The organism is Microcoleus sp. AR_TQ3_B6, assembly GCF_036702785.1.
Classification (GTDB): domain Bacteria; phylum Cyanobacteriota; class Cyanobacteriia; order Cyanobacteriales; family Microcoleaceae; genus Microcoleus.
The window spans coordinates 1-57,671 of record NZ_JAUBVJ010000035.1 but is presented as its reverse complement, the minus strand read 5'-3'; the positions used below and the strand labels follow the sequence as shown (position 1 = coordinate 57,671).

Here is a 57,671-nt window from a genome sequence, read left to right as displayed (position 1 = left end):
CGAGTTAATTAAGTGGATAGAACCGCGAGTTCCCGTGTATCCAGCCAGCGAGAATGATTTGCCGGATGGGTTGTGGATGCAGGTGGATAATTTGCTGATTTTCGACCAGGTGAAGCGGAAAATTTGGGCTGTAGCCTATGCGGATTTGCGCGAGGTTGGCGTTGATTTGGCCGAGGCTTATCAGCAAGCGTGCGCTCGGGTTTCTCGGTTAGTTGATAAGCTGAAGTCGCCACTTTCCCAGCAATCTACTCTCATAGAATGGACACCTCCCAATAACGGGCAAGATGCCCGTTCCACAACCGGAAATACAGAATTGGCTTACACTAGCAATATTACCCGTGAAAAGTATTGTGCCAATGTCTTAAAGGCTAAGGATTATATCAAAGCCGGAGATATTTTTCAAGTAGTTATTTCCCAGCGTTTGGAATCTGAATACAGCGGCGATCCTTTTGCACTTTACCGCTCTTTGCGTCTGATTAATCCTTCTCCGTACATGGCTTATTTTCATTTCGGAGATTGGCAGATTATCGGTTCTAGTCCCGAGATTATGGTGAAGGCGGAAAACACTGCTGATGGCAAAAAGATTGCAACTTTGCGACCGATTGCCGGCACTCGCCGCCGGGGTAAAACTCCCGAACAAGATGAGGCTTTGGCTGCTGAATTGCTGCAAGATCCGAAGGAAATTGCCGAACACGTCATGTTAGTTGATTTGGGTAGGAACGATTTAGGCAGAGTTTGCCGAAACGGTACTGTAAAAGTTGACGAATTAATGGGGATTGAGCGTTATTCTCACGTGATGCACATTGTGAGCAATGTGGTGGGAGAATTGGCCCAGGATAAGACAGCTTGGGATTTGTTGAAAGCTGGTTTTCCTGCGGGTACGGTTAGCGGTGCTCCGAAGATTCGGGCGATGGAGATTGTGCACGAGTTGGAAGGTTGCCGCCGGGGGCCGTATTCTGGGGTTTACGGGTATTATGATTTTGAGGGGCAATTGAATAGTGCGATCGCAATTCGGACTATGGTTGTTCGTTCTCAAGGAGGCGATAAACATTCGGTTTCTGTGCAAGCAGGCGCTGGTTTGGTGGCTGATTCTAACCCGGATATGGAGTACGAAGAAACGCTCAATAAAGCCAGAGGAATGTTGGAGGCAATTCGCTGTTTGAAGTAGGGAGGCAGAGCCTCTGGATCTCTGTTACCAGGCAGAGCCTGGTAACAAGAAATAATCGGCTGTTGAAACCGCTGCTACACAAACTACTGTTGAACGAGGGAAATGTGAATTTTTATATAGTTGACGTGTTTGCAGAGTCAAAATATGCTGGCAATCAACTCGCTGTATTTTGCGGTGCGGGAGTTGCCGAACTATCTGAGACCAAAATGCTGCAGATAGCGAGGGAAATCAATTATTCAGAAACTACATTTATTAGATCGCCCGATCCGCGAGATGGCGGCTATGACGTGCGGATATTCACGCCCAAGAAGGAATTGCCCTTTGCCGGTCATCCGACTTTGGGCACTGCGTTTGTGTTGCAGCAAGAGATTATTCGCGAAAAGGTCGATCGAGTAATTCTCAATCTAGCCGTCGGTCAAATTCCAGTTACTTTTAATTATCACAATGAATCGGCAGATATTTTGTGGATGCGACAAAACCCGCCTAGTTTTGGTCAAGTTTTATCAGCCGCAAGTCTGGCAAATGTCCTGAATTTAGAACCTGATGAAATTGATGCCAACTTCCCAATTCAAGAAGTTTCTACGGGAGTGCCGTTTATAATTGTCCCATTAAAAACTCTCGCCTCGCTCAAAAAAGCTCAAGTCAACTTAGATAAATATTTTGAGCTAGTTGATACAATGGAAGCGAAAGAAATTTTGATATTTTGCCCAGAAACCTACAGCAACCTTAATGATTTAAGCGTGCGAGTTTTTGCCCATTCATTAGGAATTCCAGAAGATCCGGCAACGGGAAGTGCTAACGGTTGTTTGGCTGGATATTTGGTAGAATATGCTTATTATGGGTCAGCAAAGATTGATGTCAGAGTTGAGCAGGGTTATGAAATCGAGCGACCTTCTTTGCTGTTGTTACAAGCAGCCCAAAATGAAGGGGAAATAGCAGTTTTGGTGGGCGGTAAGGTGGTGATGGTAGCTAAGGGAGAATTTGTGTAGAATTTTTAACCGCAGATGCACGCAGATATACGCAGATATTTACAGCTAGATTTAGATGCTTGTTTGGCGATCGAGATGTTACAATTTTGCTAAGAGCGATCGCAGCACTTTGTCTGCTTATGGGAGTCGCAGCGCGGGAAAACCAGCCATCTGCCGCTTAAAGCAATTCTGTCTGAGTTTAAACAAAGCGCTTTTTTCGGAAAATTTGCAATTGAGTGCGATCGATCTGAACGACTACTGGCCGGCGCTTGTTGAGGACGATCGCATTGTGTCTGTTTAGCAAAAGCCACTGAGCCAATATAGCCAAAATCGCGCGCCTTTTGAGAAACCTGCCTTCAAAACGCGCCATTCCGACGATCGCCTCTTCGATTTTATAACAACAGTTGTTGCCTTTGGGGGAAATCACAAAAATCGTTCCCGGTATGTAATCGCCTCCATTTGCCCAGAAAGCATACCTTTCGCCTAAAGTAAAGTAGTGAAAAACATTATTAGCAGTAGAAGTTTTAGCTAACTTTTCCGAAACTCCCAAAGAATTAAAAATTACAGTCGATCGAATATAATCCGGGTATTTTGCTGCTATTTGCTGAGCAACTTTGCCGCCCAAACTTTCTCCGATGACATCCGGCGGATTTCCGCTGTAAAATTGCTGCTTTATCCAATCCATAGCACCCGCAGTTTGCGCCGATTTTAACTGGCGTTCTAGTTTTGCCACAAATACATCGGGCGTATCTTCCAAAACGCGATCGAAAGGATACCAAGAACCGTAGCCGCGAATCACGAGCACAGGCGGATTATTGCCAGAAATGGGGACGCGACTTTCAGCATAAAAACCAGTGCGAGAGTCTTCAAACACTTTTGTTATGATATAATTTCCATCAATAACTTGCCCTGACTCGTGCCGAATGTAAATTGAAGGATTATTGGGTTTAAAAGTATCGTGCAGTTGGGGTTTTGCAAACTTTTCGTAGAGAGAATCTAGCAAGTGCCTTCCCGTCTGGCGATCGACAAAATCCAATTCTGTTCCTTTCATTATCTGGTAGCCGCCGGTTTTACCAACAATATTTAATAAATACAAAAAATCTACATAAACCCGCCACCGCACAACGAATAATCTAAATTAACTTTTACTTGTATCAAAAGGCAAAAATCTACATGACATTTACCGTTTCGCCGAAAACTCAACAATCACGGACTGTGCAACAGAAATCGATCTAATTAATCTGCGTTAATCTGTGTTAATCTGCCTGTATCTGCGGTTAAAAAAAGAGAAAGTATTAACCGCAGATGACAAGGTATTAACGCCGATGCAGGCAGAGGAAGAGAATAGAGTGAGAGGACGGGTTTGAGAGATTGTCAATTATTAGCAAACATTGTAGATAAAACCCGCCCCTACCCAATCACTTTTACAAAACTCGCAACGTGCTAGCAATACTATCGACTCCTTCCATCGCGCGAATTTCATCAAGTGCTAGTTGAAAATTACCTTCTCTAACATCGTGAGTCACGACGACAATTTCTGCTAAATCGCCGTGAATTCCCGTCTGCACAACTGATTCCAAACTAACTTCGTGGTTGCCGAAACAAGTACCGAGTTTGCCAATTACCCCCGGAGTATCGCGCGTCAGAAAACGAGCGTAAAAGCGAGTAACAAGTTCCTGCATCGGAGCAATTTTGCAGTAGTGTTGGTGACTGCAACTCAGCAAAGGATGGGGAATCGGAACAGTTTCGGTTTTCAGGATAGCCGCCACATTCATAATGTCAGATACTACGGCGCTAGCTGTGGGACCGGCACCGGCGCCGCGCCCGTACAGCATCAATTGCCCGATCGGCTCTCCTTCGACTAAAATTGCATTGTAAACCCCGTTGACACTTGCCAGCGGATGAGTTTTCGGCACAAAAGTAGGATGCACTCGAATTGACAGCAGTTCGCTTTCTCCCTCCGCTTGCTTGCCATTGTAGCGGGAGGTTTCTTGAGCAATAGCCAACAATTTAATCACAAATCCCAGCTTGTCGGCGTAGTCAATATCAGCCGCACTAACTTTTCTGATACCTTCGCAATGAACATCTGCTAATTTGATGCGTCCGCCAAAAGCTAGCGAGGCTAAAATAGCAATTTTATCGGCCGCATCTAATCCATCTACATCTGCTGTGGGGTCAGCTTCAGCATAACCTAACTGCTGGGCGTCGGCGAGCACTTCGGCAAAGTCTGCGCCTTCTGTTTGCATCCGCGTCAGGATGTAATTAGTTGTGCCGTTGACGATGCCGGTGACAGTTTGAATGCGGTTTGCACCTAAGGATTGTTTCAGGCTTTGAATGACTGGAATGCCGCCGCCGACAGCAGCTTCTAGCATTACGTAAACGCCTTTTTTGTTGGCGGCCTCGAAGATTTCATTACCGTAGCGGGCGATAACTGCTTTGTTGGCAGTGACGACGTGCTTGCCGCTGGCAATAGCTTGCAGAATGAGCGATCGCGCCGGTTCCAATCCGCCAATCAGTTCTACTACGATATCAATTTCCGGGTCAGTTGCGATCGCTTCTAGGTCAGTTGTCAGCACATTTTCTGGCAATTGTAAAGACCGAGTTCGAGAAATATCGCGCACTCCCACCCGATAGATTTCCAATTCCTGCAACAGCGGATGGCGACCGTCTGGGGAGAGCAAAATCTCTGCTGTTCCCGCGCCAACTGTACCCAAACCTAACAAACCAATTTTGAAAGCCACGACTTTGACCCGTAGAAACTCAATTAAGCCACAACCATTGTAGGCTATTGGCGTACCGGAGCAATCAAAATAGTATTGTAGGGTACGCATTCCCTACCTTATATCAAATCCGTTAGCATCGGAATAGTAAATTTGAGTTCACGGTTGACTATTGACCGCGAACAGTCAACAGCGAACAGTCAACAGTCAACATCATTCCGGTGTAACCGGAAATGATATTACAAGCCGGATACAATTGCCCTACAAACAATTGTAGGGCGAGCCAAGCCCACCCTACAAATCAGATTAAATCAGGTAACACATTAATAAGTTTCAACGTGCCAACGGTGGTCTTTCTTCAACTGTTTCTGATAGGCAGCCCAGTCAACGCCGTACTTGCTAGACGCGGCCGACATTCCCTCATCAATTCCGCCTTCCATACCCTTCAAACCGCAGATATAAGTGTGAGTATTCGGCTTTTGAACCAATTCCCACAATTGGTCTGCGTTCTCTTGAATCCGGTTTTGAATGTACATCTTGCCGCCCTGAGCATTCTTTTGCTCGCGGCTGATGGCATAAGTCAAGCGGAAATTATCGGGGAACTCGCGCTGCAATTGCTCCAACTCTTCCTTATAGAGAATGTTGGGAGTGTAAGCAACTCCAAAGAACAGCCAAGCTAAACCTTTGAACTTGTAATCTGGATTGTTTTCTTTAAACATCCGCCACAAATAAGCCCGGAAAGGAGCAATACCCGTACCGGTAGCCATCATAATCACGGTGGCTTCCTCGTCGTCGGGTAACAACATTTCCTTGCCTACGGGGCCGGTGATTTTGACATCATCTCCAGGTTGCAAACCAGTGAGAAAAGTCGAACAAACACCAAAGACTTTTTCACCGGTTTCTGGGCTTTTGTACTCTAGGCGGCGGACGCACAGAGAGACTGTTTTGTCGTCTAGATCGTCTCCGTGACGGGTGGAGGCGATCGAGTAAAGCCGAATTTTGTGAGGTTTGCCGTTTTTATCCGTCCCATCGGGAATAATCCCGATACTTTGACCTTCGAGATAGTGCAAATTGCCTCCAGAAATGTCAAATTTGACGTGACGGACTGTACCCTCGCCGCCTTCTCTGACCAATTCTTCTGTAGAAATGCACTTACCAATATAGGGATTGGCCGGCTTGTAGAGGTTAACAGGAACCTGAACTTTTTCCTTGGCTTGAGTCATGGGCTTAGTTTCTTCTCCAGATTTCTGACTCTGTAGCCCTGCTTCTGGTGCGGCTTTGCCATTTGTTTCGGGAGCGCTGTTTGAGGGGCGGATGCTGACAATTCTTCCACCCATGCGAGCAATCCTGCGCATTTCCTGATTCATGCGATCGTAGGGCACGGAGATAAATACGCTGCCGCTACGGCGAATCGGGTTACTTGTTTGGTCAGTTGCTTGGCTCTGACGCATACCCTCCACTTCGTAAACAAAGATGCGGCTGCCTGATTCTGAGTTGGCCGCCACACCAGATATGCTTGGGCTGTACATTTGTTGATTTTCCTTCACGATACAGAGTTATAAAGAAAGAGAATGTGACGTTAGACTCAATTTACTTTTTTCTTAAGGCCATCGGGACTAATTGGTCACGCCAATTTTTGGGCCTCGCCACGCCGGCGGGAGTCTTGAAGTTGCGATCGCTCGCGTCTCCACTTCCCTACTAGCCGAACGCCGCGCTCACCGAGCCCGCTTTGCGTTCGGCTGTTGACCTATAGCTATTGTTGTCTGCGTACTGCCAATATTTTACCCGATCGGGGGATCTGCCCCGATAAGTCCTTCTGATTTGGGGATTCGGGGAGAGGGTTCCAGGGGGAAGGGGATTCGCCAGAGGGTTCGAGGATTTGACTCTTTGGGCAATGTTGGATTGAAATATACAATTTAAATGCAGTACAGCCTATAAGGACGATTTGACCAGTTAATGAGGTTGAGCTTGTAGGGGGCGGACGCATTCTGGTAAGATTAACCGCTAAAGTTAGTATTAATTACTTGCGTTGAAGATTGCTTGGGTCTTCCCGGGCAGGCAGTCAACATACTGCTGTATGCTGGTGAGAACTCGATCCTCTCGGGGTAGCAAAGCCGCACAAAGCCTGCTTGTCGCTATCGGGGGGCTGAAATTTTGTGGAATCTAGACTTGAGTTAGTTAGTAAACAGTGATTTTGTTAGAGGGAAACTATGACCAGTAAGCCGGATCGCGTGGTTTTAATTGGCGTTGCCGGAGACTCCGGATGCGGAAAATCTACTTTTTTGCGCCGATTGACAGATTTGTTCGGGGAAGATTTCGTTACTGTAATCTGCCTTGACGACTATCACAGTCTCGATCGCAAGCAGCGCAAGGAAACAGGGATTACAGCCCTTGACCCGAGAGCGAACAATTTTGACCTGATGGCCGAGCAAATGAAGGCGCTCAAAGAAGGTCACGCGATCGACAAGCCGATCTACAACCACGAAACCGGTATGATCGACCCGCCCGAAAGGGTAGAGCCGAATCACGTGATTGTGATTGAGGGGCTGCATCCACTGTACGACGAGCGAGTTCGATCGCTCCTCGACTTCAGCGTCTACCTCGACATCAGCGACGAGGTAAAAATTGCTTGGAAAATCCAGCGCGACATGGCGGAACGGGGCCACCGTTACGAAGACGTGCTGTTTGCGATCAATGCTCGCAAACCGGATTTTACCGCCTACATTGACCCGCAAAAGCAATATGCTGATGTGGTAATTCAAGTGTTGCCCACCAACTTGATCAAAGATGACAAAGAGCGGAAGGTTCTGCGCGTGCAGATGATCCAGCGCGAAGGCATCGCCAATTTTGAGCCTGCGTATTTGTTTGACGAAGGTTCAACAATTAACTGGGTTCCTTGCGGTCGCAAGCTGACTTGTTCCTATCCCGGAATTAAGATGTACTACGGCCCCGACGCTTTCTACGGTCACGAAGTCTCGATTTTAGAAGTAGATGGTCAGTTCGAGAATCTCGAAGAAGTTATTTACATCGAAAGCCATTTGAGCAAAACTTCTGCGAAGTATGAAGGCGAGTTAACTCACCTGTTGCTCCAGCACCGCGAATATCCTGGTTCCAACAATGGAACTGGTTTGTTCCAAGTGTTAGTCGGATTGAAGATGCGGGCGACTTACGAGAAGTTGACTGCAAAAGAAGCGAAAGTGGCTGTTAGTGTTTAGAACCCTGACATGAAAGATTTGAGAGGCGCAATTGCGCCTCTTTTTTTGTGGAGAAATGAACCGCAGAGGGCGCAGAGTAGAGTTAGGAGAAGGTGTTGGGAAGTAGAGAGGCTAAGAAGGTTTTTCCGGCTTCATTCAAGTCCCTATCTAGGGAAAAAGTTAGACTGCAAACTCGGATATCACCATGTTTTATTTCTAGTGGCTGTTTGAGGTTTTGCGGGTAGACGAGAATTGCATTTTGGCAATTTAATGCATTTGCGTAAGCAACTATTTGATGAATGTCATTACTGGCTACTTTATCGGTAGCTTTGTATTTTGTATCGAGGACATACTGGACTTTACTTGTTACAATATCGCACAGCAGTAAGTCAATCCGATCGAAATAGTTTTGGTCATGTGTGACTCGGTGTTGTTGTTTGACAAAAAATCCTTTTGGTGTATTTGCTTTGAGCCATTCAGCGACAAATTGTTCATATAAATTAGCCATGTCTATGAGAAAAGGGAGCATTTCGCGATCGCCTTTTTCGTGACTGGGCCCTGTGTTATCTAAAAAGAATCGACATAAGGCGTGTAAAAGTTGATAATCTTCATTCAAACGGTGATAATTTCTATCAATACAAGCTTTTGATTTAAAAGGTTTTAATGTAACAAATCCTTGGAGTGCGTGAAAGGCTTTTCGCACAGTGGATGAAACAGATTCACGGCACAAACCGCTGCGGCCAATGATGAAAAGTGTCCAAGCGAGTATTTGATTTTCTTCGATATCGCCTGTTTGTTCGTTATAGTGGCATTTTAGTTTAACATCCCAAGGTTTTTGCAGGGCTGACCGCAAATCGACGCGACCGCGAATGTAGGCGAGTCTTTCGGCTTTGAATAAGTAATCGCGATATAATCCTTTGCGACAGCGTTCTAGAATTTTGTGGGCAAGAATGTTAGCTAATTTCTCGTAACTTTGTTGTAAAGATTGGCACTGAATCGATCCTTGGGGAAATTTTATATTAAGGTTGTAGGCATAGTCAATCATTCCGAAGAGATTGTTTATGGGAACCTGTGGGCTGATGGCGATGTGAAATTCTGGAGAGATGGGAATGTTGCCCGCTCTGCCTTTAGATTTTAAGTGCCATTGATATTTTGTTTTAAAGGTGGGAAACTCTATATCGATTTCCTTGTCATAATTATTGTGTATTTTTTGTCCTACTGATTCGGGGATTGAGTCTTGTTCAAAGCTGGCGGATTTATATTCTGTGAGTTCGATGATTTGGGGTGATTCTCGTTTCATAGATGCTGTAACGCCGTGTTTGTGGTAATAATGGTAGTGTTAGATTATCAATTGCTGAAGTGATATTTAATTTTATCCCAGAGAAATCCATCCATTTTTGCCTGATTATCAAAGAAGTATTCTTCAAGGTATGGCTCGATTTCCATTTGCCAAATATCTTGGATATCTTCAGCTAAGGTTTTTGTCAAAAAGAAGGATATGCCTAATTCATAATGTTTGTTGTTAATGGCGCGATTGACATCTTCTAGAATGCTAGTTAATTTATCAACTGGAAAACCTGTTTCCTCTCTGTGGTGATACTGTCGCAGGACTTCATAGTTTGGATAGACGGGAATGAATGCGAAACGGCGGCGGAGTGCATTGTCAACTAAGGCAATAGAACGGTCTGCGGTGTTCATCGTGCCAATAATGCGGACATTTGTAGGGATTCTAAATAGTTTACCGCTGGCTAGTATAATAGAGCGTGCTGTGTCTTGTCGGTCATCTAGGAGATACATTAACTCGCCAAAGACTTGAGAGAGGTTTGCGCGATTAATTTCATCAATAATGAGAACGCAAGTATCTTCACAGGCTTCGGCTTTTTCGCAGAATGCTAGGAATCTACCGGGAACTATTGAGTAGGTTAATTGTGCGTTTTGAGTTGTGGGGCGGATGCCTTCGATAAAGTCTTCGTAGGTATAGGCGGGGTGAAATTGGATTATGTCTGAGAAACCGTCACCGCCCCCGATTAAATGTTTGGCTAGTTTTTCGGCTATGAAGGTTTTTCCGGTTCCGGGTGGACCTTGGATGATGGTTTGGCCTTTGCGGTTAATGGCGTGTATCCATTGAGTTAGTTGGGTTGTTTGAAAACCTGTAATTTTTGAAATTTTTTCGACTTGATACTCTGGGTTAAATTCTTTTTCATAGACTGAAAAATATTGACTGATAAGAAGCTCTGGGTTATTATTTGCTCCGGTCAAGTTAAAAATCAATAATAAGGGAAATAGTTTTTTAAAGGTTTGTGCTATTTTTTTAATTAAGTGTTTGGCCGAATATCTTAGTATTTCCTCTGACTCAAGTGATATCGTGACTTGAACATCAAAACCTCTAAGCTGTTCCAATTCGGTTTTGGGATAGCTATTTATTTCTGATAACATATTTTCTAGTAGTTTATGAATACTTTTTTCAGGCTTCCTTCTGCGGTTTAATCTTTCCTCCCAATCATTGGTTGCTAAACCACTATAAGAAAAATAATGTCGGTGTGGAAGGTGATAACGTTTAAGAATTTCGATTAAATTAACGTTGTTTTCATAATCTTTGTAGCAACTTACCATTGCCGTAAATAAATGGTTTTGTCCAGAAAAACCAAAAGTTAATGTCTGGTTTTCAACTTTTAACATTAACTTATCAGATTGCCTACTATGAGAACTACCGTTAAAACAGTAGTCTACACTGTAGACTACTGTGGATTTCAAAGATTGTGTTTGAATGCTGCCAAAGCTCTCCTGCGTGATATCTATATATTTTTTAATAAAATCAGGCAACTGCTCTTCTACCTGGCTTAAAATATACTTGACTGGCTCTTCTACATATTTTAAGAAATCTTTTTTGTGTTCCCGGTAAAAATCCGAACTGGGATTTTCATTAAATTGTGCCAATAGGTTAAATGTCTTTACTGAAAAAGGACATTCAGGATGTACAAAAATTTTTTCCATTTTGTCTGTATGTTTAAGGTGACTCAATTGTTGTTCTTAAATTATTGTAGCCGATCGCCCTTCCCGACACCAGATATCTGAGATACGATCGCACCCCCCATCCTTACCCTCATCAATAGCCCTCCCAAACCAGTAACACTGGCAAAACCGCTAACAACAGTTCCCGAAAAAGTTAAATTTTTGTCGAAATTACCTAAACGTGCTATATTCAACTCCGTAAACCCTGCACAGCACTTTCAAGTATTGCAAATTGATCCACAAATCAACTTCAATTGCAGAGTGACTCACATTTACCAAATTGTGTCTATACTAGATAATTGAATCCGGCGAGCGCGACTAATAACGGGTACATTAAGATACAAAGCAGGAGCAGCAATAATGCGATCGGGCAAATCGGGAATTTGCGATCGGTAAACTTGCCTTAAAGTCAAAGCTATATTGCGATCGAAAGGAATTTCAACCCATAAGCCATCATCGCTCTCAACTACTCTCAATAATAGATCGAGAGTAGTTGAATTAATGCGCCCTTTCTCGCTCAGATAGACAATTTATGCTAATGTAATTGATAAAAAAACACCTGATTTCCCTCGGCAGATATCTCTTCTATTGTGGTTCTAGCAGTCACCGAAAGTCGCTTTATCGGCAAATATATACCAGATCGCAGCATGAGTATCAGTTACAGCACGCAGCATTAGAACTCCTCCCTTGGGAAATTCGCCCATTCTTCGCTGCGAGCTTCATCTATATCAGCGGCAGAAGGTGCAATTCCCAACTCAGCACATAAACCCCACAATGATTTGCGGGGAACGGGCCGAACAACTAATTCTAGTTCTATTTTAGAAACTATCCACTTAATCAATCGTAACTTTTTGGCTATAGACAAGTGCTTGACAAGATTTAAAACCACCTCAAAAGCCATGTTTTTTATGTTTAAATTGGTGATTCATGTAATTGTAGCATTTTGGCTGCCAAGGACAGCATCACCCGGTTTGGGTTGAGAAGATTCGTCGATCGCAGTTTCCGGAAAAGTTAAAATTGTGTCGAAATTATCTAAACGTGCTATATTCAACTCCGTAAACCCTGAAGTGCGCTTTCAGGTAGTGCAAATTTATCCACGAGTCAACTGAATGCTCTCTACTTTCAAGAAATTAGCTTCAATTGCAATCTTCTTTGCCGCCCTAAAACTTTTACTTAACTCTCCCCCTTTCAGAGAAATAGAAAATTATATCGCAAATAGAAACCCAGCAAGTGCCACCTTAGACAATGAAACTCTGCACCAAAAATCCAGCAGCTCGCCTCCGGTACCTGGCAAAAAATCACTGGAGCAAAAGTTCGATGTAGTAGTGTATGGCGATGAAGTACCGGGGATATGTGCGGCGATATGGGCTAAGAAAACTTTAGGCGCAAAGGGCAAAGTTGCGATCGTGCGATCGAACTACGCAAGTGCTCCTTTGGGTGGCTTGCTCACCCGCGGCGGTTTAGCTTACATCGATTTAGATAAAATCCCCGATTGGTACCGTCAACCCTACGCCCAATGTTTTCAGGAATTCTTAGATAAAGCGAATGCGCCGGAATCTTGCTTAGATCCAAAACTGGCAGATCGAGCTCTCAAACAGATGCTTTCATCAGCCCAAGTCAAAGTTATTTCCAACTCAACTCTTACTCCCTACGTGGTAGATAAAAAAATTGAATATGCCGAAGCAACAGGCAGCAATATAATAATTAAAGCCCACTCTTTTATTGACGTAACTCAAGACGCAGAATTGGCAAGAAAAGCAGGGTTGTCTTATTATACAGGGTATGAATCTCAAAATATCAAATCAAAAAATGAAACTTTAGCTGTATCTGTAGTTCCGATAATTACGGGTCTAACGATGTCGGAATTGCGCCGAATAGAAGATGAAATTCTCTACAACACCCCATTGGTAAAAAAGATTAAAGAAACCATTACAAAATCTAAAGATCCTGCCAGTACAAAATTCTGGATGAGGAATTTCTGGAGTACGATTTATCAGTCATATACAGACGGCTACGACATCAGAAGCGCAGCTATAGGAGCAGCGTATCACATAGACAGAAATCTGCCCTTCAGTCAAAATAAAGGATTCTTTTTTGATAAAGGCAATGTCTGCGTTTATAACAAAAATATGCTGTCCTGGAACGGGTTTCTGTTTAAATACCAAGTTGACCAAATAATGGAGATGGAAGCTAACGGCCGAAAACCGACTCCTGAGATGATTAGAGAAATGTCATATCTCCAAGACTGGCTACAAAAGAAGTCTGGTAAAGATGTGAGAGTATTTATTCCGGACGAGATTTATATCAGGCAAACTTTGAACGTCCGCGATGTGGTAGATCCGCTGACAGGGCAGGAGATTATCAAAGGGGGAACAGCAGCGTCCAAGTCGATCGGCAGTTTTTCCTACGATTTCGACGTGCGGGGCGGAGTCAAGAATTTATCTGCAAGAGTTCCGCCGCTGCCAGTGTATAATTTCGGGATAGAAAGCGCTTTGGCTAGCAAGGTGAATAATTTAGCCATTGTCGGGCGATCGTCCGGTTATGTCGGTATGGCGGTATCTGTCGGGCGAATTGCGACGGTGAATATTTATCAAGGACAAGGTGTGGGCGTGGCGGCTGGTTTAGCTAGCAAGTTCGGCGTGCCGCTGAATACGATTACTTCGAGTCAAACGAAAAAAACTCTGGAGACTTTAACGGGGAAAACGACGTATTTGTCGGGGAGAGATACGAGTGAGGGAGTGGATTATAAGGAGGTGAAATAATTAGAGATATTAAGAGGATTTAACCGCAGAGGGCGCAGAGAGGGGAGGATGAGAGAGTTTGTTAGGAGAGGATGAGGCGGCGGATTCCTTCTTTTAAAAAGCGGACATTGAAGTTGATGAGAAGAACTAGAGGATAATCCAAAACCCTCCCAACACTCTTCCCTCTGCGCCCTCTGCGCCCTCTGCGCCCTCTGCGGTTTAAACCTCTTCTCTTCCCCCCGCTGTGGCACAATCTTAATTTGACACTCCCGGACCTAAAGGCGTGGGGATTCTTAATTCATCGACTGACCTTTAAGCACCATGTCCTTGCGGCAGTCCTTAAACCTTTCAACCGTACAATAGTACAAATTGACTAGTCTAATTCACAGTAACCCCAGAGGGTCTATCTCCAAAAGCGTACTAGGATACAAGCCTAGAGTTTGGGTATGCCCTACCCTACTTAACAAATCAAGAAATTGTTTGTTTTTACTGGTTTAAGGATGCCTTGATCCTTTAGCTGTTTTAAGAGTTTTCGCCGCTCTCGGTCCCCCGGTTTATACCTAAAAGTGTGTCTTAACTGTTTCACGATGGTAAAGGAGTTTAACCTTGACTATTTTAGTATACTATAAATACCAGCAATTCCTGATTTTTAGGAATGGATTTAAGAAATTAAAGCCGCCCTAGAAGGAGGGGGTTTTAAACCCAATTTCCTGATAAGATCAAACTCTCAAGCCACCATGACCGCAAACCTACCCCCCCAATACGACCCCCAAGCCACCGAAGCCAAATGGCAAAAATACTGGGAAGACAACCAAACCTTCAAAGCTGACCCCGAAAAAGGCGGCGAACCTTACTGCGTAGTCATCCCGCCGCCCAACGTGACCGGCAGCCTCCACATGGGACACGCTTTTGAAGAGACGCTGATTGATGTCCTCGTCCGCTATCACCGCATGACTGGACGCAATACCCTGTGGTTGCCGGGAACGGATCATGCTAGCATCGCAGTTCAAACTATTCTCGAAAAGCAACTCAAAGCAGAAGGCAAAACTCGCCACGATTTAGGCCGAGAAAAATTCTTGGAACGGGCCTGGGAGTGGAAAGCTGAATCGGGCAATACTATTACTAATCAATTGCGCAGTTTGGGCGTGTCTGTCGATTGGTCGCGCGAACGCTTTACGATGGATGAAGGCTTATCCGCTGCGGTTTTAGAAGCGTTTGTCCGCCTGTACGATGAGGGGCTGATTTATCGCGGCAATTACCTGGTGAATTGGTGTCCGGCGAGTCAGTCTGCTGTGTCGGATTTGGAGGTAGACCAGCAGGAAGTTGACGGGCATTTGTGGCATTTCCGCTATCCTTTGACAGACGGTTCTGGTTATTTGGAGGTGGCGACGACTCGACCGGAAACGATGTTGGGGGATACTGGGGTGGCGGTGAATCCACAGGACGATCGCTACAAACATCTTATCGGTAAAACTGTGACTTTGCCGATCGTCAATCGCGAAATCCCAATCATTGCTGATGAGTTTGTCGATCCGACTTTCGGAACTGGTTGTGTCAAGGTGACTCCCGCCCACGATCCGAATGACTTCGAGATGGGTAAGCGTCACAATTTGCCGTTTATTAATATTATGAATAAGGACGGCACTTTAAATGAAAATGCCGGAGAGTTCCAGGGACAAGACCGATTTGTTGCCCGTAAAAATGTGGTGCAGCGCTTAGAAATTGACGGGGTTTTGGTTAAAATAGAAGATTATAAGCATACAGTTCCCTACAGCGAACGCGGCAAGGTTCCGGTGGAACCTTTGATATCTACGCAATGGTTTGTGAAGATAGATCCTCTTTCTCAACGCGCTTTAGAAGCATTAGATAAAAGTAACTCGCCAGTGTTTGTTCCTGACAGATGGACAAAAGTTTATCGGGATTGGTTGGTGAAGCTGAAGGATTGGTGTATCTCCCGACAATTGTGGTGGGGACACCAAATCCCGGCTTGGTATGCTGTTAGCGAAACCCAAGGAGAAATTACTGACACGACGCCGTTTGTGGTGGCGAAAACTGAAGCTGAGGCTAGGGAAAAAGCAACGGCTAAATTTGGTAAGGACGTGCAGTTAGCAAGAGATCCAGATGTACTGGACACTTGGTTTTCGTCTGGGTTGTGGCCTTTCTCAACTCTGGGATGGCCTGACGAAACTAAAGATTTGGAGTTTTACTATCCGACAACTACTTTGGTTACAGGTTTTGATATCATCTTTTTCTGGGTTGCTAGAATGACGATGATGGCCGGACATTTTACTGGAAAGATGCCTTTTGATACTGTTTACATTCACGGTTTGGTGTTGGATGAAAACGGTCAAAAAATGTCTAAGAGTAAAAATAACGGTATCGACCCGCTGCTGTTGATTGGCAAGTACGGTACTGATGCTTTGCGCTACACTTTGGTTAAGGAAGTGGTTGGGGCCGGTCAAAATATTCGCATGGAGTACGATCGCAAAACTGATGAATCGAAATCGGTGGAAGCTTCGCGGAATTTCACGAATAAGTTGTGGAATGCGGCTAGGTTTGTGATGATGAATTTGGAGGGACAGACTCCGCAGCAGTTGGGAATTCCTTACCCCCCCCAACCCGCCCTGACTGAGGGAGGGAGAGGAGAAGGGTTGGAATTGTGCGATCGTTGGATTCTTTCTCGCTATTATCAAGTTGTGCAACAAAGCCGCAATTGTTTGGAAAGTTACGGTTTGGGGGAAGCGGCAAAGGGACTTTATGAGTTTATTTGGGGGGATTTCTGTGACTGGTATATTGAGTTAGTCAAGTCTCGCTTGCAACAGGATGCTGAACCAAATTCTAAGAAAGTGGCACAGCAAACTTTTGCTTTTGTGTTGGAAGGGATTCTAAAACTACTGCATCCTTTTATGCCACACATTACTGAGGAGATTTGGCACACTCTGACTCAAACAGGCGATGGTGAATGTTTGGCTTTGCAAGCTTATCCTGAAGCTGAGATCTCGCTAATTGATGCTGAGTTGGAACAGCAGTTTGAGTTGTTGTTCGGTACAATTCGCACTATTCGCAATTTGCGGGCAGATTCGGATATCAAACCCAGTGTGAAGGTGACGGCGATTTTGCAAAGCGAAAGCGAGAAAGAACGCCAAATAATCTCAGATGGAGGTGTTTACATTCAGAATTTGGCAAAAGTCGAAAATCTGACTGTTACTGCTAGTTTGGATGCAGATTTGGGACAGACAATTGCTGGGGTTGTCGGTACTGTGCAAGTATTGATTCCTCTGGCTGGGGTGGTCGATTTGGCGGCTTTGCGTGCTAAATTAGAAAAAAAGTTGAGTAAGGTGGAAGCTGAAATTAAGCATACTGCGGCGCGTTTGACTAATCAGAAGTTTGTGGATAAGGCTACTCCTGATGTGGTTCAGGGGGCGAGGGATGCTTTGGCGGAAGCCGAAAAACAGGCGGAGATTTTGCGCGATCGGCTAAAGGTGTTTTAATAGTTGACTGGTGACTGTTGGCTGTTGACGGTTTTTAGTCAAGTTGTAGGGTGTGTGAGGGCGAAAAATCTTGGAATCCCAATGAAAATATTGACTCTCACCCACCGCAGGCGCGGCTAAATTGGCCGGGGCGGGTTTACTAGATTGTTAGTTTCAGGCATAGATTGTTGGTAAAACCCGCCCCTACGAGCTCGCAAATCCTACCACTAATAACAAATAACCAATCACCCATTACTAATTACCAATTACTAATTACCCTCATGTTATATTTAGCAGAAGTACAAAATCAGGAAATTTTAGGCGAGATAAGTCTGCAATTGCTGGCTTGCCAAACTTCTGATGATACTTGGGCTATTCTTACTGAAAAAAGTTTCTTGACATTACCGAAAGATTTTGCTCAAAATCCAATTAACTCTGCAACTAATGTTTTAAATAAAGGGATGCTAGTATTAGCAGATATTGGGGAAAATAGCAAGGTTTTGCATATTCAAGCAGCTACAAACTGGGTGCTAGAATTAGTTGAGAAATATTTAACAACAGGCTTTACTCCCGATTTTTTGCAGCAAGAAGCCCAGAAAGCAGAGGGGTGGAGGCAATCTCTCACTTTGCAGAGTCAAGAATTGTCTCGCCGCTTGATTGAAGTTGAAGCCCGCCGGGAACAAATTCAAAACTTAGAAGCAAAACTCCAGCAGGAAAAGCAATTGCTTGAAAGTTCGATCGCCCAATCGAAAATTGGGCCCGCTACTCCACAAATTTGACTTAAATTAACACAACACACCTAGGGACACGGCACTGCCGTGTCCCTACAAATCTAATATGCACTTTCCTGGACATCATATAATATCGTTTCCGGCTGCATCGGAATGATAAATTAGAGGGCAATTCATGAATGATTTTTACAAGTCGCCACCTATCTCGGCGCAATTTTCAGTTGTTTGATTCACAGTCAACAGTCAACAGTCAACAGTCAACATCATTCCGGTGCAACCGGAATTGATATAATTTGTAACTTGACAAATACCCCTTACCCCTTGCCGAATCGCCAGCAATACGGGTTGCGACTAAAGCACTTTTGACTTCAGCCAAGCGGCGGGGAGACACAGCAGTTTCTGAGAATTGCTAACATAAGCCCGCTTCTGGAAAACATCGTACTGATTGCGTTCGATCGCATTTAAGATTCTGCTGTACAGCATTGTAGCAGCCCAAACAGTCCAGCGGATATCGGGACTGAGCACTTTAATTCCGGGTTCGGCGCTGGCGTATAATTTGCGAGCTCGCTGAATTTGAAACCGCATCAATTCCCGCCAGCGGTTGTCAATTACACCGTTGAATAAATCTTCTTCGGTGTAGTTAAACAAGGCTAAGTCTTCTAAGGGAATATAAATGCGGCCGCGGCGGGCGTCTTCTCCGACATCGCGCAGAATATTAGTCAACTGCTTGGCAATACCGAGGGAGATGGCTTCTTCTTTGGGAATTCTATTCCCCCAGTGCCAATTCCAGTTAGCAGCGGAGTTCGATTCGCCTACACCCATGACAGACATCGACATCAGCCCTACGGTACCTGCTACTCGATAACAGTAAAGATTGAGCTCTTCAAAAGTTTCGTAGCGGCTGCGGTACAAGTCCATTTGCTGGCCCGCAATCATCTCTCGAAACGGCTGAATGTCGATCGGGAAACGAGACAGCGTATCCACCAAAGCTACGTCGTAGTCGTCGTGAGGATGGCCGGCAAACACAGATTCTAGGCGTTTTTCCCACAGATTGAGGGTTTCAGGGGTCGTTGCATCAGAACCCGGTCCGTCTACGAGTTCGTCGGTGCGGCGGCACCAGACGTAAATCGCCCAAATCGCCCGACGCTTGGCTTCGGGCATGAGTTGAGTGCCTAAATAAAAATTTTTGGCATAACTCGCCGTGACTTGGCGGCACAGTTCGTAAGAGTCATCCACAGAAGCCAGAGTTCTCATGCACTGGAGTTTTGACAGTTGCAGCATCCGAGAATAAGAAATTTAAAGATTAGAACTGATTTTCCCCCGTTTAGAAAACGGGAGATTTTTTTACGTCTTTATGAAAAATTCTTAATTTTTCATTGGTTATTGGCCGTTGAAATAGCCTGCGCTGTCAGCTTACCAGAAAGCACGGCACCTTCCATACTCGCAAGATAACGCTGCATCGTATAATCCCCCGTTAGATAGAAATTGCTAATAGGAGTTTTTTGTGTGGGACGGCACTGCTGGCGTCCGGGAGTGGCTTTGTAGACGGAACGAGGGGTTTTGACTACGTGATATTTGAGCAGTTTGGCTGGTTCTGGGATTTGATCGGGAAAGAGTTTTTCTAACTCGACCATTGTGGCTGCGACGATATCTTCGTCAGATTTGCCTATCCAGTCTTTGGCCGGTGCTAAAACCAGTTCCAGCATTGATTTGTCTGGGTTGGCATATTCGCGGCAGGTGTTGCTCATGTCGGCGTAGACGCTTAGCAAGGGCGATCGCGAGAACAGCAAATGGTCGATTTCAGTTAGCTTGCGATCGAACCACAAGTGTACATTAATCACCGGTACTCCCTCCAAGCCTTCGAGCTGTTTGAAATAATCCATTTCGCTCCAAGGTTTCGGCATCATCAACTTCAGCGGGTCAACCGGCATCGCGGAAACGTAAATATCGGCCGTCAGAATTTCTGACTCTGCCCCTGTTACGCCCCGAATGTGGAACCCGCGCACCGTGTTGTCATCGTTGAGCAAAAACTCTTTGATGGGTGCATTCAGCCGTACTTCACCGCCGCGCTCAGTTATGTAGTCTACCATCGGCTGACACAACCTTTCTGTGGGGGAACCGTCTAAAAATGCCATTTTCGAGCCGTTTTTCTCTTGCAAGAAGCGGTTGAGGGCTGTCAGCAGTATGGTTGCAGATATTTCGTGGGGGTCGATGAAGTTGAGCGCCTTGGACATGGCGATGAATACTTCTTTTTCGACTCTGGGGGGGACGTTTTGCTTTTTGAGCCAGTCGGAAAACGAGTATTTGTCCATTGCTTCGACATAGTTTTGACCCTGAAGCATGGCCGGAATCAAACCTATACCGAAGCGGATTTTTTCGGGCCAGGTGAGCATATCGTTGTTGCTCAAGATGGCTGCGACGCCGTTGAAGGGGGCGGGAAGGTCGGGAAAGTCAAAGCGGGAATAGGTTCCGGGGGTTTCCGGCTGATTGAAAATCATCGAGTGTTCTTTCCATTGCAGCCGGTCTTCGATGTCAAGTTCTTTGAAGAGTTGGAGCATATTCGGGTATGCGCCGAAGAAGATGTGGAGGCCGGTTTCGTACCAGTCGCCGTCTGCATCTTTCCAGGCGGCGACTTTGCCGCCGAGTACGTCCCGACTTTCTAGGAGGATGGGGGTGTGGCCCGCGTCGGTAAGATATTTTGCGCAGGATAGTCCTGCTAAGCCGGCTCCGGCGATCGCAACTCGCATTTGATACTACTTGGCCTCTGTGTTCGCTTCGGTTTAATTATACTTTACAACTCGTTACATTTTTTTGGGAAATGGGGAAGGTGGACGCGGCGAGCCCTCTCTCAGTCCCACAGTCCGCCAGGGAATGAATTCCCTGTCTCAAAGCTAAAGTCCTCGCTATGAGGACTGAATAACTCATCAGTCCTCATAGCGAGGACTTGTGCTTTGAGGCAGGGGTTTCAACCCTTGCCGGACTTGCCGGAATGCGGACTTGCCGAAATGCGGGTTTGACCTTAAGTGTCCTAGTAAACGGAATTAACGGAAATTTAGCAATAATTGCTATCATAAATTAAGAGCAAATTTTGATGAATTGGTTAAATTTATGGTAGCAACAATTCAAGCTAGAAATATTGCACTGACTGATTTGGAAACCCACTTCAAAATTGAGTTGATTGAGGATGACCAATTCTTTCGCGAGTGGCAAGATGATTTGCCAGAAATCAGTGAGGCTGAAAAACAGCGGCTGGACAGAGTGAAGGCAAGTTACAGGAATTTGCTCAAACATCCGCCACTTCTAGAAAATACAGTCAAAATGGTTGTGCTGTCTCCGTTTTTGGATTTAGCTGATTTCTATCTTGCTCCTTTTCATGTTACTTCAGAAAAGTCTGTAGAAATTATTGACGAAGATGAAGGAGTGATTGTCAGGGGACAGTTGGATGTTTTGGCTTTGTTTCAGGAGTTTTGGGTAGTGGTGATCGAGTCCAAGAAGGCTGCGTTTTCTTTGGAGGTCGGGATTCCGCAGTTACTGGCTTATATGTTAGCTAATCTGAGGGCCGATCGACCTACTTACGGATTGTTAATGAATGGGGCAGATTTTCTATTTGTCAAATTAGTTAAGCGGGAAACAGCACAGTACGCTTTTTCTCGGAAGTTTTACCTTTTCAATCCGGGGAATGATTTGTACAGCGTGCTGAGTATTTTGAAGCGCCTCGGTCAGTTGAATGTTGGCAATACAGTTTAGAAAGCGATCGCACTCTTCTGTGAGGGCGATCGCTCATAGATGCGGTGGTACTTCGTTTCAATAAAAAATGAAGAATGAACTAATTAGCAGACGGAACAGGCGCTGGCGGTAATTTTTGGCTCGGTACAGGTGCGGTAGAGGGAATAGGGACTGGCGGTAATTTTTGGCTCGGTACAGGTAGGGAAGTTGGTTGGGGTTCCGGTTGAGGCAGACCGGGAACACGGATATATCTCCAATTACCAGTAAACAATAAGTACATAACACCCGCAAGTACGACACCGCTAACAACAGCAGCAGTAATTTTCCAAACACTGTAGGGACGTTCGCCTTGAACTTCAGCGGTACGTGCATTAACCATTACTTGATATCGTTGGTTTTGATAGCGATAGGCACACATCCACACAGGTAGCAAAATATGCTTAAAAGTGATAGCACTGTAATCAGTAGAAATGCTGTGAACCCGCTGCTCGTCGCCACCAATATTCCTGCAAACATCCGAGTGAATAGTAATGGCCATGACATTTTTAGCAGATTCAAATCCTTGAGTGAGAGAAACTTGCGATCGCTGCGCTTCAAACCCAGCTAAATAAGATGAATTGTAAGGGCGCAGCGACTCCTTGAGATGCCAAGGTTCTAACGCATCCAGGCGGGGGCGATCGACTGAAGTTGTAGCGGGAATCAGAATATCGTCAAAAAAGCGATCGACTCTGCCAGAAACAGGCCACCACCTGGTATGTTGCACTTCGCGAGTTTTAGTTTCTGTTTCGCCCTGCGAGTTTGTTTCCGTATAAGTTTCAGTTACGTAGTAGTGTTCTCCGCGAGAACCCTGATAGTAACTAACGGTATAAGTGTCGTAAGTCCAAAACGGCAAATAAACCCCTTGAATTTTCTCCTGTTGGGCTAGGGATTTCAAAGCAGAGGGAGCAAACCAGCGATTGCTGAGCCACTTCTGAATGCTTTCTCTAGCCTGTTTATCAGTAACTTTAAAGGGTACAATTCCCTCTGGCTGAACCCTAGGGCTAGCCTTTGCAGGTTGTGTCACAATTGGAGAAGCACAAAATGGGCATCTACCCGCTACTTTCGGAGGTTCAAAAGTAACACTTGCTCCGCAATCATTGCATTTTACTTCAAGGGCTGTGGTTGATAAAGTTGTCAGCGTCGTGCGATCGACTTGGAGATATTGTTCGTAAGAGTTCTCCTTTACCTCTTGGGCCATTTGGGGAATTGCATCTTCCCAGCCGCAGTAAGCACACTTGAGCTTTCCTGCTTGGGGGTTGAACTCTAAATAAGCCCCGCAGCTAGGACAGGGAAAACGTTTAACAGCCGGTTCCGAAGTATTCATAATGGTTAATTGGTGATGTAATTGGTAATTGGTAATCTCGAAAGCATCCCAATTACCAATTACCAGTTAACTAAATATGCAAAATTTTAGGCGGCGGCTGGCGGCGGCGGCGGCGGTACAGTCGCCAACAAAGATGCTAATTCCGGCACTTGCGATGCTAACTTCCAGCCGTCAAAACCCGCACGCCACACCATTACCCGATCTGTCAAACCATTTTGCAGAAGTTGATGCAACTCAAAAGGTCCTAATTGTTGACCGTTCTGGGCAATATACCACTGAGTTTGTGTTGGCGGGGGAGGTGGCGGCGGAGTTTGCGATGCTGGCGGCTGCATCATATTTGTCATTTGCTGACCTAGTGCCATTCCCATGCCGAATTCTAATGCTTGATTGCTGCCGCTAGGGTTATTTGCTGATGCTTCTATGGCGTTAGCAGCTTGATATTGGGTATATTGCTGCATATTTCCCAGAAGTCCGATTGAGGCTCGTTTGTCGAGTGCTTCTTCAACTTCAGGCGGCATCGAGATATTTTCTATTAATAGCTGAGTTAACTCTAACCCAAACTGCTGGATACTTGGCTCTATGGCAACTCGCACCTGTTCGCCCATGTGGGTGTAGTTGGCTGCAAAGTCTAGCAGGGGAACGCGGGAATTGCCCACCCAATTGGCAAAGGCACTGACTATTGTATTGCGGAGTTGATCGCTGATTTCATCTACTTGAAATAGTCCGTCAGTGCTGATTAGTTGTTTTAAGAGTTGTTCTGGATGAGAAACTTTAATGTTGTATGTGCCAAAAGCCCGCATTCGCACGGGACCGAGTTCTGGATCGCGGATAATTACAGGGTTAGAAGTTCCCCATCTCAGGTTGGTAAATATTTTGGTGTTAAAAAAGTAGACTTCTGCTTTAAAGGGAGAGTTGAAACCGTAGGGCCAACCTTTTAAGGTGCCGAGAAGGGGTAAGTTGCGGGTGTACAGTTCGTACATTCCCGGCTCGAAGACATCGGCAACTTGGCCTTCGCTGACAAAGACTGCTATTTGTCCTGGCCGTACAGTTAGTTTAGCACCTTGTTTAATTTCGTTTTGGTGACGCTCGAATCGATAGGCAATGGTGTCGCTGGTATTGTCCAACCATTCGATGATATCGACAAATTCGCCGCGAATCTTGTCAAAGAGTCCCATAGATTTATGTTGAGTTGTTGTTGGATTTTAGCTTCAAGAGAATCGATCGATGTTCCCGAGCGACCTTGTAAAGTTTTATGTGCGATCGCTGGGGATCGGGGCGATCGCACTTGCAGACAATTCACAATTGCGGTTCAATTCCAGCCGATCGCAACTGAGCGCGCAATTGCTCTAATTGGTCTTCTGCTTGTTGAGCTCTTTCTTGTTCGCGATCGGCTCTTTGCCGCTCTTGTTCAGCTATTTGCCGCTCTTGTTGAGCTCTTTCTGCTCCCGATAACAGCAAATTTCCTGCACTATCCCACCAGCGCAGCCAAGGTAACTCAACATTTTGATACCTTCCTTGCCAAATTCCCAATTCCACTCCTAAGGGTTCAATGGGATAATGACCGCGCTCATTTGCAGCAACTAATTGATACCTATCTTCGATCAGGTGATAGACTTCAACGCTAGCCTTAGTTACTTCATAAATCCCGTAAAATGCCGGACGGATGACATTTTCATAAATCCAGAATTTACCCGGCTTAGTTTCCTGTTGACCCGATCGCAACAAAGGCGTTCTGTCCCGTTCTTCTGCACCATTTCCCGATACAAATTCTAACACAATTAACGGTGCTACAAATTCTTGCCACATCACATAAGAACGGCGCAATTGACCGTCAATAGTTGGCGGGACATTAGGCACATAAAACCAGTCGGGTGCTTCCGCACCCCGTTCTAGCGGCTCAGTTAATCGCCAATAAATGCCGCTGTCTTGACCGATACAATAGTTACCATCTGGATGAATGCTTTGGAAGACGGGAGTAATTGAATCCGTTAACAGAATGCTTTGGGGGTGTTCTTGGAAATTTTTCACAAAAGTACCGTCTGATTCGGGTAGCTGAGTGTGGTCTGGCCAGCCTGTAGGATTGTTTTCTACATCTAGGGTGAATTTCATAGTTTTATTTTGATTGTAGGTGTTTTTGCGAGCGAGGTTTTAATTTCGATGAGAGTGGAATTAATACATTTTGTTCAGTAGTCGGTTTTTCAATCATCGCTGTCCTCTTAATCTGCAAGCAATGTTTCTAAATCTTCATAGTTATAAGGCGGACGTTTCCGCACCGTCAATATGTCTAAAATTTTATCTGTTTCTGTGATTCCATAAACTATCCGCCAGTTATCAATTCGCAGACGCCACAAATCAAGCTCAAAAGAAATATCAAGCTGCTTGCTCTGAGATGGGCGAGGATTTTCTGCTAAGTTGCGAATTGCTTGTCGCACTCGCTGTCGGATATTCCCAGGCAGGCTTTTGATTTCTTGAAATGCCTGGGGTCTAATGTAAACTGTGTAATTACTCACTCTAGCTCCGATTCCACATCATCCCATTTCAACCAACCGGCACGATCGCGATTTCCACCAGCAGCTTTTAACTCATTTAATGCTTGTTTGGCAATTTGCAAATCTTCTAAAGTCTCTAACCATTCGATGAGTGCTTGCCAAGTTTCGACATCTAATACAGCAACTTGTTTGCCTTTTATCTTGAGAAATTCAACTGACTGCAATACTTCTAATCCGGTCATTGAGGCTACCTCTATGTTGATGATAGGTATAACTTAAGTATAGGTGTATCTCATTAATTTTGCACCCGAACCCTAGTTAATCCAAAACCAATTAATCGCGCTGGAATATTTCGCAAAATTGGTAACTGCAACAAAAGTGGCGGTGTAAACGGTCGATTTGTATCTAATGCCCCCTTAATAGTTCGCTCCTGTACAAACGACTGAAATGCTTGAATGATGCGTGTGGGCAACTCCCGCTGTCGCTGCACTTCTGCCAAATCCCACAGATGCACGCGATCGCTTTTCAGCGAGGCGCTGAGTACATTAGCCGCGACGACAGCATCTTGAATAGCATAGTTAATTCCCACACCGCCTACGGGCGACATGACGTGAGCGGCATCCCCAATTAAGAGCAAACCGGGACGATACCAGCGGGGAAGGCGACTCGATTCAACCGACAGAAAAGAAATTTGCGACCAATCTTTTAGTTGTTCGACCCTATCTGCAAATTCCGGTGCTAATTCAGCAACAGCTTTTTGCAAAGCTTCTATTCCTGAGTCGCGCAATTTCTGATAGCTGCCTTTCAGAATAATGTAACCGAGTTGCCAATAATCCAAGCGGTCAATTATGGCTAATAAATGACCTCCAACAGCTCGACCTCCCACGCCGAAATCTTCGACATCATGGGGACTGCGCGGCAAACGAAACCACAGGATATCCATCGGCGGGGAAGTTTTAATCGGTTCAAAACCTGCTAATTGGCGAAGGCGGGAAAAGCGACCGTCTGCGCCGACAGTGAGGGCCGATCGCACTTCATGCCATCCCCCGCGTCCCCGGTATCGAATTCCGCACACCACGCCATTTTCTACAATCGTTTCTTGGACATTAGCTCCCATTACTAGCTGAAAACTCGGGTAGCGCTGCGCTTCGGCCGTGATGAATTCGAGAAACTTGACTTGGGGCAGGATAGTGATGTAAGGATACTTGGTTTTGAGACAGGCTAAATCTACGAGTGTGGCGGTATTCCCAGCAGCTTGGATAGTGAGTTTGCGCATTTTTGTATGGGGCAATTCCAGCAATTGTGCTGCTAAACCCAATTGCTCCATAATTTCCATTACAGACGGATGCAGGGTATCGCCGCGAAATTCGCGATCGAAATCTTTGTGTACTTCTAGCAGGATGACTGGAATTTTTTGCCTCGCTAAAAGTAATGCTAAAACAGCACCTGCCGGCCCACCTCCCACAATGCAGCAGCTTGTCTGTTGCACGTCAACGATCGAGTGTTCTTGAGAGGATTCTGAATTTTGAACAGAGTTGACGGTCATATTTTTATGTTCCTGTTTGCTCAACAATCCTGCTAGCTGCATTTAGTTTAGCAAAACGCATTAGTTAATCAATTCTCAAATTTTTTTTGTTCTCAAAAGATGGACATACACGGCTTTCCCAAATAGACACTCCTACTCAAAAGCAGGATCTGGCAGATCCACCAGCCCGCACCCAGCCAACCGCACTCAGGGTCCCCAGTGAGGCAATCCCCCTGCAGCCCCCGCTTCTCGACGCGGTACAATAAATGCAATCATACTTAACGCTTATATTGAAAAGGCTACACACAACGCCACAGGAGACAACTGACGCATGGGTAAAGTAGTTGGCATTGACCTCGGAACAACAAACTCAGTAGTAGCCGTCATGGAAGGCGGCAAACCGGTTGTGATTGCCAATGCGGAAGGGATGCGGACAACTCCCTCGGTAGTTGCTTTCACAAAGGAAGGAGAACGCCTTGTGGGACAGATGGCCAGACGCCAGACTGTTCTCAACCCGCAAAACACCTTTTACGCCGTCAAGCGGTACATCGGACGCAAATATACTGAACTGACTCCAGAATCAAAACGAGTCCCTTACACAACTCGCCGCGACGAAAACGGGAACATCAAAATCAAGTGTCCCCGCCTGAAAAAAGATTTTGCCCCAGAGGAAATTTCGGCGATGGTTTTGCGGAAACTGGCCGATGAAGCCAGCCGCTATCTCGGACAAGAGGTGACGGGGGCTGTAATTACTGTTCCCGCTTATTTCAACGACTCGCAGCGACAGGCGACGCGCGATGCGGGACGAATTGCCGGACTTGATGTCAAGCGGATTTTAAATGAGCCGACGGCGGCTTCTTTGGCTTACGGTTTGGAGAAGCGAGAAAGTCAAACTATTTTAGTGTTTGACTTGGGCGGCGGTACTTTTGATGTGTCTATCTTAGACGTGGGAGACGGAGTATTTGAAGTCAAAGCAACTAGCGGCGACACTCAATTGGGCGGCAATGATTTTGACTCCAAAATTGTGGATTGGTTGGCAGAACAATTCTTAGAAAAAGAAGGAATTGATTTGCGCCGCAACCGCCAAGCTTTGCAGCGCTTGATCGAGGCGGCAGAAAAAGCCAAGATTGAGCTGTCGGGAGTCGGTGTCACGGAGATTAATTTGCCGTTTATCGATGCGAATGAAGATGGACCTCTGCATCTGGAAACGCGGCTGACTCGCGGTCAATTTGAGGGGCTGTGCACAGATTTGGTGCAGCGGCTGCGGCGGCCGGTGAAACAAGCTTTGGCTGATGCAAATTTGAGTCCTTCTCGCATTGATGAAGTTGTGCTAGTCGGCGGTTCGACTCGCATTCCTTTGGTTCAGGAAATTGTTCGCAGTTTGATCGATCGAGAGCCGAATCAAAATGTGAATCCCGATGAAGTTGTGGCGGTGGGTGCGGCAATTCAAGCGGGAATTTTGGCGGGGGATGTCCGCGATGTGCTGCTGTTGGATGTGACGCCGCTGTCGCTGGGTTTGGAAACTATCGGCGGGGTGATGAAAAAACTGATTCCGAGGAATACTACTATTCCCGTCAGGCGATCGGACATTTTTTCCACTGCTGAAAACAACCAAACTGTGGTAGAAATTCACGTCATCCAAGGGGAACGGGAATTAGGCAGAGATAATAAGTCTTTGGGACGGTTTAAACTAACTGGAATTCCGCCGGCGCCGCGAGGGATTCCGCAGGTACAAGTAGCTTTTGATATTGATGCTAACGGGATGCTGTTGGTGACGGCTTTGGACAAAACTACTGGTAGGGAACAAAGCATTACTGTGCAAGGTGCTTCGACGCTGACTCAGCAGGAAGTGAATCAAATGATTCGCGAGGCGGAACAGTTTGCTCAAGCTGATAAGTTGCAGCGGGAAAGGGTAGAAAAACGCAATCGCGCTGAAGCTTTAGCTTATCAAGCCGAGCGGCAGTTGCGAGAGGTGGCGCTCGATCGCGGAATGCAGTTTGCTCAAAGAAGCCGCCAGCGAATTGAAACTTTAATTCGGGAATTGCGAGACAGTTTGGAACGCAATGATGAGCGGGGAGTTGACCAAGTTGGTTCGGATTTGCAAGATGCTCTTTACGATTTGAGCAGGGAAGTTTCAGCTTTTGCTGATGATGACGATGATGATGATTTCTTTGAGTCTGTGAAGCGGACTTTTACGGGCGACAGTACCAAGCGCCGCAGCGATGACAGCAGCTATTATCAAAATGCTAAACCGTACAGGCGATCGACTGTCGATCCAATTGGCGATCGTTCATACGATCGAATGGGCGATCGAATGGGCGATCGCCCATACGATCGAATGGGCGATCGTAGAAGCAGTGCTAATCGCCCCACTCGGCCTTATCAAAATCAAAGCGACGATTGGGATGATGACGACGATTGGTTGTAATTGAAGGAAGAAGGAAGAAGGAAGAGGGAAGAAGGAAGAAGGAAAATAGTGGATTTTATGCAGAGAATTTGTGACGGCTGTTTTCCTAATTCTTCTGGGTTCCTTTCTTTCTCCTCTCCTACAGTAGACTTCTTTGAATTAGATCAAGATTACTATGATAAGTAAGGAGAAAATTATGTTGTATGACCCATAGAGAACAATACATCTGGCAGCGGGGTATTTATCTTTGTCAACTTTGCTACGAATTAACTAAATCTTTTCATTCGTCTGAAATTTATGGTATTACCAGTCAAATTCGCCGTGCATCTGTATCAGTACCAGCTAACATTGCGGAGGGATATGGGCGTGTTACTAGACAAGAGTATATTCGATATTTGCGAATAGCTCTCGGTTCGCTCAGAGAACTGGATACTCATCTAGTGATTTCTGAAAGAGTAGGGTTAGCAGCACCAGAAAAAATCTCACCAGTTATCAAAGAAGCAGATGAACTCACACGATTAATTGTCAGTACAATCAACAAACTAGAAGGATAAAACCTCAGCCTTCATCCCTCATCCCTCATCCTTCTTCCTTCTTCCTTCTTCCTCATCCTTCTTCCTTCTTCCTCATCCTTCTTCCTTCTTCCTCATCCTTCTTCCTCATCCTTCTTCCTTCTTCCTCATCCTTCTTCCTTCTTCCTTCATCCTTCTTCCTTCTTCCTCATCCTTCTTCCTTCTTCCTTCTTCCTTCTTCCTTCTTCCTTCTTCCTTCTTCCTTCTCCAACTATGCAGAATTTTCGCAATTACTATCTAATTTTGGGAGTGCCCAAAGATGCCTCGGCTGATGAGATTAAGAAAGCCTATCGACGGCTGGCCCGACAGTTGCACCCTGACGTAAATCCGGGGGACAAATCTGCTGAGGATAGGTTTAAGGATATTAATGAAGCTTACGATATTCTTTCCGATATTGACAAGCGGGCTCAATACGATCAGTTTAGTAAATTCTGGAAACAAAAGGGATTTCAAGGCAAGCAAGGGGTGCGACTTCCAAATTTCAAAACTTGGGGAAACAGTAAAGCTACCCGCAAAAAACCAGCCGAAGATGTCGATTTTAGCGATTACTCGGATTTTAATAAATTTCTGGATCAAGTTCTCGGAAGGCGCCGGGAAGTGAGAATGGCGACCGCGAATGATGCACCGCCAGTAGCCTCCTATGAACCGTGGAGTACGGCTTCTAAGAAAACGAGTTATGTAGCTAATTCTAGGGAAGATAGAAGGGATGTGGACGATCGCGAAATTCGACGGGAAACAGTCGATCGCGAAATTCGACGGGATATAGTCGATCGCGAAATTCGACGGGATATAGTCGATCGCGAAACCAGAAGAGACATTGAGGCCAGGCTGACTCTGCCTTTGGAAAGGGCTTATTCGGGCGGTACCGAGCGAATTCGTCTGGAAGATGGGCGAACGATCGAGGTGAATCTGCCTCCTGCTATGGTATCAGGTCAGCGGATTCGCTTGCGAAATCAAGGTATGGGCGGCGGGGATTTATATTTAAAAATCACGGTTTCTCCCCATCCATTTTTTCGATTAGAAATGTCGGAGATTTGCTGCGAATTGCCGCTGACTCCCAGCGAAGCGGTGTTGGGGGGAGATATTGAAGTGCCGACGCTGGACGGCCTGGTAAAGATGAAATTGCCGCCGGGAGTAACCTCTGGAAAGCGGTTGCGTCTGGCTAACAAGGGCTATCCGACCGGAAATGGCGATCGGGGCGATCAGCTAGTAGAAATTCAGGTGTTAATTCCCAAAGAAATTAGTGAGGAGGAACGGGAATTATACGAAAAGTTGCGGCAGATTGAGACTTTTAAACCGCGTCAGAATTTATCAACTTAATGTAGAGTACGCAAGGCGCCAGTTTAATTTAGTAGGGGCGCAATAACGCGCGCCTTACTAAGCTGTTATGCACCTAGATTGTTTATGGTATTAGAGGGGGATTCGGGGAAAGGGAGAGAGGGTCCGAGAATTTGACGAGTTTTGATATGGGATCGAAATATGCAATTTAAATGCAGAACAACTTACTAATTGTGTACGAAAAATTAGGAGATACTTGGCTAAATTGTACTGACATATCAGATTAGCCCGTTGGCGGTAAATAGATAATAACAAATCCCTTGGTATCGGAATCATCCATCTCTCTCTTCTGGAGCCTCTGCGTCCTCTGCGCCCTCTGCGGTTTAATCATTCCGAAACAACCGTAAACGATATGATTTGTCGCCAGAATAGCCGATCGCACTTTCAGCAATCCTGAATAACATAAGTAAAATTACTCTTGTGATTATTCCTGAACTAGCCGAGAATTAATACTAAAGTAATTTTCCCACAATTAGGAGCATTCTGCCGCAATGACTCAAATGCCCCCTCAATGCACAAATTTGCAAGAGCAAGTTGACTCTTTACTGCAACTGCTGCGTCAGGAATCGTCTTTGCGACAACAAGATATTACAGCAGTACAAGCTTCTCTAAAAAAGGCAATTTCTCCTGAGTTTGAGATTGTGTTTGCAGGTGCTTTCAGTGCGGGAAAATCGATGCTTATCAATGCTTTGCTAGAGCGAGAATTGCTCTACAGTGCGGAAGGACACGCGACAGGTACGGAATGTTATATCGCCTTTGCTGAGCCGGATAAAGAGCGAGTTGTTCTCACTTTTTTGAGCGAAGTTGAGATTAGCCAGCAAGCTTCTGTGCTTTGCGAGAAGTTAGGTTTACCTACTGAACTTAATATTAATCAAACAGATGTAGTGTCGCTGTTGTCTCAGGGATGTAACATAATTATTGAAACCGAAGGCGGCGAAAACAAATCGGAACTAGCCAAACAAGCTAAGGCTTTGACGCTGCTGTTAGAAGGTTTTGATGCGAATCGCGATCGCCTCCAAACTCTCGAAAACGCTACCTACTCGATGGAACAGTTTAATTTTTCCAATCTTAAAGAAGCTGCTAGTTATGCCCGTCGCGGTAGTAACAGTGCTGTACTCAAGAGAGTAGAATATTACTGTTATCATCCGCTGCTGCAAGATGGCAATATTATTATCGACACGCCGGGAATTGATGCACCAGTGCAACGGGATGCAGAATTGACTTACGATAAGATTGAAAGCCCCGATACTTCGGCAGTAGTCTGCGTTTTGAAAGCAGCTTCGTCTGGGGAAATGACGACGGAAGAAACCGAGTTGATGGAAAAAACACGGGGAAATCCGGGAATTCGCGATCGGGTGTTTTACATTTTTAACCGCATTGACGAAACTTGGTACAACACGCAACTGATCCAGCGGTTAGAAAATCTGATTAATTCTGACTTTCGCGATACAGCGAGAGTTTATAAAACTAGCGGATTGTTGGGATTTTACGGTAGTTTGATTAAAAGTACCACAGGGCGCGATCGCTTTGGTTTAAATACAATATTTGCCAGCAGCCAAGGACGAGTTTCTGTAGATAATAAATTAGACTCAGAGTTGCTCGGTAATAGTGAAGAAACTCCGCAATTTATCAGTGAATTTAACCGATACTGTGCGAATTCCGGAAAACTGTCTCCCAGCAAATTTCGGATTTCAGTGAACAGCTACGAAACACCCAATGAAAACTACGTGCGGATTCTTGCAGAACAAGGACAACCATTAATTGCTCAACTAATTCAAGATAGCGGTATCGAAGATTTTCGCACAGCCATCACCCGTTACCTCAGCGAAGAAAAACGCCCGCAACTCTTCAAAAATCTCGCTGACGACTTAGAAGATTTGTGCATTCAACTGCGGAAACATTACCAAACAATTCAGCGGAATTTGGACAGCCAGCCCCGCGAAATTGAAGCAATGAAAGCACAGGAACTTTTGCGGCTAAATCAAGAATTGCAGCAAGTCGGACAGGATTTTCGGGAACATATCGCCGAAGAAGTCAATGAAATGATTATGAATAAATGCGATATTTTCGATACAGACTTTCGGCAACTGCAATCTCGGATGATCCGCCGCTTGGATGAATTGTTAGACGGATTTTCTGTTGAGGCGGCTTACGGGCGCACTTTGCGGAATCATCCCCGCAATGCTACAGCACCTTTAATTGCTGTTTTAGTTGAAGCGCTTTATTATTTAGCGAATCAGTTGGAAGATATTTTAGTAGAAGCTACAAAGTCACTGGTTGATAATTATTTCCAGTATTTGAAAGAAAGCGTTCGCAAGTCGGAATACTATCGATTGCTTTATCGGTTATTGGGGAGTGATGGGGGCATTGAACAGCAGTTAGAAGAGTTATCAAAGCGGGTTTCTGATGCTTTGGTAAATGCGGCTGGGGTGGAGTGCGATCGCTACGTGCGAGAAAGTCCCCGTTTTTACGACGAAGGCACATTTTCGATTTATCAATTCCGCGAAACATTGCAGCAAACTTCTCAAGGTTTCGACTGCGAAAATATGGTAGACGCCCAACCGGCAATTCGACAATTATTGCGGCTGGATTTCGAGCCGAAAGTATCTAAAACTATTCGGCAAACTTTCCGCCAAACAGTCAACCAAACCCTGAAAGAGCATTTGTTGCCGCTGGCCCAAAAGCAAGCTGATGATATTTTGCAGAAATACAGTCAAGCCCGCGATTATTTAGAGCAAAATTTAGCACAGGAAGCTGAGGAAAAGATTGCTGGGAATCTGCGGCGGCAAGCTGAGAATGAGCAGAAGATTCAAGAGTACGATCGGGCAGTTTCGGGGATTAATAGTTGTTTGCAGGCGATGAAGCTGCACGAGCATTTGTTGCCTGTCATTCGAGAATATGATACAGTTTTTGCTGGTTCTGAGGGGAAAGATATTGCTTGAATTCCAATGATAATTAGGGCAAATAAAATTCACTTTTCATCATCTGCGTCAATCAGCGTCTATCCCTTGTCATCTGCGGCTAATAAATTCTCTTTTTTTGACCGCAGATACAGGCAGATAAACACAGATTAACGCAGATTAATTATATTAATTCCAGTTGCAGGAGCGGTGATTGTTGACTGTTGACTGGATTTTACCAGGAGGATGCTACCGGATTTGATACGGCTGGCACAATCACGTTCGATTTTTGCCCCCGAAGCCGTTTTAACCGCCGAGTCTTATCAGGTGTTGTTAACCGGGATGCAGTATAATAACCTATAATATTTAATGCGATTAGTAAATCAACTACAAAATAAGCAAATAAATCAGGTTTAATTATGAGCAAGGACGACACTGAAGAAAGATTTATTAAATTAGATTTTGAAGAAGTTTTGTGGCTGGTAAACGAATGGGAAACTCTAAATAAAGATTTAGGAGTCAACTCCTATTTTAAGTATCCAATCATTAGTAGCGGTCAATTTCAAACTTATATAAAAAACTCGCTCAATATATATGAGCCGATAAAATCTGTGCTATTTGGTAAAGGCATAGCAGGTAAAGTTCTTAGGTTTGGTTCTCCAGCATGGCAAAAAGGAAAAATTCGAGTTAAAATAACTGTAGAGTTTTGCCCCGATGAACCAGAAGTTGAAGAAAAACCAGACAACAATCTATTAGAAATTAGCCCGGTAGAATCACCACTTGACGATTTGCGCCGCCAACTTTTTACTCAAGAAAATCCACCGAACAATTCATGACTAAAACCCCAAGAATCCCGATTCCCCCCGAAGTCAGAAAATATGTATTTACTCGCAATAAATACCAGTGCCAAAGCTGCGGCCAAACCAAACTAGAAACCCAACTGACGATCGATCATATCATCCCCTTAGCGCGCGGCGGCAGCAACGACATCAGCAACTTGCACACCCTCTGCAGCACCTGCAACCAAAAGAAAACAGACAAACTAGACCCCCGCTTCCGCCGTTACTTTGACCTGTAATATCCTCCATAACATCCGCGTTAATCCGCGTTCATCTGCGGTTAAAAAATCCTACCATCTATAATACCGATAAGGATCGTCCCCATTCTCAAAATCTGTCTTGTAATCCCAGTGATAAAACTCGCGACTCGAACCGTTAAACACAGAACCATCCGCCTTAAAACTAGCCCCTAAATTAGCTAAAATCTGAGCATTTGCCCTGGTTTGCCGCCAGCGAGTAAAACGGAAATAAGTCTTAGTATCAGCATTTAAACTGTCCGGGTCAATCTGAGAGAAAATCGCCACGCCCTTGCCAACTTGTAGCCGACTTAACAAACCGTCAGCACCGATTTCTTCCCCAGACTTAATCAACCAAGTATCATAAAAAGAGCGCGATCGCAAATCTGAAGCACTAACCCCCTTCACCTCATCCCAACTCGGAACCGCCAGCGAACCCCCGAAATCCTTCGCTTGCTGCAAACCCACACCCAAACCCGCAACAGGCACTTGACGCGGCAAGAAAAACGCCTTCCCGCCAGCATTCAAATAACCGCGCAAATCTGCATCTTTCAGATTCGCTTGTGTCCCCACAATTGCTAAACCAACATCATTAGAAAGCGAACTAGCGCGCTGATAAATTACCCCCAAGCTGTCCAACTTCTGCGCATCTCTATCTCCTCCAATTAAAACCACTTTATTAGGCTTTCCAAGCACCAGAGAATTCATCCCGTAACTCACAATTTGTTGCAGTAATTGCGCCGCCCCAGCATCTACAGAATAATGGTCTTCCAAATCCAACTCGTTTAAAATCAGCCGCCCTTTTCCGTAATCCAATTCCATCAGCGGCGAATAAGCTAAATCAAACTCAGATTCCAAAATGGGGCGCCAACCGCTGCGGTGCGGCTTCTCAATTGAAGCGCTACTGACACTGCCGCGATTTCCCCAATGCCAGCCGTACCAAGGCATCTTTACCGGACTCAATTTAGGGCCAGTTTTGATCGTATCTGGATAAGCTTCAACCAGGGTGCTTTCCCCCGCCCAATCCCGCAAATCTTCACTGTCTAAACCGCTAATTGCCGGATGCTCGCTGTCAACTGGATAAGCGCGGCGGCTGACGTGAGTAGCAACGCGGAAACCTGTATTTTCCAGCCATTCCCTGGTCTGAGGAAACACAATTGCTTTGCCGCCGTTTCGCACAAAACTTTCTAAACTTCCCGGCAAATTTTCCCCGCTAGAAAACGCTTCCCTACCGATAATTAATAGCGATGAAACTTGCGAACCATTCCACGGTACAAGCGGATAACCTAACTGTTTTAACATTGCCGATGTTTTGCCGACTGGATCGAAGATTGTCACCGTATCCTTGATTTTGTCTTGATTGGCAAAAGCCCGGAAAGCAAATGTATCAGAATGCGGGCTATCGCCCACTCGCGCATTCAAGCGAATTTCGCCGTCAGCCTTGCTAGAAATGGTATTTGGCAATTTTACGTCTATTGGGAAAAACAGCGTTCCTGCCGGAGCAATTGTCCCTTTTTTCTCGCCTTTTTTTACTTCTTCCCCCCTCACCAAAACCCGCCAAATAAACGAAAATTCTTGTGGCACCCGCGTATCGTTAATTAACACTACTTGCTTTGCTAGTTTTCCGCCCACAAACAAATTGTGATCTTTCGCAGTAAAAACCGGGCTAGCATTAGCAATCCAAGCCAAAGTCGAGCTATTATTCTTCATAATTGCCTCGCCCCCAGGATGAACAGTGTAAGCTTCTGGCTGCAAATAATTAAAATTCTGATTCGAGACTTGCTTCAAATAAACTCCGCGGCGACCCGGTTGAAATGCCCCAATATCCACCTTTTCTCTGCCAGCCTCAGAAACTTCCCAACCGTATCCCTGACTCCAAGGAATCATCCCCCCAGACATTCCAAAAGTCCGCCAACTCCGCCAAGTATTTGTACTGAATAACTGCTGCAACTTTTGAAAAGGTGGTGCAAAATCTAACTCTTTTGTACCGTGCCAGTTTTGATACTCCTGACCCTTGACAAAGTGCTCGCGAATTTTAGATTTATAAGCTGCCGTTTCCAACTCGTAAGCCTGCTTGCCCAAATAAATTGCCGCAAACTCAGTCATCAAAGGTTCGCTGAGAATCACCTGATTATAACCTTGGCGGTTCCGCATCATCGTTGCGTACAGAGGAGTTCCAAATTCGACTACCATGTAGGGCATGTCCCCGGTTTTGCTCCACTCAGAAATCCACTCTTCTCGTTCTTGCAAGGGAATGACATTTAAATAAGAATTCAGCGCATAAACATCGCCGAAGTGGGCACCTTCGTGTACCATCACAGGTCTGGTTGGGTCGGCAGATTTAATCGCAGCTAAAGCGTCATTTCCTAGGGGAGTGTTGACCCGCAAACGGTCGTTGTCCGAGGGACCGAGAGTTCCTTCTACTTTTCTTTTACCGATGCGACGGGGATTTTGGTCGTCAGCGTAGCCGAAAAAATTAGGACTTGTCGCCCACATTAATACTGATGGATGGTTGCGGTAGCGGCGCATTTCTCTCACCATTTGGGCTTTCCAGCGGTCGTTCCACTGGCGGTTTTTCCACTTGCCGTTCCAAGCGATAGAACTAATGTCTAAGGCGGGAGCCATAATGGGAAAACCTTTGAGGTCTGCTCTTTCGGAAAATAACTCTCGGAAGTTCCACTTACCCCGTTCGTTGTGATCCCAAGGCCACATTTCTGTTATGTTAAAACCGGCTTTTACATAGCTGTCAATTAGCCTGTCAGAAACTTCTACTGTCCCACCTTCCCAAGAATCGGAGTGCAAGTTGGGTCGCAGCCGAAATTCGGTTCCGTTTAAAAAAAATTTGCGCCCTTCTATCCAAAATTCGCGGAAGCCAAAAGGTTGGTCGTATTGCGTGTTAACGCCGCTACCTTTTACTTGTAATTGCAGAGTGTAAAGGTTTGGTTTGCCGACATCCCAAAGACGGGGATTTGGCCAATTCCATTGGACTTGTACGGTTTGAATTGGTTTAGCTTGAACCTGGGCAGTTCCGGTGAATTTTTGTTCTACTTTGCCTTTTTCGTCGAGCATTTGCGCGATTAGTTCAACTTGACCGTTTTGGGCAACGTCTTTGAGTTCTACATCTAATTTAATTTGCTTTTTTCGGGTGGAAGTTTGGACGAATAGGTCGCTAATTAGCGGGCCTGGGGGAACGCTGAAAACCCGCACTTCGCCGATGATTCCCCGCGATGGCAAGTTGGATTTTTCTGTGTAGATTTGTGTGGGACCCATCATGACGGCTTTTTCGTTTTCGTCGGATACTGCCACGACTAAAATAGATAGGGTGTTTGGACCTGGTTTTGCTACTTTGGTAATTTCAATAGTGCCGTAGGGCGATGCGATTTGACCGCAGTTAATGCCGTTGACAAAGATGACTGCATCGGTGCTGACTCTCGCTAAGTCTATAAAGATGCGGCGGTTTGTCCAGTCGCGGGGAATGTCTATATTTCTCTGATACCAAGCTTTTGATAGTTGTTTACTGTTGAAGTTTTCCCAATCTTTGCCGCTGCCGCGAGTGATGATTCCGGGTACGGATTCGTTTGTGTCTTCTTGCCAGTCTCCGGGCACCCAGATGGAACCCCAACTTGGGGAGACGGGGGGGTTTTGGGGGTTGCCAACTGCGGGGACAAATTGCCAAGTTCCGTTGAGATAAATTTGGGATCGTTTGTTGTCGATCGCCCCGACACCCGCCACGGTAAGATTGGGGAAGCCGATCGATATCCCTGAGTTGCTCGCCGAGTTGGGATTTTGAAGCGCGTAACCGATGAACCCAAAGACGGTGGCGGCTGTGAAAAATAATCCGATAATTTTTGCCAGCTTGTGATTCATTCGCTTATTGCTCCCATACATTAGCTGATCGAATTTGTCCCTTCATTTACAATAGCAGTTTATCCAGCACTAATCCCGTTGCAAATCTGTCTCGGGGAAGATGGCACAGCACCGACAAATGTGGTTCTGTATAGAAAAAATAGATAATTAGTTTTAACTTAGTTTTAACTTAGTTGTTTAATCGACATAAGCAATAGTGCGATCGCGCCATCGCTACAGGTCAACAAAAATGAGTCGGTTTCAGGTCTTGCCCTTACCTATTAATTCTTACAGCATTGCTACATTTAGTGCCGGCACGGCTTTAATGCTGACAACTCTGTTACTCTTTTCATTCCAGGCAGCTCCTGCAATCTTACTTTTGGCCGCTGCAATGGTTAGCGCTTGGTATGCTGGCTTAAAGTCCGCAAAACAAAAAGTAGAAATAGAAAGTAAGATTATTTCAAAAGTAATTGACACGACGGCTTGCTTGATTGTAGTTCTCGACCGCCAAGGACGAATTGTCCGCTTCAACCAAGCTTGCGAAAAAACTACAGGCTACTCGACAGCAGAAGTTCTTAATAAATATGTTTGGGATTTGTTCTTAATTCCCGAAGAAATAGAGCCAGTTAAAACTGTTTTTACTAAACTCAGCGTCGAAAAATTTCACAGCGAATATCAAAATTATTGGCGCTGTAAAAACGGCTCGAAGCGCTTAATTTCTTGGTCGAATACTGTGACGACAGATAGCCAGGGTTGCGTAGAATATGTGATAGCAACTGGCATAGATATTACTGACCGCAAAGAAGCAGAAACAGCCCTGGCTTTATCCTACACTAACCTAGAAAGCCGCGTCAAGCAACGCACAGCAGAACTGACAGTAGCTAAAGAAGCGCTGCAAGCTCAAGAAGAACGGTTTCGCTGTTTGAGTTCCTGTTCGCCGGTCGGCATTTTTCTGGCTGATTTTGAGGGGCGCTACACCTATGCAAACCCTCGCTGTCAGGCTATTTGCGGCTTGAGTTTGGCAGAACTTTTAGGAGACGGTTGGGAGAATTGCATTCATCCGGAAGACGGAGATCGCGTATTGGCCCGATGGTTGGATTATACTCGGGAAGGCGGGGAATATGCGATCGAGTATCGCGTGCAAACACCAGAGGGAATTGTGCGCTGGATTAACGTTTGTGCCTCGCGGATGTTCTCGGACTCCGGCGAACTCATCGGATACGTGGGAACGGTGAGAGATGTTACCGAAAGACAACAAGCGCAAGCAGCTTTGAAAAGCAGCGAACAGCAACTGAGAACGCTGCTAGAAAATACGCCAGATATCATTATCCGCGCTGACAAAGAACTGCGTTATATTTATGTCAATCAAGCAGTTGAAAGAAGCCAAGGAAAACCAGTTTCATTCTTCCTAGGTAAAACCAGTCAAGCAATAGGAATGCCGCCCGAACTGTGCCAGATGTGGGAGGAAACCCTGCACAAAGTGTTAGAAACAGGCCGAGAAAAAATTATCGAATTTCAGGCATCCTCAACCAACGGCATCAGAACTTATCAATCCCGGGTAGTTCCAGAATTTGACAAAGACGGCGTACCAGAATCGGCTTTAATTGTCGGCCGCGATATCACAGAACTAAAACTTGCAGAAACTCAAAGATTGCAGTTAACAATCGAGCAAGCAGCGAGGGAAAAAGCGGAGATAGAACAGCAGCGCTCGGCATTTTTAGCAGAAGTCAGCAAAATGCTGGCTGCTGCGTTTGACGGGGAAACGGTGCTGCAAAAGGTAGCAGAATTAGCAGTAAATTCGATCGCCGACGGGTGCTGCATTCATTTGACCGAAACCGGGTCAAAAGTGCGTCGAGTCGCTGTGGCTCACGCAGAACCCTCCACGGTTGATACTATTAATAGCTTAAAAATCCGAAGCCCGATCGCCGACAATGCTGTTAACGGCTATCCGCTGGTAATCCGCACCGGAACATCCGAACTAATTGCCGAAGTGGATGAGGAAATTTTAGCTGCAGGAGCCGAAAATGCAGCAGAAAAGGAAAAATTTCGATCGCTCAATATCGGATCTCACGCTTGTGTACCCCTGAAGGCTCGCGGGCGGGTAATGGGTTCCATCACTTGCTTTACCTCGAAGTTGGGCCGCCGCTACAGTGCAGAAGATATGGCAATGCTAGAAGATTTAGCATACCGCGTGGCGATCGCCCTAGACAACGCCAGACTTTACAAAGAAGCGCAGCAAGCACTATCTCAAACAGCGCAATCCTTCGCCTTAATTGACGCGTTGTTAGAAGCATCTCCCCTAGCAATTTGCTTTCTCGATAGCGATATGCGCTTCATCCATATCAATCAAGTGTTAGCAGAACTCCACGGTTTGTCCGCCAAAGAGCATATCGGTCAAGACTTCCGGGAATTGTTGCCAGAATCCGCCGCCAAATTTGCCCCAATAATTCAGCAAGTTTTAGAAACCGGTCAGCCTGTTTTAAACGTAGAAATTAGCGGCGAACCTCCGGGAAAACCCGGAACTTTTGGCTACTGGCTCGCCAACTACTACCCAGTCAAAAATGATAGGGGAGAAAGAATCGGAGTTGGCCTAATTATCACAGATATTACCGCAGCAAAACAAACAGAATTAGCTTTGCGGGAAAGCGAAATGCGCTTCCGCAGCGTGGTAGAATCTAACATGATCGGGATCGGTTTCTGGGATGCCAACGGCGAAGTTACTGACGCTAACGACGCTTTGCTGGAAATGATTGGATATACGAGGGAAGACTTAATTTCAGGACAGATTCGCTGGTCCGAGCTCACGGCACCCGAATACGCAGAACTCGATCGCATCGCCGTAGTGCAAGTCGAAGCCGCAGGAAGTTGCGCGCCTTATGAAAAAGAATTCATCCGCTCTGACGGCACGCGCTTCCCAGTTTTAGTCGGCGGCGGAAGCTTCCAAGGATGCACAGACAAAGGAGCATTCTTCGTACTAGATATCACCGATCGCAAACAAGCCCAAAACCAACTTCGAGAAAACGAAATACGCCTTCGCCGCCAACTAGCAGAATTCGATTTAGTTTACAACACCACACCAGTCGGGCTGTGCTTTGTGGATACGAATTTGCGCTACCTCCGCATCAACGAATGCCTCGCTCAGATCGACGGCCGCTCGATCGCAGAACACCTCGGGCGCACCATCACAGAAGCGAGTCCGGAAATCGCCGATATAGTAGAGCCGATTTACCGCCAAGTGCTGGCGACGCAAACCCCCGTGATTGACTTGGAAATTAAAGCCGAAACCCCGGAACAGCCGGGAGTTTTGCGGGATTGGCAAGTCAGCTTTTACCCCGTGATCGATGACTCAGGAACACTGCTGGGAGTCAGCACCGTGGTTGCCGAAATCACCGATCGCAACCAAGCAAAACGGATAATTCAGCAAAGCGAAGCCATATTCCGGCGGCTGATCGAGTCCAATATTTTCGGAGTCGCCATCGGCGATATTAGCGGCCGCATCACCTACGCTAACGAATCCCTGCTCAATATGGTCGGCTACACCCGCTCAGATATGCTCTCTGGTAAGATACCGTGGGACAGGATGACCCCCCCCGAATACTTGTACCTCGGGGCCAAGGCGGCCGGGGAACTGCGGGCTAAGGGAGTGGCAACTCCTTTCAAGAAAGAGTACATCCGCAAAGATGGCAGCCGCGTGCCAATTCTGATGGGCGCGACTACTCTGGACCAGGACGATCGCGGATCGGAGACGATCGTCGCATTCTTCATCGACTTGACCGAGATCTCGCGGGTGGAAGCAGAACTCAAAAAGAATCAAGAACGGCTGCAAATCGCTCAGCAAGCAGGCAAAATCGGAACTTTTGAATGGAACATCCAAAGCAACGAGCTCGCGTGTACGCCCGAGTTTGAGGCTTTGTACGGGCTGCCGCCCGGCGGTATCGACAGCTATGAAACTTGGGCCAAAATGGTGCATCCAGACGATCGCGCTGCTATTCAACAGCAGGTAAAGGCTGCCAGGACCTCCGGGGAGGAATTAAACATTGAGTTCCGCATCTGCCGCCCGGACAAAAGTGTGGGCTGGATTGCTTGCAGGGCTAAGATGTTTCCCGACGATGGGGGTTTGCCTTTGCGGACGATCGGGGTGAACGTTGATATCACCGATCGCAAAGAAGCAGAAGCAGCGCGATCGCACATCAATCAAACTTTAGAAGCCTTGATTCAGGCTTGTCCCCTAGCAATTACCGTTTTGGACGCCGACGAGGGCACTGTGAAAATGTGGAACCCAGCCGCCGAGAAGATTTTTGGCTGGCCCCAATCAGAGACGCTAGATCAGTTGGTGCCCACTGTTCCCGCTTCCAAGCGGGAGGAATTCGCGGCTAATTTGAAACGAATTCGCGAAGGAAACCCGATCGCCGGGATGGAAACCCAGCGCCAAAGGAAAGACGGCACTTCGATCGATATCAGTTTGTGGGCAACTCCAGTCCGCGACAGCAAAGGCAACATCAACTGTATGTCGATCGTCGCCGACATCAGCGATCGCAAGCAAGTCGAGGCCGGGCGCGCTCAGTTGCTCGATCGCGAACAGGCCGCGCGGGCCCAAGCAGAAGCCATCAACCGCCTCAAAGACGAGTTTCTAGCCACTCTTTCCCACGAACTGCGCACGCCTATAAATGTGATCCTGGGCTGGGCGCAGAGGCTGCGCACTCGCCCGTACACTCAAGAGGATTTAGCTTGCGGTTTGGAAGCGATCGAGCGTCAGTCGAGGGTGCAGATGCAGCTAGTGGAAGATTTGCTCGACGTTTCCCGGATTATTCAAAACAAGCTGGATCTCAAACAGGGCTGGTTCTACATGGAAAGGACGATCGAGGAGGCTCAGAATTCAGTTCGTTTGGCGGCCGAAGCCAAGTCTGTCACCGTTTCCTCAGAATTGGACCCCGCAGTCGGCTTGATGTGGGGCGACGCCAAGAGGTTGCAGCAGGTAGTGTGGAACTTGCTCACTAACGCTGTCAAGTTTACGCCTCCGGGCGGAACTGTGGAAGTGCGCTTATCTGCGGTAGGTGTTACCGATTCCTCATCACCTAATTACGTGCAAATTACTGTCAGCGATACCGGAAAGGGCATTTCCAAAGAGTTTTTGCCCTACGTGTTCGATCGCTTCCGACAAGCAGACGGCTCGATTACTAGGGCTGACAGCGGTTTGGGCCTGGGATTGGCGATCGTCCGGCACTTGGTGGAACTCCACGGCGGCACTGTGACAGCAGAAAGTCCTGGTAAAGACAAGGGGGCGACATTTACGGTGAAACTGCCTCTCAAGCAGCGTCGGAGCCGGCAGCCTCCGTTGACGTGGGAAAAGAAATCCGATCGAATGCATCCGGGTATTTTGGCAGGTTTAAAGGTGTTGGTAGTTGACGACGAACCCGACAACCGCGAGTTTTTGATGGTTGCGCTAGAATACTTCGGAGCGAGTTCAACTGCTGCTGCTTCGGCTGCAGAGGCGATCGACATTTTACAGCAGTCGCCGCCGCATATTTTAGTCAGCGATATCGGTATGCCCGTTGAGGACGGCTACTGGCTGATCGGCAAAGTGCGATCGTCGGCATCCCACAAAATCAAGCGCTTGCCGGCCGTGGCGCTGACAGCTTATGCTAGTGAAGAAGACCGCGATCGGGCGATCGCCGCCGGTTACGACGAACACTTAACAAAGCCGATCGATCCCGCTCTCTTCGCCACCGTTTTAGCCAAGTTAACAAATTTGCATTAGGGCGAGCCGCGAGATACTGCCAACTCTGACCAAAAGTAACTTGGTTCCGGGCTCCCGGATTTATCAGGGGTCAATTCTTCTATCTAAAATCTAAAATCCTAAAATCTAAAATCGATTGACTGCTGTATACTAAACAACAAAAAATGGGAGAGTGAAGGAGCAAACATTATTCCTACACCAGCGCAGTTACTCAAATGCTTTGTAGTTTGTTATATCAACTCTGTTAACATCGGAATTATTCATATTTCTCTTCTCTTAATCTGCGTGAATCTGCGTCAATCCATTGTCATCGGCAGTTACTAAATTATCTTTTTTTGACCGCAGATACAGGCAGATAAACACAGATTAACGCAGATGAATTCTATCAATTCCGGTTGCACGATCCATCGGTAATTGTTGACTAATGGGTGTTTCTCTGCTAATTAACAAGCCCTTTATACAGCTTTTAATTAACGATATAATTGCCGAGAAACCGAAAAACTATATAAAAAATATGACCAAGAATTTCAAAGGTGGTACCCGCCACGTGATTTATCCGTGGAATCAATCCCAAATCGAAAATCAAAAATCCTCAAGCCCCCGCATTTATCCGTGGGGTCAATCTAAAATCTCAAATCTAAAATCTAAAATCGATTGACTGTTTTGGTCGGTAGGAATCTATTAAATGCCAAACAGCTAGAAACAGAACTGACAGAAGCATATTTTGACAGTCGCGCCCAATCTTCCCTAGTAGTTGGCTATATTCAACCCTGAGGAAAATTTCAGAGCCTGTAGGGTGCGCCAATTGTCCGGAAAGGCAAACTACAGCAGTTAAAATTCGATTACCAGCGCAATTCCCTCATACCCATGCCGATTTATCCCATCAACCGCCCAGTGGCTAAACTTTTCAGCAAGCTTCCCCTGCGAGCGGTCCTGATTGTTCCCTTTGTTTTGCAAACAGTCAGCGCTGTCGCGCTAGTGAGCTTTCTTTCTTTCAAAAGCGGTCAGGAAGCAGTCGAGGATGTAGCGCATCAGCTAATCGAACAAGTAGGAGAACGGATTAGCGATCGCCTCACCGATAATGATGGGTTCTCGGCAATCAATACCTTTCTGGCTCGGCTGCGCTTCTCTGAGTCGGGACACACTTTTATTATGGATCGATCGGGCAATCTGGTGGCTACATCCACACTAGAAACACCCAAGGTGACTCCAGCAAAAAAGCAACCGACACTATTGCTAGCCACCAACAGCAAGGATGCGCGAACGCGAGATATTGCTCGACAACTCGTCTACCGATTTGGCAACTTCCGCACGCTGCAAACAACCCAGCAATTTACACTGGCTTTCAAGCGCGATGGCGTCCCGCCCTCGCCCGTGCTACGGCAGTTTGTCCGCGTCACTCCTTATCGAGATGTCCGTGGCTTGGATTGGTTGATTGTGGTGGTGGTGCCAGAGTCTGATTTCATGGCTCGCATTCAAGCAAATACGCGCAACACATTGTGGTTGTGTGCCGGTACGCTGTCGCTGGCGATCGCGATCGGATTGTTGACTTCCCGTTGGGTGACAAAGCCAATTGTCCGCTTGAATACCGCCGCCAAAAATGTTGCCAAAGGAGAATGGGATCGACCTTTAGAAATTAAACGCTGGGATGAAGTCGGAGAACTCGCCAATTCCTTCAATCAAATGGCAGCCGAACTGCAACAGGCTTTTGCAGACCAAAAATTTTTAAATGAATCCTTAACGCGCAGCGAGAGCCAGCTCAAGCAATTTTTAGAAGCCATACCAGCGGGAATATCTATCCACGATGCCTCGGGTAAGCTCGTCTACTTAAACCAAATTGCCAAGGGTTTGAGCGGTGTAGAAAATATCCCCGACGTGACTTTAGAAGAAGCAGTAGAAGTTTTTCAAATCTACCGCCAAAACCAGCCGTATCCAACTGAAGAACTGCCCGCCTTCCGAGCCCTGCGGGGCGAAACTGTGTTCTGTGAAGATTTAGAACTTCATCGAGATGGCGAAATAATTCCTCTTGAGGTGCGCGCTACACCAATTTTCGACGCAGGCGGAAACATTATTTATGCCATCAATGCTTTTTCTAACATCGCACAGCGCCAACAATCTGAAAAAAGCTTAACAGACTTCAATCGCACTTTAGAAGCCGAACTTGCCGAACGTACCTGCGCCTTAGCTCGTGCTAACGAACTCTTACAATATGAAATTGCCGGTCGCCAATTGCTCGAACAAAAACTTTCCACTTCTACCGAGCAAATTGTGAAAATATTTGAGTCGCTCACAGATATTGTATTGATTTTCGACTGCGCAGAAAAAACTATCCAAATTATACCCACAAAGGGGATTTTTCAATACAACTATCAGACGAATCAGAGCGACTCCATCATCGAACAATTTATTCATAAGGAAAGCGAGGAGATCTATTTCGCTCAGGTTCTACAGGCATTGGAAACCAAACAAACTATTAGTTTTGATTACAGTCTGTGGATTAATAACCGAGAAGTTTGGTTTACTGCTGAAATTTCGCCGCTGTCCGAGAACTCCGCAGTTTGGGTAGCGCGCGACATTAGCGATCGCCAGTTGGCAGAATCCCGACTGCTCGAATCCCAAAAAATTGCCCGCATTGGCAGTTGGGAACACGATATCGCCACAAACACCACCACTTGGAGTCCAGAACTCTATCGCATTTACGAACTCGATCCGACTCAAAAACCTCTGCCAACCGAAGAATTAATCGAGCGTTTTCATCCAGAAGACCGATCGCGCTATCTCACAATGGTTCGCGATCGAGCTACGTCGGGACAAAGCTTTGAAATTAATCTGCGGCTAATCCGAAGAGATGGCTCGCTCTGTTACATAGAAGTCACAGGGAAACCGATTTACGATGAAAAAGGGCAGTTGATGCGTTGGTTCGGCACTGTCTTGGATATTAGCGATCGCAAACAAGCCGAGTCAGCTTTACGAGAAAGCGCGCAGGCAGAACAAGCCATCGCCCGATCGATCGATCGCATCCGTCAATCCTTAGATATTGACACAATATTCCAAACCACAACCTCTGAACTGCGACAAACCATAAAATGCGATCGTGTCGGTATCTATCGTTTTAACCTTGATTGGAGCGGGGAATTTGTGGCCGAGTCAATGGGTCCGGGCTGGATCTCTCTGATGCAAAAACCCAAGGATTTTAATTGGCAAAACAATCTGGTCGAAGACTCTCGCTGTACCGTTAAAACTATGCAAGCCGAGCCTGAGCCAGTGCGGGATACCCATCTACAAAAAAATCAAGGCGGTATGTATGGTAGAGGCGTTCCTTACCGGATAATTGAAGACATCTACAGCGCTGGCTTGAGTCCTTGTTACCTGGAACTGTTAGAGCAATTTCAAGCTAGAGCCTACATTATTTTCCCCATATTTTGCGGCAATCAACTTTGGGGTTTGCTCGCCAGCTATCAAAATTCTGCACCCCGCACTTGGCGCGAAGCAGAAATAAATATAGGGCGGCAAATTAGCACTCAACTGGGAGTCGCCTTACAACAAGCTCAATTGCTCGAAGCCACTCAGCAGCAAGCAGTACAGCTCCAACAAGCCGCCTGGGCTGCAGAAGCTGCCAACCTCGCCAAAAGCACTTTCCTGGCAAATATGAGCCACGAACTCCGCACCCCTTTAAACGCAATTCTGGGATTCTCCCAATTGATGCAGCGCTCTACCAACCTCAATCGCGAACAACAGGAAAATGTCCGCATCATCAACCGCAGCGGAGAACACTTGCTCGCTCTGATCAATCAAATATTAGATTTAGCCAAAATAGAAGCCGGAAGCATTACCCTCAACCCAACAAACTTTAAATTAAGCAGCCTGCTGAACGAGGTGGAAGAGATGTTTCAACTCCAGGCACGGGAGCAAAAATTGCAGTTAAAATTTGATTGCTCTAGCGATGTCCCCGAATACGTGCAAACCGATCAACTCAAGTTGCGCCAAGTTTTAATTAATCTGCTTTCTAACGCCCTTAAGTTTACGAAAGAAGGAGGCATTACGGTAAGAGTAAGGTCGGTTACAGACCCAGAAAATCAGCAATTACCAATCAGTAATTACCAATTACATTTTGAAATAGAAGACACTGGCTCCGGCATGGCTCCCGATGAGTTAGATAAGCTTTTTCAAGCTTTTGTGCAAACCAAAACAGGGCTAACAGCTCAGCAGGGAACAGGCTTGGGGCTGGCTATCAGCCAAGAGTTTATCAAGCTGATGGGCGGCCTCATTACTGTGCGCAGCCAAGTGCACTTCGGCACTACCTTCGCCTTTGATATCCCCGTCAGCGCCGTTGATGCGATGGTCATTCAACCCGTACAGCCACCGCGTCGGGTGATAGGTCTGGAAACCAATCAACCGCGCTATCGTATTTTGATTGTGGACGATAGCGCGGACAACCGCCAACTGCTAATCAAACTGCTGGCTGTCTTTGACTTTGAACTCATAGAAGCCAGCAACGGGCTAGAAGCTATGGAAGCGTGGTCGAGTTTTGAGCCGCACTTAATTTTTATGGATATGTGGATGCCCGTGATGGATGGATATGAAGCGACGAAACGCATTAAAGCCACCGCTAAAGGTTCAGCTACCGCAATTATTGCCGTGAGTGCCGCTAAGGTCGAGGAAGCGGGAACCGTTACTGTATCAGATGATTGCGATGGCTTTATCCACAAACCCTTTCGAGATACAGAAATCTTTGCCACCCTGCACAAACATCTCGGAGTGCGTTACATTTACGATGAACCGGAGAGTGTGCCGGAGTCAACTCAAATCGAGGCTGTGACTCCAGAGACTCTTGCAGCTTTACCTGCAGATTGGCTGGCAGCTTTAGAGAAAGCCACAATTGAGTGCGATTTAGAGTTAATTCTGATCCAAATTGAGCAAATTCGCGATCGAAATGACGCTTTAGCTAGCGCTCTAGCCGCATTGGCTAACGAGTTTGAGTTCAATCAAATACTAGCTCTCATCCATCCCGAAACAAAAGAGAAATGGTATTAGCTCGGGTTCGTAGTGGGTACAACCGTCCTCGTAAAACCCCCTCGGACGGTCGTAGTAAGGACTATTATATTTACTTTAAATCCAGCAATCCGCTAGTTTTCAGCTTGGGATTAAACCGGATTTCTTCAGTTACACCGCGAGCTTTAAGAAGCGATAAGATTTCATTTTCCACCCGCCGCGCTACATCTTTCAACAATTTATCCTTAGCAATTTCATCGGCGAAGATACCTTCATAATTTGCCGTTTCTTGAGCCGTCATCACAGTTTTAGTGTCGATGGGATCGTTCCACTTGGCAGCATCGACACCATTGCCTTGGGGTTGGGAACCGTTTTCGGCAATCCAACTCGATAGGATGCTTTCTAAAATAGTGCGGCTGGGTTTCTCGATAGTTTGGACTTTCAGCCAGTAGCAGTATTGGGTTTGGCGTACCAAATGCTGTTTGAGGCTGAGGTAAATATCGCGAGAATAACCGACAAATTGCAGGACTTTTTCGTTGTCAAAAATCGCGTAAGCGCCAATTTTTCCCTGGACAAATTCGGGCAATTTCCCCTCGGAGTCTATGTAGGGAATGAATTCTAAGCTGGCGAGAGAGTGAATTTCTTCTGTCATCCGATTTTAGATTTGAGATTTTAGATTTGAGATTTTAGATTAAACCACAGATTAACCAGGTTTGACCTAACTCTTGAAAACGCGATAAACGGCACAGAGACGGCTGGGTTTAAATATTTTGGCTTGGAACATGAAATTAGGCGGGACGTTGACGATCGCAAAATCGCTTGATTCGTGATACTTTTCAAATTCAGCAGGCATTCCCTTCGGCGTCTCGCTGCTGTAAGGGACGGGCTGAAAAAATAACTCGGCAAACTCAATGCGCGAGCACTGCAATTGTACCGCTACTTGTTGGAGAAAGCTTTCACTGGTTAATAAACCCGACAGTGCATTTTTAGCATCAGGTTCGAGGACAAAACTGGCATCGTAGCTTTCAATAATCTTAAGACCCATTTTCTGTATACTCCTGACAGACGGCGGTTAACGGTTATCGGTTAACTGTCGAGCGATCGACTTATTTTGAATTTTACCTGACACTGACCGTTTTGAAAGCAAAAGCCTTTCGGCAGAAGGTAGGAGGTCAATCGATTTTAGATTTTAGATTTTAGATTTTAGATTAAAGAATTGAAGGATTGACCCCACGGATAAATACGTTAGGCAAGTTTCTCGGATACACGTTTTTTATTTCACAGGTCCTGAGTCTGCTTTCGGAATGAATCTGGGGGCTTGTATCCTGGATGCTTTCGGTCAATCAACACATCACTATTCCTAAATTTTGAAAAATAGCCCTGATTTATTTCCCGATCGCTTTTATCATGTCCCTATCGCAATCTACCAGACTACGACAAAAAGGCTATGCAGAAGATCGAAGATGCATCATTCCCAGTTTTGAGAAGTGCCCCAAACCAGCCGGACTGGCTAGAATTGGCAGAATACGCCTCAGTTGCCGGTTCAGCGATTGGCACGATTGCAGCAGGATTATCGGGCCAAATTCTCTACGCTGCTGCCCCCTTAACCGCAGCACTATCGCTGAATCTCGCCAATCGCCAGCGTTTCGAGCAACAAATGCAACAAAAGGCAAATTCTGCGATCGCGGAGGTACAGGCCTCCGTAGAAGGTCGATCGCAGCAACTTCAGATACAACCTGGAGAACCTGCGGAACTCTACACTGCAGTCTGGGACTTGCAGCAGAAACTGCAGGGCTTGGAATCGGGGGCCATCGCCGAGGTACAAGCTGCCGTAGCCTCCCTCGAACGCCAAGCGCAGGCGCTTCCTGCTGATTCTCAGGAGTTCAACGCGCAACTGTCGGATTTGCAGCAAAAACTCCGCATTTTGGAAAATAGCGCCCTGAGAGAGCATGATTGGGAAAATGTCAACGTCCGATTGTTATTGATGGGCGAAAATTTAACTGAAGTTAAAACTATTACGGCTCAGTTGCAGGAGCGATCGAAGGAAGTAGACTTGAATGAAATCCAAGGTTCTCTGAAGCAATTGCAGGAAAAGCTCGATCGACCCACGATAGACACAGGGATGCTGCAAACCGAGATTCAGCATTTGCAGCAGCAAGTTTCCCAGTTGCAGCGGCAAAATCAAGAAATTGTCAAGCCTTATTTGCAGCGTCTGACTCGCGCCGTGAAGAAACTATCAGCAAATTAGTCGTTAGTTATTAGTTTTTCGTAGGGTGCTCGGCCGTCCGCGCACCGAACCCCAGTCCTTCCTAGGGTGCCAGCAGGGCCGCGCACCTTACCCATTACAAATTCCCCATTACCAATTACCAATTACCCGTTACTAAATTTTTGCCAAGCTTGCCAGAAAACATAAATCGATAACACTGCCAAGAGCGATCGAAAAGCGAAACTAACAATACGCTCGGGCAATCTCGGCAAAAACCGCGTGCTCACCTGCACGCCCAACAAACCGCCGCCGCCGAGAATCAACCCCGCAACCCACAAAATATTCCCGCGCGCGGCGTGTCCCGCCGTCGCCGAAATTGCCGTGATGACGATGACGCCCAAGCTCGTTTGAATTGCGGTTTTAATGCTTTCTCCTAACAGCAAAATTTGCAGGGGAACCATAATCACGCCGCCGCCTACTCCAAACAAACCCGCTAATAAACCCGCAGCACTGCCGGTAGCAATTTTAGCCAAAGTTGGATGGAATAAAATTTTTGAATTGTTTGGTAATTGGTAATTGGTAATGGGTAATTGAGGATTTTCCCCTTCTCCCCCTTGTCCTCCTAGTTCGCCCTGTTCAGCTTCCGCTTTCTGCTTAGCTGTTATGCTCTTGCGAACTTCAATCAAATAAATATTCAGCCACAGCAACAGCCCAAAAGCAAGTAACAGCAAGTAAGGGGGAAATATCCCCGCCAAATAAGCACCGATTTGTGCTGTGATGACGGCTGGAAATCCGATGCCTGCGACTTGACTCAAGCTGAGGTAGCCCATGCGCCAATTCTGGATGCTGCCAGAAATAGCTGTAATGACGATCGACAAACCGCTAGTAGCAACAGCTTGCACCGGGGCGTAATTGAGAGCCACCAACAAAGGCACGATCACCGTACCGCCACCGATACCCAAAAATCCAGCTAGAATTCCGGCAAAAAGTCCGGCCGCACCCAGAATCAATAATTCGCTCACACTCATCAGATTTTAGCTTTTACTATGAGTAGGAAATCTCACTCACAACTCAAAATTCACAAGTCAAAACTCAAAACTCAAAACTCATTAGTTGTGCCGTCCGGCATAATTGCCCGTCTCAAATCTGCATCGCGGAAGTTAGTTCGATTGACATTAGCATCAATCAAAACCGCTTCCGCCAAAACAGCCCCGCTAAAATTAGACCAGCAAAGCTTAGCGCGGTACAAATTAGCACCGCTCAAGTTAGCAGCGCGCAGCGTTGACCAACTCACATTAGCAACTCTCAAATTAGCATTGCTCAGATTAGCTTCGGTGAGATTAGCTCCAACCATCGTTACTTGGCGCAAGTCTGCACCTGTCAGGTTGGCCCGGCTCAGCATCGCCCCGCTGAGAATTGCCTGACTCAGATTAGCTCTTTCTAAAAGCGCCTCGCTGAGGATGGCATTTGTCAGGTTTACCGCTTTGAGATTTGACCAACTCAAATTTGCTTTCATCAAATTAACGCGAATCATGCTAGCGTCGGTTAAGTTGGCAGCAAACAAATTCGCTTCGGTAAAGTTGGCTTCGGTCAAATTAGCTTCGGTCAAATTAGCCTTAGTCATGTTGACTTCTCTGGCCATTGAGCCGCGCAGGTTGGCTCCGATCAGGTTAGCCCCGCTGAGATTGGCGCGGCTCAAATCGGTACCGATGAGATTTGCTTCGCTGAGGTAGGCTTCCGTCATGTCCACTCCTGCCAATTTCACCTCGCGCAAGTTGGCTCCCGTCAGGTTAGCGCCTTTGAGGTTTGCGTCTTGGAAATTCGCTCTGGTAAAGTTAGCCTCGCTGAGGTTTACACCTTTTAAGTCAGCCCCGGCGAGGTTAATCTCTCGAAAAATTCTTTCTCCGGCCGCATATTGCCTCAGAATTCGATCGGCCTCCATGTCATTCGCCTCGCAATTATTTTCAAACGTTAGGGTGATGGGTTTTACCACATCATCCCAGATAACCACGGTATTAACCCTGCACGCTGTAGTATCTGTAGAATCTTTGCATTGCTTTCCGGGCACTGCTGTGCCACTGCCTCTTAAAGGGCCTGACAAAAAAATTGGATACAAGCCTCCCCCTTCTAGGGGGACTTTCGGTTCGGAATCTCTCAAGCAAGGTTTGTGAATAAACAGCACCGCATTTATTCAGGTTGGCTCTACAATGGTTGTATGTTAAATCTCACCTACGAGTACAAGCTCATTCCTACCGACGCGCAACGCCAGACTTTCGACCAGTGGCTCAATATTTGCCGCAAGGTCTACAACTTTGCATTGCGAGAACGAAAAGATTGGGTTAATTCTCGTAAGTGTGATATCAACTCGTGCAGCATTAAACAGGAATTCATTATCCCGAATGATGCACCGCGTCCAACCTTTGCCCGTCAATGCAAATCATTGGCCTTGGCAAAGAAGTTAATTCCTGAGTTGAAACTGCCTCACACCCATGTCTTGCAGCAGGCGTTGCGCCAACTAGAGGCAGCGTTTGTGGCAATGTGGGAACGAGGACACGGTTTTCCTAGATTCCCCAAGCGGATGCGCTCCGAAGTGTTCCCTCAGTTGAATCTAGAGTCCGTTAAACGGTTTGATAATGCCGATTGGGTCAACCTACCCAAGATTGGCGCCGTAAAAATGCACCTGGATCGTCCCATCCCTCAAGGGTTTGATGTCAAGCAAATTCGCGTTGTTAAGAGGGCTTCTGGTTACGTAGCCATGCTCACTTTGCAATGTGATGTCGCAGTGCCTCAAGCCTCACCTTCAGGGCATGGATTAGGGATTGATTTAGGGTTAAAACATTTTTTGGCAACTTCTGATGGTGAATTGATTGATAGACCTCGATTCTTTGTGGATGGACAACGCAAGCTGAAATTGCTGCAACGTCAACTCAAGCGCAAGAAAAAAGGCTCTAGAAAGTTTCGTCAACTTCATCACCAAATAGCTAAACACCACGAATACATCTCGAACAGTCGCAAAGACTTTCATTTCAAGACCGCTCATCATTTATGTAACGCAGCCCAAACAGTATTTGCTGAGGACTTGAACCTCAAAGCAATGTCAGCGGGAATGATGAGCAAGCACACGCTTGATTCCGGGTTTGGTCAGTTTCTGAATATCTTGGGTCATGTTTGCTTTAAGCGAGGTGCATACTTTGCAAAAGTAGACCCGAACGGAACAAGTCAAACTTGTCCCTTATGTCAAACTCATACAGGCAAAAAAGAACTATCCGAACGAGTACATAGATGTCAAACGTGTGGCTATGAAACGAATCGAGATGTTGCAGCCGCGCAAGTGGTGTTGCAGCGTGGATATACAGCGGTTGGGCTGCGTCGCAGTGAATTTTGGGGAGGGCTAGCTACATTAGTAGTCCCAATGAACCAAGAATCCTCGTGCTTTCGGGCCGAGGAGTTGTCAAAAATATCAACGCTTCTGAGAAAATCAAAAATAGGGTAAAACTCTCGGCACTGGGCCCTCAAACAGCCAGCAGCAAAGAAAAACAGACAACTGACAAGTCAACAACAGACAACTGACAAAGGAAATTTTAAAATGCCTGAAAATTTGAGAAGCCAAGCTGTGACTGGCGGCGTGCAGCGCGCGCCCAACCGGGCAATGCTGCGGGCAGTCGGTTTTGGCGACGGCGATTTCACTAAGCCTATTGTGGGGATTGCCAACGGGTACAGCACGATTACGCCCTGCAATATGGGATTGAACGACCTAGCTTTGCGGGCTGTTGCGAGTGCAAAGGAAGCCGGGGCAATGCCGCAGATGTTCGGTACGATTACTATCAGCGACGGGATCTCGATGGGAACTGAAGGGATGAAATATTCTCTGGTGTCGAGAGATGTGATTGCCGATTCGATAGAAACTGTTTGCAACGGCCAAAGTATGGACGGGTTGCTGGCTGTCGGCGGTTGCGATAAAAATATGCCGGGGGCGATGATTGCGATCGCCCGCATGAACATTCCTGCTATTTTTGTTTACGGTGGCACGATCAAACCCGGACACCACAACGGACGGGATTTAACCGTCGTCAGCGCTTTTGAAGCAGTCGGTCAATTCAGCGCGGGCAAAATTGACGAAACAGAACTCAATGCAGTGGAACAGAAAGCCTGTCCGGGTGCGGGTTCTTGCGGCGGAATGTTCACAGCAAATACAATGTCCAGTGCCTTTGAAGCAATGGGCATGAGTTTGCCTTATTCTTCGACAATGGCTGCTGAGGATGCCGAAAAAGCTGACAGCGCTGCCGAATCTGCAAAAGTTGTCGTGGAAGCGATCCGCAAACAGTTGCTACCGAGCCAGATTTTGACTCGCAAAGCCTTTGAAAATGCGATCGCGGTAATCATGGCAATCGGCGGTTCAACCAACGCTGTGCTGCATTTATTAGCCATTTCAAATGCGATCGGCGTTGAACTGTCCCTCGACGATTTTGAAACTATTCGAGCAAAAGTACCAGTGCTGTGCGACCTCAAACCCAGCGGCAAATACGTAGCAACCGATTTGCACAAAGCCGGCGGCATTCCTCAAGTCATGAAAATGCTGCTAGAACAGGGTTTACTACACCCAGACGCCCTGACAATTACCGGCCAAACTATTGCTGAAGTATTGGCAGATATTCCACCAGAGCCCCGCACCGACCAAGATGTCATCCGCCCTTGGAACAACCCGCTTTACGCCCAAGGACATTTAGCAATTCTGAGGGGAAATCTGGCAACAGAAGGAGCCGTTGCTAAAATTACGGGCGTTAAGAAACCGCAAATTACCGGCCCGGCGCGGGTATTTGAATCTGAAGAAAATTGTTTGGATGCAATTTTAGCGGGCAAAATTCAAGCCGGAGACGTGATAATTATCCGCTACGAAGGGCCCAAAGGCGGGCCGGGAATGCGCGAAATGTTAGCACCAACTTCGGCAATAATTGGCGCAGGTTTGGGCGATTCTGTAGGATTAATTACTGACGGTCGCTTCTCTGGCGGAACTTACGGCATGGTTGTCGGTCACGTTGCACCTGAGGCGCAAGTAGGAGGCACAATTGCTTTAGTAAAAGAGGGCGATTCGATTACAATTGATGCTAACAATCGCTTGTTGCAGCTCAATATTTCTGATGCAGAACTGGAGCAGCGGCGGGCTCTTTGGCAGCCTCCTAAACCTCGGTATACTAAGGGAGTTTTGGCTAAATACGCTAAGTTGGTTTCTTCTAGCAGTGTTGGTGCTGTAACTGATTTGGGTTTGGGTTAAAGTAGGAAATTTGTCACCGCAGATGAAGGCAGATAAACACAGATGAACGCAGATAAAATCCTATCTGCGTTCATCTGTGTCCATCCGCTGATATCTGCGGTTAAAAATTGCCCAAATTAACTGCGCTGATTCAAAAAGCGACTTGCCATCGAAGCAGCCTCCTAAACCTCGGTATACTAAGGGCGTTTTGGCTAAATACGCTAAGTTGGTTTCTTCTAG

The 57,671-nt window shown here is 46.3% G+C and carries 40 protein-coding genes (1 of these 40 running past the window's edge); 18 read left to right on the top strand and 22 right to left on the bottom strand.

Annotation, left to right across the window (positions count from 1 at the left end):
- A protein-coding gene (trpE, locus tag QUB56_RS17830) for an anthranilate synthase component I (protein ID WP_332956922.1) crosses the window boundary here: on the top strand, nucleotides 1–1,168 show its 3' portion. It extends 380 nt beyond the left edge of the window; only the last 1,168 of its 1,548 coding nucleotides appear in the window; the start codon falls outside the window, past its left edge; it ends in the stop codon at nucleotides 1,166–1,168.
- A 104-nt stretch (nucleotides 1,169–1,272) separates the two neighbouring features.
- Nucleotides 1,273–2,157, top strand: a complete 885-nt coding sequence (locus tag QUB56_RS17825) for a PhzF family phenazine biosynthesis protein (protein WP_332956921.1) — start codon at nucleotides 1,273–1,275, stop codon at nucleotides 2,155–2,157.
- Nucleotides 2,158–2,335: 178 nt separating this feature from the next.
- On the opposite strand, the gene QUB56_RS17820 is transcribed toward QUB56_RS17825, so the two are convergent.
- From QUB56_RS17820 to petH, 3 genes are all read right to left on the bottom strand, one after another.
- Entirely contained in the window at nucleotides 2,336–3,187 is an 852-nt protein-coding gene (locus QUB56_RS17820; protein WP_332956920.1) for a hypothetical protein, read from the bottom strand.
- A gap of 373 nt (nucleotides 3,188–3,560) precedes the next feature.
- Nucleotides 3,561–4,877, bottom strand: a complete 1,317-nt coding sequence (locus QUB56_RS17815) for a homoserine dehydrogenase (protein ID WP_332956945.1) — start codon at nucleotides 4,875–4,877, stop codon at nucleotides 3,561–3,563.
- A gap of 302 nt (nucleotides 4,878–5,179) precedes the next feature.
- Entirely contained in the window at nucleotides 5,180–6,385 is a 1,206-nt protein-coding gene (petH, locus tag QUB56_RS17810) for a ferredoxin--NADP reductase (RefSeq protein ID WP_332956919.1), read from the bottom strand.
- A gap of 681 nt (nucleotides 6,386–7,066) precedes the next feature.
- On the opposite strand from petH, the gene QUB56_RS17805 reads away from it, so the two are divergent.
- Nucleotides 7,067–8,071, top strand: coding sequence for a phosphoribulokinase (locus tag QUB56_RS17805; protein ID WP_332956917.1), 1,005 nt, complete (start codon nucleotides 7,067–7,069; stop codon nucleotides 8,069–8,071).
- An 82-nt stretch (nucleotides 8,072–8,153) separates the two neighbouring features.
- Here the strand turns inward: QUB56_RS17805 and QUB56_RS17800 are convergent, their stop codons facing one another.
- From QUB56_RS17800 to QUB56_RS17775, 6 genes are all read right to left on the bottom strand, one after another.
- Entirely contained in the window at nucleotides 8,154–9,350 is a 1,197-nt protein-coding gene (locus tag QUB56_RS17800) for a 5-methylcytosine restriction system specificity protein McrC (protein WP_332956916.1), read from the bottom strand.
- Between the two features lie 47 nt (nucleotides 9,351–9,397).
- Nucleotides 9,398–11,044, bottom strand: coding sequence for an AAA family ATPase (locus QUB56_RS17795; RefSeq protein ID WP_332956915.1), 1,647 nt, complete (start codon nucleotides 11,042–11,044; stop codon nucleotides 9,398–9,400).
- Nucleotides 11,045–11,085: 41 nt separating this feature from the next.
- Complete coding sequence (locus QUB56_RS17790; RefSeq protein WP_332956914.1) at nucleotides 11,086–11,256, bottom strand: hypothetical protein; 171 nt, start codon at nucleotides 11,254–11,256, stop codon at nucleotides 11,086–11,088.
- Nucleotides 11,257–11,334: 78 nt separating this feature from the next.
- Nucleotides 11,335–11,538 (bottom strand): hypothetical protein, encoded by a 204-nt coding sequence (locus tag QUB56_RS17785; RefSeq protein ID WP_332956912.1) that lies wholly within the window; start codon nucleotides 11,536–11,538, stop codon nucleotides 11,335–11,337.
- A gap of 197 nt (nucleotides 11,539–11,735) precedes the next feature.
- Nucleotides 11,736–11,963 carry a hypothetical protein gene (locus tag QUB56_RS17780; RefSeq protein ID WP_332956910.1) on the bottom strand — a complete coding sequence of 76 codons (228 nt, stop codon included), beginning with the start codon at nucleotides 11,961–11,963 and terminating at the stop codon, nucleotides 11,736–11,738.
- A 24-nt stretch (nucleotides 11,964–11,987) separates the two neighbouring features.
- Nucleotides 11,988–12,113 carry a hypothetical protein gene (locus QUB56_RS17775; RefSeq protein WP_332956909.1) on the bottom strand — a complete coding sequence of 42 codons (126 nt, stop codon included), beginning with the start codon at nucleotides 12,111–12,113 and terminating at the stop codon, nucleotides 11,988–11,990.
- A gap of 58 nt (nucleotides 12,114–12,171) precedes the next feature.
- On the opposite strand from QUB56_RS17775, the gene QUB56_RS17770 reads away from it, so the two are divergent.
- From QUB56_RS17770 to QUB56_RS17760, 3 genes are all read left to right on the top strand, one after another.
- Nucleotides 12,172–13,824, top strand: coding sequence for an FAD-dependent oxidoreductase (locus QUB56_RS17770; RefSeq protein ID WP_332956907.1), 1,653 nt, complete (start codon nucleotides 12,172–12,174; stop codon nucleotides 13,822–13,824).
- A gap of 716 nt (nucleotides 13,825–14,540) precedes the next feature.
- Nucleotides 14,541–17,294, top strand: a complete 2,754-nt coding sequence (locus QUB56_RS17765) for a valine--tRNA ligase (protein ID WP_332956905.1) — start codon at nucleotides 14,541–14,543, stop codon at nucleotides 17,292–17,294.
- Nucleotides 17,295–17,554: 260 nt separating this feature from the next.
- Nucleotides 17,555–18,052, top strand: a complete 498-nt coding sequence (locus QUB56_RS17760) for a hypothetical protein (RefSeq protein WP_332956904.1) — start codon at nucleotides 17,555–17,557, stop codon at nucleotides 18,050–18,052.
- A 303-nt stretch (nucleotides 18,053–18,355) separates the two neighbouring features.
- On the opposite strand, the gene crtB is transcribed toward QUB56_RS17760, so the two are convergent.
- Together crtB and pds are read right to left on the bottom strand one after the other, a co-directional pair.
- A complete protein-coding gene (crtB, locus tag QUB56_RS17755) occupies nucleotides 18,356–19,285 on the bottom strand; it encodes a 15-cis-phytoene synthase CrtB (protein WP_332956903.1) in 930 nt (309 codons plus the stop codon).
- Between the two features lie 92 nt (nucleotides 19,286–19,377).
- Nucleotides 19,378–20,751, bottom strand: coding sequence for a 15-cis-phytoene desaturase (gene pds / locus QUB56_RS17750; protein ID WP_332956901.1), 1,374 nt, complete (start codon nucleotides 20,749–20,751; stop codon nucleotides 19,378–19,380).
- Nucleotides 20,752–21,112: 361 nt separating this feature from the next.
- Between pds and QUB56_RS17745 the strand changes: the two genes are divergently transcribed.
- Nucleotides 21,113–21,751 carry a restriction endonuclease subunit R gene (locus tag QUB56_RS17745; RefSeq protein ID WP_332956900.1) on the top strand — a complete coding sequence of 213 codons (639 nt, stop codon included), beginning with the start codon at nucleotides 21,113–21,115 and terminating at the stop codon, nucleotides 21,749–21,751.
- A gap of 79 nt (nucleotides 21,752–21,830) precedes the next feature.
- Here QUB56_RS17745 and QUB56_RS17740 read toward each other — a convergent pair whose 3' ends face one another.
- The 6 genes from QUB56_RS17740 to QUB56_RS17715 all read right to left on the bottom strand — a co-directional run bounded on the left by QUB56_RS17740 (nucleotide 21,831) and on the right by QUB56_RS17715 (nucleotide 27,128).
- Entirely contained in the window at nucleotides 21,831–23,093 is a 1,263-nt protein-coding gene (locus QUB56_RS17740; RefSeq protein ID WP_332956899.1) for a hypothetical protein, read from the bottom strand.
- 86 nt (nucleotides 23,094–23,179) lie between these two features.
- A complete protein-coding gene (locus tag QUB56_RS17735; protein ID WP_332956898.1) occupies nucleotides 23,180–24,268 on the bottom strand; it encodes an SPFH domain-containing protein in 1,089 nt (362 codons plus the stop codon).
- Between the two features lie 121 nt (nucleotides 24,269–24,389).
- Nucleotides 24,390–25,202 (bottom strand): Uma2 family endonuclease, encoded by an 813-nt coding sequence (locus tag QUB56_RS17730; RefSeq protein ID WP_332956897.1) that lies wholly within the window; start codon nucleotides 25,200–25,202, stop codon nucleotides 24,390–24,392.
- Nucleotides 25,203–25,309: 107 nt separating this feature from the next.
- The gene (locus QUB56_RS17725; RefSeq protein ID WP_332956895.1) at nucleotides 25,310–25,603 is read right to left on the bottom strand and encodes a type II toxin-antitoxin system RelE/ParE family toxin; all 294 of its coding nucleotides are present in this window, start codon (nucleotides 25,601–25,603) and stop codon (nucleotides 25,310–25,312) included.
- Nucleotides 25,600–25,824 (bottom strand): hypothetical protein, encoded by a 225-nt coding sequence (locus tag QUB56_RS17720; RefSeq protein ID WP_332956893.1) that lies wholly within the window; start codon nucleotides 25,822–25,824, stop codon nucleotides 25,600–25,602. Before QUB56_RS17720 ends, QUB56_RS17725 begins: the two co-directional genes overlap by 4 nt.
- Before the next feature lie 53 nt (nucleotides 25,825–25,877).
- Nucleotides 25,878–27,128 (bottom strand): FAD-dependent oxidoreductase, encoded by a 1,251-nt coding sequence (locus QUB56_RS17715; RefSeq protein ID WP_332956891.1) that lies wholly within the window; start codon nucleotides 27,126–27,128, stop codon nucleotides 25,878–25,880.
- Nucleotides 27,129–27,438: 310 nt separating this feature from the next.
- Between QUB56_RS17715 and dnaK the strand changes: the two genes are divergently transcribed.
- From dnaK to QUB56_RS17685, 6 genes are all read left to right on the top strand, one after another.
- Nucleotides 27,439–29,535, top strand: a complete 2,097-nt coding sequence (dnaK, locus tag QUB56_RS17710) for a molecular chaperone DnaK (RefSeq protein ID WP_332956888.1) — start codon at nucleotides 27,439–27,441, stop codon at nucleotides 29,533–29,535.
- Between the two features lie 182 nt (nucleotides 29,536–29,717).
- Nucleotides 29,718–30,068, top strand: a complete 351-nt coding sequence (locus QUB56_RS17705; protein WP_332956885.1) for a four helix bundle protein — start codon at nucleotides 29,718–29,720, stop codon at nucleotides 30,066–30,068.
- Nucleotides 30,069–30,299: 231 nt separating this feature from the next.
- Entirely contained in the window at nucleotides 30,300–31,406 is a 1,107-nt protein-coding gene (locus tag QUB56_RS17700) for a DnaJ C-terminal domain-containing protein (RefSeq protein ID WP_332956883.1), read from the top strand.
- A 509-nt stretch (nucleotides 31,407–31,915) separates the two neighbouring features.
- A complete protein-coding gene (locus QUB56_RS17695) occupies nucleotides 31,916–34,366 on the top strand; it encodes a dynamin-like GTPase family protein (protein WP_332956881.1) in 2,451 nt (816 codons plus the stop codon).
- Nucleotides 34,367–34,743: 377 nt separating this feature from the next.
- A complete protein-coding gene (locus tag QUB56_RS17690) occupies nucleotides 34,744–35,160 on the top strand; it encodes a KGK domain-containing protein (protein WP_332956880.1) in 417 nt (138 codons plus the stop codon).
- Nucleotides 35,157–35,402, top strand: coding sequence for an HNH endonuclease (locus QUB56_RS17685; RefSeq protein WP_332956878.1), 246 nt, complete (start codon nucleotides 35,157–35,159; stop codon nucleotides 35,400–35,402). Before QUB56_RS17690 ends, QUB56_RS17685 begins: the two co-directional genes overlap by 4 nt.
- Before the next feature lie 51 nt (nucleotides 35,403–35,453).
- Here QUB56_RS17685 and QUB56_RS17680 read toward each other — a convergent pair whose 3' ends face one another.
- Complete coding sequence (locus QUB56_RS17680; protein ID WP_332956877.1) at nucleotides 35,454–39,266, bottom strand: beta-galactosidase; 3,813 nt, start codon at nucleotides 39,264–39,266, stop codon at nucleotides 35,454–35,456.
- Nucleotides 39,267–39,495: 229 nt separating this feature from the next.
- On the opposite strand from QUB56_RS17680, the gene QUB56_RS17675 reads away from it, so the two are divergent.
- Together QUB56_RS17675 and QUB56_RS17670 are read left to right on the top strand one after the other, a co-directional pair.
- Nucleotides 39,496–45,003 carry a PAS domain S-box protein gene (locus QUB56_RS17675; RefSeq protein WP_332956875.1) on the top strand — a complete coding sequence of 1,836 codons (5,508 nt, stop codon included), beginning with the start codon at nucleotides 39,496–39,498 and terminating at the stop codon, nucleotides 45,001–45,003.
- Between the two features lie 846 nt (nucleotides 45,004–45,849).
- A complete protein-coding gene (locus QUB56_RS17670; RefSeq protein WP_332956873.1) occupies nucleotides 45,850–50,016 on the top strand; it encodes an ATP-binding protein in 4,167 nt (1,388 codons plus the stop codon).
- A 70-nt stretch (nucleotides 50,017–50,086) separates the two neighbouring features.
- Here QUB56_RS17670 and QUB56_RS17665 read toward each other — a convergent pair whose 3' ends face one another.
- Both QUB56_RS17665 and QUB56_RS17660 read right to left on the bottom strand, forming a co-directional pair.
- Nucleotides 50,087–50,626, bottom strand: a complete 540-nt coding sequence (locus QUB56_RS17665) for a GIY-YIG nuclease family protein (protein ID WP_332956871.1) — start codon at nucleotides 50,624–50,626, stop codon at nucleotides 50,087–50,089.
- Nucleotides 50,627–50,692: 66 nt separating this feature from the next.
- Entirely contained in the window at nucleotides 50,693–51,019 is a 327-nt protein-coding gene (locus tag QUB56_RS17660; RefSeq protein WP_332956870.1) for a hypothetical protein, read from the bottom strand.
- Between the two features lie 402 nt (nucleotides 51,020–51,421).
- Here QUB56_RS17660 and QUB56_RS17655 point away from each other — a divergent pair, with 402 nt between their 5' ends.
- A complete protein-coding gene (locus QUB56_RS17655) occupies nucleotides 51,422–52,222 on the top strand; it encodes a hypothetical protein (protein WP_332956869.1) in 801 nt (266 codons plus the stop codon).
- A gap of 122 nt (nucleotides 52,223–52,344) precedes the next feature.
- Here QUB56_RS17655 and QUB56_RS17650 read toward each other — a convergent pair whose 3' ends face one another.
- Complete coding sequence (locus tag QUB56_RS17650) at nucleotides 52,345–53,208, bottom strand: sulfite exporter TauE/SafE family protein (protein WP_332956868.1); 864 nt, start codon at nucleotides 53,206–53,208, stop codon at nucleotides 52,345–52,347.
- A 71-nt stretch (nucleotides 53,209–53,279) separates the two neighbouring features.
- A complete protein-coding gene (locus QUB56_RS17645; RefSeq protein WP_332956943.1) occupies nucleotides 53,280–54,122 on the bottom strand; it encodes a pentapeptide repeat-containing protein in 843 nt (280 codons plus the stop codon).
- A 225-nt stretch (nucleotides 54,123–54,347) separates the two neighbouring features.
- On the opposite strand from QUB56_RS17645, the gene QUB56_RS17640 reads away from it, so the two are divergent.
- Both QUB56_RS17640 and ilvD read left to right on the top strand, forming a co-directional pair.
- Nucleotides 54,348–55,673, top strand: a complete 1,326-nt coding sequence (locus QUB56_RS17640; protein WP_332956866.1) for a transposase — start codon at nucleotides 54,348–54,350, stop codon at nucleotides 55,671–55,673.
- A 93-nt stretch (nucleotides 55,674–55,766) separates the two neighbouring features.
- Nucleotides 55,767–57,452: a dihydroxy-acid dehydratase gene (gene ilvD, locus QUB56_RS17635; RefSeq protein WP_332956865.1), complete on the top strand. Its 1,686-nt coding sequence runs from the start codon at nucleotides 55,767–55,769 to the stop codon at nucleotides 57,450–57,452.
- The last annotated feature ends 219 nt before the right edge of the window (nucleotides 57,453–57,671 follow it).

Excerpts from the sequence above, each read along its gene's own strand:
- QUB56_RS17670 (WP_332956873.1), top strand. The coding sequence starts at position 45,850 with ATGCCGATTTATCCCATCAACCGCCCAGTGGCTAAACTTTTCAGCAAG.
- QUB56_RS17820 (WP_332956920.1), bottom strand. The coding sequence starts at position 3,187 with ATGAAAGGAACAGAATTGGATTTTGTCGATCGCCAGACGGGAAGGCAC.
- QUB56_RS17795 (WP_332956915.1), bottom strand. The coding sequence starts at position 11,044 with ATGGAAAAAATTTTTGTACATCCTGAATGTCCTTTTTCAGTAAAGACA.
- QUB56_RS17690 (WP_332956880.1), top strand. The coding sequence starts at position 34,744 with ATGAGCAAGGACGACACTGAAGAAAGATTTATTAAATTAGATTTTGAA.
- QUB56_RS17765 (WP_332956905.1), top strand. The coding sequence starts at position 14,541 with ATGACCGCAAACCTACCCCCCCAATACGACCCCCAAGCCACCGAAGCC.
- QUB56_RS17650 (WP_332956868.1), bottom strand. The coding sequence starts at position 53,208 with ATGAGTGTGAGCGAATTATTGATTCTGGGTGCGGCCGGACTTTTTGCC.
- QUB56_RS17805 (WP_332956917.1), top strand. The coding sequence starts at position 7,067 with ATGACCAGTAAGCCGGATCGCGTGGTTTTAATTGGCGTTGCCGGAGAC.
- pds (WP_332956901.1), bottom strand. The coding sequence starts at position 20,751 with ATGCGAGTTGCGATCGCCGGAGCCGGCTTAGCAGGACTATCCTGCGCA.
- crtB (WP_332956903.1), bottom strand. The coding sequence starts at position 19,285 with ATGCTGCAACTGTCAAAACTCCAGTGCATGAGAACTCTGGCTTCTGTG.
- QUB56_RS17695 (WP_332956881.1), top strand. The coding sequence starts at position 31,916 with ATGACTCAAATGCCCCCTCAATGCACAAATTTGCAAGAGCAAGTTGAC.
- QUB56_RS17760 (WP_332956904.1), top strand. The coding sequence starts at position 17,555 with ATGTTATATTTAGCAGAAGTACAAAATCAGGAAATTTTAGGCGAGATA.
- QUB56_RS17770 (WP_332956907.1), top strand. The coding sequence starts at position 12,172 with ATGCTCTCTACTTTCAAGAAATTAGCTTCAATTGCAATCTTCTTTGCC.
- QUB56_RS17645 (WP_332956943.1), bottom strand. The coding sequence starts at position 54,122 with ATGGAGGCCGATCGAATTCTGAGGCAATATGCGGCCGGAGAAAGAATT.
- QUB56_RS17715 (WP_332956891.1), bottom strand. The coding sequence starts at position 27,128 with ATGACCGTCAACTCTGTTCAAAATTCAGAATCCTCTCAAGAACACTCG.
- petH (WP_332956919.1), bottom strand. The coding sequence starts at position 6,385 with ATGTACAGCCCAAGCATATCTGGTGTGGCGGCCAACTCAGAATCAGGC.
- QUB56_RS17735 (WP_332956898.1), bottom strand. The coding sequence starts at position 24,268 with ATGGGACTCTTTGACAAGATTCGCGGCGAATTTGTCGATATCATCGAA.
- QUB56_RS17780 (WP_332956910.1), bottom strand. The coding sequence starts at position 11,963 with ATGGCTTTTGAGGTGGTTTTAAATCTTGTCAAGCACTTGTCTATAGCC.
- QUB56_RS17665 (WP_332956871.1), bottom strand. The coding sequence starts at position 50,626 with ATGACAGAAGAAATTCACTCTCTCGCCAGCTTAGAATTCATTCCCTAC.
- QUB56_RS17655 (WP_332956869.1), top strand. The coding sequence starts at position 51,422 with ATGCAGAAGATCGAAGATGCATCATTCCCAGTTTTGAGAAGTGCCCCA.
- QUB56_RS17675 (WP_332956875.1), top strand. The coding sequence starts at position 39,496 with ATGAGTCGGTTTCAGGTCTTGCCCTTACCTATTAATTCTTACAGCATT.
- QUB56_RS17740 (WP_332956899.1), bottom strand. The coding sequence starts at position 23,093 with ATGAATACTTCGGAACCGGCTGTTAAACGTTTTCCCTGTCCTAGCTGC.
- QUB56_RS17705 (WP_332956885.1), top strand. The coding sequence starts at position 29,718 with ATGACCCATAGAGAACAATACATCTGGCAGCGGGGTATTTATCTTTGT.
- QUB56_RS17700 (WP_332956883.1), top strand. The coding sequence starts at position 30,300 with ATGCAGAATTTTCGCAATTACTATCTAATTTTGGGAGTGCCCAAAGAT.
- QUB56_RS17800 (WP_332956916.1), bottom strand. The coding sequence starts at position 9,350 with ATGAAACGAGAATCACCCCAAATCATCGAACTCACAGAATATAAATCC.
- QUB56_RS17745 (WP_332956900.1), top strand. The coding sequence starts at position 21,113 with ATGGTAGCAACAATTCAAGCTAGAAATATTGCACTGACTGATTTGGAA.
- QUB56_RS17730 (WP_332956897.1), bottom strand. The coding sequence starts at position 25,202 with ATGAAATTCACCCTAGATGTAGAAAACAATCCTACAGGCTGGCCAGAC.
- QUB56_RS17680 (WP_332956877.1), bottom strand. The coding sequence starts at position 39,266 with ATGAATCACAAGCTGGCAAAAATTATCGGATTATTTTTCACAGCCGCC.
- QUB56_RS17660 (WP_332956870.1), bottom strand. The coding sequence starts at position 51,019 with ATGGGTCTTAAGATTATTGAAAGCTACGATGCCAGTTTTGTCCTCGAA.
- dnaK (WP_332956888.1), top strand. The coding sequence starts at position 27,439 with ATGGGTAAAGTAGTTGGCATTGACCTCGGAACAACAAACTCAGTAGTA.
- QUB56_RS17685 (WP_332956878.1), top strand. The coding sequence starts at position 35,157 with ATGACTAAAACCCCAAGAATCCCGATTCCCCCCGAAGTCAGAAAATAT.
- QUB56_RS17720 (WP_332956893.1), bottom strand. The coding sequence starts at position 25,824 with ATGACCGGATTAGAAGTATTGCAGTCAGTTGAATTTCTCAAGATAAAA.
- ilvD (WP_332956865.1), top strand. The coding sequence starts at position 55,767 with ATGCCTGAAAATTTGAGAAGCCAAGCTGTGACTGGCGGCGTGCAGCGC.